Raw genomic sequence first — 55,807 nt, 5'->3', positions numbered from 1 at the left:
CTGGCCTCCGGCGCGGCGGTATCCGCCTGATCAAGGGCGGCACGGGCGCGCTCGATCTCGCCCGAGCTCGCCGGGCCGTGGCTGCGGGCGCCCGGCGCCGTCAGCAGCGAGCGCACCGCCACGGCCAGGGTCAGGATCGCCAGAACCGCCCCGGCCCGCAGGAAGCCCGAGGCCTGCTTGTCAGTCAGGAAGGTCCACCACAGTTCGTCGGTATAGGCGGTGTCGCGATAGGCGAAGAAGCCCAGCCACAGCATGGCGGCGACGGCGGCGGCCAGCATCAGCAGCCAGCCCGGCCGCAGCGGCTCGCCCAGCCGCGAACGGCGGTTGAAGGCCGCCCGGCACGGCAGCAGCAGGGCGGCCGCCAGGGTCAGTTCAGCCGCCTCTTCCCAATCCAGCCCCTTCATCAGCGAAAAGACGGCGCCCAGCATCAGGCCGAACAGGGCGGCGTAATAGGCGCCGCGACGCCGTCGCCACAGACCCGCCGACACCAGCAGCAGCAGGAAGCCGGTCACGCTGGCCGCGAAATGCGACAGGTCGATCAGCAGGGGGGCCGAGATACGGTCCAGCGCCTGCAGCCGTCCGCTGAAGGCCGGCGTCGCCGCCGACAGCAGCATGACCGCCCCCAGAATGAACGAGGCCACGGCGAAGACCTGCGGCGTCAGTTCATAGACCAGCCCCCCCAGTCGTTGAAGGATCCGCCCTGCTCCGCCTGGTCGTTTCGTCTTCGTCATTCATCCTCTTGGGCCAACGGCCCTTTATAGATCGGGAATCGGCCGTTTGCGGCGCTGAAAAGGTCATTTCTAGGCGACTGAAACAATCCGAAACGCAGCGAGTTCACCTTTTCGCGAGCGCCAGACTCGCTCAACCGGAGTGACCTCATGATCCGCAAGACCGCCCTTCTGACCGGCATCGCCGGCGCCTTCCTCATCGCCGCCCCTGTGTTCGCACAAGACGCCACGACGCCGCAGACGCCCGAACCGGCTACCGCTGAGGCGGCCCCGGCTCAACCCCAAAGCCTGTCGCTGACGCCCGGCGCTGTGGTCAAAAGCGCCGACGGCTCGGAACTCGGCAAACTGGTCGGCGCCCAGAACGGCGCCGCCGGTCAGGAACTGACCGTGCGCGGCGCCGACGGTTCGGTCCGTCCGGTGCCGGTGGCCGGCATCCGCCAGGACGGCGACGCCATCATCGTCAACGCCAGCCTGTCCGACTTCCAGGCTGCCGCCCCCATCGGCGGTCCCAACAGCAGTGACGCCGAACCGGCCGAAACGCCTGCGGCGGACGAACCCGCCGCCTGATCGCTGACGTCGGCGAGATGAAATGAAGAAGGGGCGGCCCGACGGCCGCCCCTTTGTCGTTCCGGGCCAGATCAGGCCCGCTTTTTCACCAGTCCCAGCAGGAACAGAAGGACCACGGCGCCGATTGTGGCGACGATGATGCCCACGATCCAGTTGCCGGCCGCGTCCACGCCCAGAAGGTTGTTGGCCAGGAAGCCGCCGATCAGAGCGCCGATGACGCCGACGATCAGGTTGGTCAGCAGTCCATGGCTGCGTTTCATGATCTTTTCCGCCAGCCACCCGGCGATAATGCCGATGATGATCCAGGCGATGAATCCAAATCCACTCATGCGTAGCCTCCCTCAATGTCAGGCTTGATGCCTTGACCGTAATGCGCTGACCGCCCGGCGGTTGCCTCCCCCCAAGCCAGGCCGTTCGCGTCCCAGGCGAACTCGGCACGGGGCTTGCGGCATATCGGTCCAGTCGTGCCGATCCGGTACAGCGCCGAGACTAGAGGGAGGGGCCGTCATGGCCGCCGATATCGATCTTCACCTGGGCCGTCGCCTGCGTCGCCGCCGTCGTCTGCTGGGTCTGACCCAGCAGCAGCTGGCCGTTCAGGTCGGTGTGCGCTTCCAGCAGGTCCAGAAATACGAATGCGGCGCCAACCGCATCTCGGCCGCCCGCCTGTGGGAGTTGGCCGAAGCCCTGTCGACCCCGGTCAGCTATTTCTACGACGGCCTGGGCGAAGCGGGCGAGCGCCCCGCCGCTGCGACCGGCATTGAACCCTTCGCCCGCGACGAAGCCGCCTGACGTCATCCGGACCGGCCCCCTCGCTCCCGGACGACGGGCGGTGTATCAGCCCGGCATGACCGAGTTGGAAGTCTTCGCCGTCGAACTGTCGCAAGAGGCCGCGCGCACCGCCCTGCCCTATTTCCGCGGCGACAACGCCGAGGAGAACAAGGCCGGACCCGGCGCCTTCGACCCCGTCACCGAGGCCGATCGCGCTGCTGAAGCGGCCATCCGCCGGCTGATCGCCGCCCGTTATCCCGAGCACGGCGTCATCGGCGAGGAATACGGCGAGGACCGCCCCGACGCCGAGCACGTCTGGGTGCTGGATCCCATCGACGGCACCCGCGCCTTCATCGCCGGCCTGCCCTTGTGGACCACATTGATCGCCCTGCGCCACGAGGGCGCGCCGGTGATCGGCGCCATCGGCCAGCCCTATCTGAACGAGATCTTCCTCGGCGGTCCCTCGGGCGCCCGTCTGCTGCGCGACGGAGCCGAGACGCCGCTGAAGACCCGCGCCTGTTCCGCCCTGTCCGACGCCCTGATCGCCACCACCGACCCCGACATCTTCGTCGGCGCCGACCGCGAGGCCTGGACGCGGTTGCGCGCCTCCGCTCGACTGGCGCGGCTGGGCTGTGACGCCTACGCCTACGCCATGGTGGCGGCGGGGCGCATCGACCTGGTGGCCGAGACCGAACTGAAGATCTGGGACTGGTCGGCCCTCAAGCCGGTCATCGAGGCGGCCGGCGGCAAGGTCACGAGCTGGACCGGCCAGGCGCCGGATGGCGACGGCCGCATCCTGGCGGTCGGCGACGTCGCCCTGACCGATCAGGCCCTGGCCGTCCTGAACGCCTAGTCGGCGACCCTGGCCGGGGCGACGGTCGCCGCCTGACCTTCGGCCGGGGCGACATAGCCGGCCAGGGCGTCGAACTCGTCGAGGAAGACGCCGCGCAGCGGGTCGGCCTCCATCATGACCTCGTGCAGCGAACCCGGCACCTCAACATAGCGGCCCCGGCCCAGACGGCGCGCCGCCCAACGGTTGGTCTGCTTCCAGACCTTGTCGTCGTCGGATGCCTGAACCACGCAGACCGGGATCTTGACCGACTTCAGCGCGCGCGGTTTCAGCGCCCGCTCGCCCGCGTCGAGCGCGAAGGCCAGCCAGCCCCAGGTCGGACCGCCGATGGCCAGGTGCGGGCAGGCGTAGAGCTGCTGACGCCACAGGTCGTAGCGGTTGCGATCCGAGGTCAACCCGTCCTTCTCGAAGGTGTGGTCGAAGGGATCGTCGGGATTATCCAGCACATAGTCGCCCGCCTTGCCATGGCGCAGATTCCACCTCACCGCCAGCTTGACCGTCCACATCGACCGCTTGCCGGTCTTGATGCGCAGCATGGGGCTGGACAGCAGGGCGCCCGCGAACCGGTCCTCGCCGGCTTCCAGCGACAGCAGGTTCAGCGCCCCGCCCATCGAGTGACCGACCATGATCCAGGGCTTGGGGGCCTTGGTCTCGTAGGCGTCCAGCAGGCGGGCGTAGTCGTCCAGGAACTCCTCGACCGCGCGGGCGTGACCGCGCAGCCGGTCAGGCAGCAACCGGGCCGACAGTCCCTGCCCCCGCCAGTCGTGGGCCAGGACGCAGAAGCCGCGCGCCAGGAAGTTGCCGATGACTTCGAAATACTTCTCGATCGGCTCGGTGCGCCCAGGGCTCAGCACCACCGTGCCGCGAGGCGTCTTGGCCACCATGGCCGACGGCGTCCACAGGGCGGCGCGCAGGCGCAGCCCGCCCGCGCCGCGAAACCAGTCTCCCTCTCCGCCCGGGGGCGAAGCGGCGCCGGGAACCCCCATCAGGGGCGCATGGGCGGCGAAGGCGGTGGCGCGGTTCACTCGGGCTTCCTGAACTTCAAGGTCATGCGATCGCTCTCGCCGATCGCGTCGTATTTGGTGCGGTCGAACTCGGGATTGGCCGGCTGGCCCATGGGCGCCGTCAGGCGGATGGGCGCCAGGGTGTCGGCCCCGAAGGGGTGGTCCTTGGTGTCGGCCGGATTGGCGTTGATCTCGGACGCCTCGACGAAGACGAAGCCGGCCTCGGCGGCCAGTTGCTTGACGAAGGCTTCCTGCACATAGCCGTTGGCCGCCGCCGGATCCTGATCCTCGTCCGGCTGCAGACGATGCTGTTCGACACCCAGCACGCCGCCGGGGCGCAGGGCGGCGAAGGCGTCGGCGAAGGCCTTCTCGGCGATCCCCGCCGCCATCCAGGCGTGGATGTAGCGCATGAACAGGACCAGGTCGGCCGTCCCGGCGGGCGCCACTGGCCCGGTCGTGGGACCGAAGGCAGTGAACTGGACGTCCCCGTAAAGCTTCTTGTCGGCCAGAAGGCGGGCCTTCAGGGCGTTGTTGATCGCGACCTGGGCCGGTTCCGCCGCCGGTCCTTCAGCGAAGCCCGCCAGATAGAGAGCCCCGCCGCCCTTGTTCAGATAGGGCGCCAGAATCTCGATGTACCAGCCGCTGCCCGGCCAGAAGTCGACCACCGTCATCTTGGGCTGCAGGCCGAAGAAGCGCAGTGTCTCGGCCGGGTGACGCCAGGCGTCACGCGCCTTGTCGGCCGCAGAGCGCCACGAGCCGGCCACGGCCCATTCCAGCGAGCCTTCGGGCGGCCCTGCGGGAACGGCGGGCGCCTGGGGCGCTGCCTTCTCTTCCTTCTTGCCGCAGGCGGCCAGGCCGGCGAAGGCGGCCATGCAGGTGCCCGCCAGAACCGCGCGTCGCGTCGAACGCTCAGCCATGCGCGCCTCCCTGAGTCAGGATCATCATGGGCCGGGGCTTAAGACGCTTCTCCGCCAGGGTCAAAACCGCAGACGGCATCAGTTCGCGGCCTCGGGCTTGCGGAAACGCAGGGTCATGCGGTCGCTCTCGCCGATGGCGTCGAAGGCGGCGCGTTCCTCAGCCGTCAGGACGCGGCCGTCCTTCTGCGAACTGCGCGTCGGCGGCAGGGTCCAGACGCCGAACGGGTGGTCGCGATCGTCCTTGGCGTTGGCGTTCAGCTCGCTGCGCGCCTCCAGCTCGAACCCGGCGCGACGAGCGGCGTGAATGACGTAGCTCTCGGGGACGTAGCCGGTCGGGGCGACGTCGGCCACGTTCAGGCCGTCGACGCTGCGGTGCTGCTCGACCGCCAGGACGCCGCCCGGCTTCAGCGCCTTGAAGAAGGCGGCCAGATAGGGGTCGGTGCGACCGTCGCCCGACCAGTTGTGGAAGGCGCGGGCCACCACGACCATATCGGCAGTTCCGTCCTCGACGCCCATGCTCTCGATCGGCTTGCTGACAGCAACGTAGCGGCCGCTGGTCGCCGCCGCATAGGGCTCCAGGATGTTGCGCCACCAGCTAGCGCGGCCGGGCTCGATCTCGACCACGGTCAGTCCGGGCTGCAGGCCCCAGAAGGTCAGCGTCTCGAACGGATGGCGCTGGCTGTCGCGGGCGCGGTCAGCCTCGGGCCGGGCGGTGGAGGCGACCGCGGCCTGCAGCGCGGCGTCTTCCTCGACCGTCGGCATCTCCATCGACAGGCCCTGACGGTGCTGCAGAGGCGGCGTCTCGGGCGGCGCGTTCTGGGCGATAGCGGGCGTGGCGAGGGCGGACGCCAGGATGGCGGCGAGGACGAGGGGTCGCATGGGGGCTCCGGTCGATCCTGAAAGAAACAATCTGTAACCCTTACGGCGCTTCGCGGCCTCGGCAAGGCGCGGATTGGGCCAAGCGACGATTTCGCGCGCCCCGGCCCGTTTCGACAGCCCCTTGCGGAGCGAAAAAGCGCGCCTACCTCTTTCTCCGAGAGCGCCGATCCCGGGCTCTCCAGACCTGACGGGGCCGATTTCGGACCGCCGGGACTGAAACCCTCCGCCGTCCGGGGCAAAATCGCCGGGCGGTTCAACCTTGCTGAATGTCAGAAGGATGACCCATGCGTACCTATGATTTCTCGCCGCTGTACCGTTCCGCCGTCGGTTTCGACCGTCTGGCCCGCCAGCTGGAAAGCGCAGCGCGCTCCAGCCAGGAAAACGGCTGGCCCCCCTACAATATCGAGACGACCGGCGAGAACGCCTATCGCATCGAGATCGCCGTCGCCGGCTTCTCGCCCGACGAGCTGAACATCGAGGCCAAGGAAAACTCGCTGACCGTCACCGGCAAGAAGGCCGCCAACGACGACACGGCCCCTCAGAAGACCTATCTGCACCGCGGCCTGGCCGAGCGCGACTTCGAGCGCCGCTTCCAGCTGGCCGACTATGTGGTGGTCAAGGGCGCCGATCTGTCGAACGGCCTGCTGACCATCGACCTGCAGCGCGAACTGCCAGAGGCCCTCAAGCCGCGCCGCATCGAGATCGCGACCGGCAAGCTAATCGAGGACAAGAGCAGCAAGGCGAAAAAGGCCGCCTAAACGCGGCTGACGTCTGAACAAGCGGGAAGGGGCGGCGTTCGCGTCGCCCCTTTTTCTTGTGCGCCCCTGAGCCTAGGCCGCCTTCAGATCCGCCGGGTCCAGCCCGCGCGCGCCGCCGGTCTGGGCGCCGGTGAAGTCGGCCTGCTTGATCTGGGCGCCGTGCATGACCGCCCGGCTGAGGTCCGCGCCCTTCAACACAGCACGGCGCAGGTCCGCGCCCGACAGGTCGGCGCCGCGCAGGATCGCGCCCGACAGATCGGCGGGCAACAGGCGTTCCGGGCCCAGCATCAGCGGTCCCAACTGGGCCTCGCGCAGGTCCGAACCGTTCAGCTTGGCCCGGCCCAGCCGCGCCCCGCGCAGATCGGCGCGGCGCAAATTGGCCGAGCGCAGGTCCGCGCCTTCCAGCTGCGCGCCCTGTAACTGCACGCCCTCCATGTCGAGGCCGTAGAAGACCGCCCCCTTGGCCGACAGGGCCGTCAGGTTCAGCCCGCGAATGGACTCCAGCGGGCGCAGATCGACCCCGTCGAACACTGAAGGCTGGCCCTCGGCCCCGCCCGTCTCGCACCACTGGGCGTGATCGCGCAGCATCTCGGCGGCGGGCATTCGGCTGACGGATTCGCCCGCCGGACGGTTGTCGGTCAGCGCCCCTTCCATATTGGCCCCGTCGGTGCGCCACATGGCGGCCTTGACCCCCACCAGGATGGCGTCGGTCAGGTCCGCGCCGGAAAGGTCAGCGCCCGAAAGGTCGGCCCCGGCCAGGTCGGCGCCGGTGAAATTGGCCTGCTTCAGGTTGGCCCGGACCAGCTTGCAGTCCTTCATGACGGCGTCGGTGAAGTCGGCGGCGATGGCTACCATCCCCGTCATCCGCGAGCGCTGCAGATTGGCCCCGACCAGGCTGGCGCCCTGGGCCTGGGTGTCGGAGCGCTTCTGGGCCTCGATGACGCGGAAGCCCAGCTTGCCGTCCGCCGCGGCGATGGTGCCTTCGCGCAGATCCGCCTCGAACAGGTCGGCGCCCGACAGGTCCGCCCCCCGCAGGCAGGCGCCGCGCAGATCGGCCCGGCGCAGGCTGGCGTCGGTCAGGTTGATGTCCTGCATGTCCGCGCCGAAAAAGTTGGCGTTGTCCAGCTTGGCCCCGGACAGGTCGCAGTTGTGCAGGCGGGCGGCGGCGAAGTCGGCGTCGGCCAGGTTGCGGCCCCGCAACACAAGCCCTGACAGGTCCATCCAGGCGAAGACGGCGCGCGCCCCGCCGGGTCGCGCCTGCCACAACCGATCGTGCTTGGCGCAGATCAAGTCGACCTCGGCCTGGGTCGGTTTCTTGCGGACAGGGTCGGCAGCATCGCTCATGCCGCCAACATGGCTTACGGCCATTAAGGAAGCTTTGCAGAAACAGGCGTTTCCTACCGAAGTTATTCGGTCAGCAAGCCCTGTTCGCGCAGGGCGTCGGCCAGTTCGCCCTCGTGGGTCCACAGCCGGGTGTAGCCTGCCTCGCCCAGACGGTTGAGCTCGGTCGTCAGGTCGGCCCGCGGCGCGGCGACGAAGCGGCCGTCGAAGCCCTTGCCGTCCTCGCTGACGCGGACCATCGGCCGTCCCGTCTCGACCCGGTGCAGGAAGCCCTCGCACAGGACGGCGGCGTCTTCGGCCAGCAGGCCGGTCTCGACCGTCAGACCCGACTGGCGCAGACGCTCCGTGCCCCGGCCCGAGGCGAAGGGCGACGGATCAAGCGCGGCGATCACCACCCGCTCCACCCCGGCCTCGGCCAGGAAGTGGGCGCAGGACTTGCGGCCCGACGAGCGCGCGCCGCAGGGCTCCAGCGTGACATAGGCGGTCGCGCCCTTCACGGCCTCGCCCGCGGCGGGCACGGCCTGCTCCTCGGCGTGGGGGCGTCCGCCCGGCGCGGTGGCGGCTTCGGCCAGCACGACTCCGTCCTTGACCAAGACACAGCCGACCGCCGGATTGGGCCAGGTCTCGCCCATGCTGGCCAGCGCCAGATCAATGGCGCGGCGCATGTGGACGGCGTCGTCTCCCGCCCCGCTCTTGCCCGACGTACTCACCCAATCACCGGCAAGGCTTGCGCCCGGCTCTCGTCCAGATAGCGCGCCGCGACCGGCTTCAGGTCGCCGTCCAGATCGATCTCCAGCGGGTTGCCCGTCGGGATCTCGACCCCGACGATCTGATCGTCCGGCACCGAGAACAGCAACTTGACGATAGCGCGCAGCGAGTTGCCGTGGGCGGCGATCAGCACATCCTCGCCCGCCTTCAGGCGCGGCGCGATCTCGGCGTCCCAATAGGGCTGGACCCGGTCCAGCGTGGTCTTCAGGCTCTCGGTGTCCGGGATCGGCTTGCCAACGTAGCGGGGGTCGGCGTCGAAATCGAACTCGCCGCCCGGGGCCAGGGGCGGCGGCGGCACATCGTAGCTGCGGCGCCAGATCTTGACCTGATCCTCGCCGTGCTTGGCCGCCGTCTCGGCCTTGTCCAGGCCGGTCAGGCCGCCGTAGTGGCGCTCGTTCAGGCGCCAGTCCTCGACCACCGGCACGTCCTTCAGACCCGCCGCGTCCAGCGCCAGGGCGCCGGTGCGCTTGGCCCGCGTCAGGACCGAGGTGAACATGACGGCGGGCTTGAACCCGGCCTCGGCGATCAGCTCGCCGCCGCGACGCGCCTGGGCCTCGCCCTCGGCAGTCAGGTCGACGTCCACCCAGCCGGTGAAGCGGTTTTCCAGGTTCCACTGGCTCTGGCCGTGGCGCAGCAGGATCAGGCGGGGCATGGGCGTCTCCGTATGGCAGCCCCTCGCGTAGGCCGTGGACGCGGGGGCGGTCAAGGTTTCACGATGCGGGAAAGGAATGCAGCCAGCTTGGCCCTCGTGCGTTGTTGGCCTCTCCGGGGTGGCCCGCTATACCGCAACGATTGAGGGCGGATAGCTGAACTTCGTTCGCCCAATAGCCTATGCTTCAGGAAGACCCATGTCGAAACCGCGCCAGGACATCCGCCCCAATACGGCGGAGTACGAAATCCTTCCCCTGGTGAAGCCGACCGGCTTCCGCGAATACGACGCCCGCTGGGTCCTCGAAAAAGAGATCAACCTGCTGGGCATTCAGGCGCTCGGCCTTGGCCTGGCCACCTATGTCCATGAGGTCGGCGTCCGTCCGCGCATCGCCGTCGGCCACGACTTCCGCTCCTATTCCCTGTCGGTGAAGCAGGCCCTGATCCTCGGCCTGCTGGAAGGCGGCATGGAGGTGGTCGACATCGGCCTGGCCCTGTCGCCCATGGCCTATTATGCCCAGTTCGCCCTGGACTGCCCCTGCGTGGCCATGGTCACGGCCAGCCACAACGAGAACGGCTGGACCGGGGTCAAGATGGGCGCCCAGGCGCCCCTGACCTTTGGTCCGGATGAGATGACCCGCCTCAAGGACATCGTCCTGAACGGCGAGGGCGTCGCCCGCCCCGGCGGCCGCGTCGAGCGCGTCGAGGGCTTCCGCGAGCAATACATCAAGGACGTGGCTTCCAAGCTGAAGCTGACGCGTCCGCTCAAGGTCGTGGCCGCCTGCGGCAACGGCACCGCCGGCGCCTTCGCCCCCGAGGCCCTGCGCCTGATGGGCGCCGAAGTGATCGAGATGGACACCGACCTCGACTGGACCTTCCCCAAGTATAATCCGAACCCGGAAGATCACGCCATGCTGGTGCAGATGGCGCAAAAGGTGAAGGAAACCGGAGCTGACCTGGCCCTGGGCTTCGACGGCGACGGCGACCGCTGCGGCGTGGTGGACGACACCGGTGAGGAGATCTTCGCCGACAAGATTGGCCTGCTGCTGGCCCGCGACCTGTCGGCCCTGCACCCGAACGCCACCTTCGTCGTCGACGTGAAATCGACCGGCCTCTACAAGACCGACGAAGTGCTGAAAGCCAATGGCGCGACCACCGTCTACTGGAAGACCGGCCACTCCTACATCAAGCGCAAGACCGCCGAACTGGGGGCCCTGGCCGGGTTCGAGAAGTCGGGCCACTTCTTCCTGTCGGGCGACCTGGGCCACGGCTATGACGACGGCCTGGTGGCGGCCGGCGCCGTCCTTGCCATGCTGGACCGCAACCCGGGCAAGTCCCTGTCAGAACTAAAGTCCGCCCTGCCTGACGCCTGGACCAGCCTGACCATGTCGCCGCACTGCGACGACGAGCTGAAGTATGACGTCCTGGCCAGGATCGTGAAGGAATACGAGGACCTGGCGGCGTCAGGCGGCTCGATCCTCGGCCGCAAGATCGTCGAGGCCATTACCGTCAACGGCGTGCGCGTCCACCTCGAGGACGGCTCCTGGGTCCTGGTCCGCGCCTCTTCCAACAAGCCGGAACTGGTGGTGGTGGTCGAGAGCATGCGCTCCGCCGACGACATGCGCGACCTGTTCCGCAAGGAGGTCAAACCGCGTCTAGCCGCCCATCCTGAGATCGGCGCCTTCAATCAGGAAATCTGAGCTGGATTTGACGAAGGCTGCGGGCGCGGACGAGGTGGAACGATGAGCGACGCCTCCTCCCTGCCCGTCATCATCGTCGGCGGCGGCTTTTCGGGCGCCATGCTGGCCGCCCGACTGGCCGAGCGCGGACAGGCCTCCGTCCTGATCGAACGCGGCGACGCCTTCGGTACGGGCGTCGCCTATTCCACGCCGAACGACGCTCACCGCCTGAACGTCCGCGCCGGGCGCATGGGCGCTCTGGCCGACCGCCCCGACGGCTTCATCAACTGGCTGAGGGCGCATCATCCCGATCAGGCGGATCCCAACGGCTTCGCCCCCCGCCGCCTTTACGGCCTCTACATCCGCGATCGATTGGCCACGACCGAGGCGGCCTATCCCGCCCTGATCCGCCGCGTGAACGGCGTCGCGATCGCCGTTGAAAAACAGGCCGCCATCCTGTCCACCGGCGAGCGCATCGAGGGTCGCGCCGTGGTTCTGGCCACCGGCAACCCGGCCCCTCGCACGACCCCGGCCGGCGAAGGTGGACGCCTCATCGCCAACCCCTGGACGCCCGACGCCCTGACGCCCATCCGACCCGACGACGACGTCCTGATCCTCGGCGCTGGCCTGACCATGGTCGATGTTCTGCTGAGCCTCTCAAGCCAAGGCTGGCGCGGCCGGGCCACCGCGGTGTCGCGTCGCGGCCTGCTGCCTCGCGCTCACGGCTCCGGGCATGACGCCCCCGTCGACCTGCCGCCCCAAGCCCTGATCGGCCCCCTCTCCGCCCGACTGTTCGCAGCCCGGCGGCTGGCGGAAGCACACGGCTGGCGTCGGGTGATGGAGGGCTATCGCCCCATCACGCTAGACCTGTGGCGCGCCGCGACCGAGGCCGAGCGCGCCCGCTTCCTGCGCCATCTGCGCCCGAGGTGGGACGTCCACCGCCACCGCATCGCGCCCGAGATCGCCGCCGAACTGGACCGGATGCTCGCCGACGGTCGCCTGACCGTCCGCGCCGGGCGCGTCCGCAGGGTCGAGGCGTCCGCCGAGGCCGCCACACTGCGTCTGACCGCCCGCGACGGCGCCGCGCAGACGCTGTCCGCACCCTGGCTGATCGACTGCACCGGTCCCGGTCACGACGCGGCGACCGCCCCCCTGACCGCCGCACTGATCGCCGAGGGCCGCGCCCGTCTGGCCGTCTCGGGTCTGGGCCTCGACCTCGATGAAGACGGGCGCGTCCGACATGCCGACGGCGCCGCCGATCCGGCTCTGTTCGTCATCGGCCCGCCCGCCCGCGCCGCCTTCTGGGAAACCATCGCCGTGCCGGACATCCGCCAGCGCATCGAGGCCCTGGCTGCCCGCCTGACGGCCTGAGCCGGCCAGCCGCCCTGCGGTCGAAACTTCCACCAATCGGCGCCTTTCCTCAGCAACCGGACGGCTAGCGGGCGCTTCCAAGGTCGGCTACCACCGGTTCAGGAGAGGAAAAACAAAAATGAACCGTCACCGCACCCGCGTTCTTGGGGACCGCACCCTCGCGCCTGAAACCCTGATGATGGGCTATGGCTATGACCCGACCCTGTCGGAGGGGGCGATCAAGGCGCCCCTGTTCCAGTCGTCGACCTTCGTCTTCAAGTCGGCCGAGGACGGCAAGCGCTTCTTCGAGGTCGCGTATGGCCTTCGCCAGCGCGACCCGGACGAGGCTCTGGGCCTGATCTATTCGCGCATCAACAACCCCAACCTCGAAATCCTTGAGGACCGCCTCGCCGTCTGGGACAAGGCCGACAAGGCCCTGGTCTTCTCGACCGGCATGGCCGCCATCTCGACCGCCATGCTGGCTCTAGTCCGCCCCGGCGACGTCATCCTCTATACGGCCCCGGCCTATGGCGGCACCGAATACCTGTTCGACCGCATCCTGCCCCGCTACGGCGTCAAGGCGATCAGCGTCCCCGCCGCCGAGGGCGCCGACGCCCTGGACGCCGCCATGACTGCGGCCGCCGCCGAGGCGAAAACCACCGACGGGCGTCTGGCCGCCGTCTATCTGGAGACCCCGGCCAACCCGACCAATCAGTTGGTCGACATCGCCCGCGCCGTGGCCGGAGCGAAAGCCGTGGATCAGGCCGAGCGCCCGGTCGTCGCGGTCGACAACACCTTCCTCGGCCCCCTGTGGCAGAGCCCGCTGGAGCTGGGGGCGGACCTCGTCCTCTACTCCCTGACCAAGTATGTCGGTGGCCACTCCGACCTGATCGCCGGCGGCTGCATGGGCGCAGCCGACCTGATGGCGCGTGTCGGCGAGATGCGCACCATCTGCGGCACCAACACCGATCCGCACACGGCCTGGCTGCTGCTGCGCAGTCTGGAGACCCTGCATATCCGCATGGAACGAGCGCAGGAGAACGCCCTGATCCTGGCCGAGCGCCTGCGCGCCGATCCGCGCATCAGCGCCGTCCTGACCGCCGGAGGGCCGGACGCCTCGCCCGAACAGCAGGCCATCTTCACGGCCCAGTGCAAGGGCTCGGGTTCGACCTTCTCGCTGGAGTTGCCCGGCGGCGAGGCCGAGGCCTTCCGCATGCTGAACGCCCTGCGGCTGTTCAAGCTGGCCGTCAGCCTGGGCGGCGCCGAGAGCCTGGCCTCGCACCCGTCCAGCATGACCCACTCCGACTATACGCCCGAGGCCAAGGCGCGCAGCGGCATCGGCGACAACCTGGTGCGGCTGTCGGTCGGCATCGAAAACGTCGAGGACCTGTGGGCCGATCTGGATCAGGCCCTGGCTTCGATCTGAGGCGAAAGGCGGGCGCCGCTCGCGGCGCTCGCCCGTCAGCCCGCCGCCTTCACCGCCGCCGAGACGTCGGCGACCACGCGCTTGACCAGGGCCTCGTCGTCGCCTTCGGCCATGACGCGGATCAGTTTCTCGGTGCCCGACGGACGCACCAGCAGGCGGCCGGAGCCGTTCAGGGCGGCCTCCGCCTCGGCCATGGCGGCCTTGACCTTCTCGTCTTCCAGCGGCTTGCCGGCGGTGTAGCGCACGTTTTGCAGCAGCTGCGGCACCGGCTCGAACTGACGCGCCAACTCGCTCATCGGCACGCCCTTTTCGACCAGAACCGCCAGCACCTGCAGGGCCGCCATCAGGCCGTCGCCGGTCGTGGCGTGGTCCTTCAGGATGATGTGGCCCGACTGCTCGCCGCCGATGTTGAAGCCGCCGGCGCGCATCCGCTCCATGACGTAGCGGTCGCCCACCTTGGTCCGCTCCAGCGTCAGGCCCTCGGCCTGCAAGCGGCGCTCCAGCCCCAGGTTGGACATGACGGTGGCCACCACGCCCTTGCCGTTCAACCGCCCGCGCTTGGCCCAGTCCAGACCGATCAGGGCCATGATCTGGTCGCCGTCGACCACATGGCCCTTCTCGTCGCAGATGATGACCCGGTCGGCGTCGCCGTCGAGCGCAATGCCGATGTCGCAGCGATAGCGCTTCACCGCCTCGGACACGGCCTCGGGATGGGTCGAGCCGCATTCGGCGTTGATGTTCAGGCCGTTCGGCTCGACGCCGACGGGGAAGACCTCGGCCCCCAGTTCATAGAGGGTGGTCGGCGCCACGCGATAGCCGGCGCCATTGGCGCAGTCGATGGCGATGCGCAGGCCCTTGAGGCTGAGCCGCTTGGGGAAGGCCGACTTGGCGATTTCGATGTAGCGCGGCGGGGCGTCGTCGATGCGCTTGACCCGACCCAGCTTGTTGGCGGGCGCCAGATCCTGATCCAGACCCTCGTCCATCATGGCCTCGATCTTCAGCTCGATCTCGTCCGACAGCTTGTAGCCGTCCGGCCCGAACAGCTTGATGCCGTTGTCCGCATAGTCGTTGTGCGAGGCCGAGATCATGATGCCCAGATCGGCGCGCATCGAGCGCGTCATCATGGCCACGCCGGGCGTCGGCAGGGGACCGAAGGTGCGCACGTCCATGCCCACCGAGGCCAGACCCGCGACGAGCGCCGGCTCGATCATGTAACCGGACAGACGCGTGTCCTTGCCGATCACCACCAGATGGCGACGGTCGTCGTCGGTGCGGAACAGCTTGCCCGCCGCCAGCCCGACCCGCAGCGCGACCTCGGCCGTCATCGGATGGGTGTTGGCGCGACCACGGATGCCGTCGGTGCCGAAGTATTTTCTCTCGCCCAAGGGCGTCGTCCTTCGCTGGCGGCGCCGGAGGGTTTGCAAAGAAACCTTCCGAAACCCATTTTTTGATGTCGCCGGCCTTTGCTTCCCCTAGACGCAAGATCACAGGGCGAGACGGGCGGAACCCTCTCGCTTACCCCTTACGGCGGCGTCGCGCAAAGCGAGACCGCTTCGCCCCTTGATCGGAGCAGACCTCATGTGCGGCATCATCGGCATCACGGGCGCCGGCCCTGTCGTTCCCCGTCTGGTCGACAGCCTGAAGCGGCTGGAATACCGCGGCTATGATTCCGCCGGCATCGCCGCCGTCGTCGACGGCCGTATCGAACGCCGCCGCGCCAAGGGCAAGATCCGCGAACTGGAGGCCGTTCTGGCCGTCGATCCCCTGTCCGGGACCATCGGCATCGGCCACACTCGCTGGGCCACCCACGGCGCCCCGACCACGAGCAACGCCCACCCGCACAAGGCCGGCCGCGTCTGCCTGGTCCACAACGGCATCATCGAGAACTTCGCCGAGCTGAAGGCCGAGCTGGAGGCCGAGGGCCGCGCCTTCGAGAGCCAGACCGACACCGAGGTCGTCGCCCACCTGCTGGACCACAAGCTGGCGGCGGGCCTGGCTCCGCTGGACGCCTTCAAGGCGACCCTGGATCGGCTGACCGGCGCCTATGCCCTGGCCGTCCTGATCGAGGGCGAGGACGAGCTGATTTTGGGCGCCCGCCGCGGCAGTCCTCTGGTCGTCGGCTGGGGCGAGGGCGAGATGTATCTGGGCTCGGACGCCCTGGCGGTCGGCCCCTTCACCCAGAAAATCTCCTATTTGGAAGAAGGCGATTACGTCGCCATGACCCGTTCGGGCGCGCGCATGTTCGACGCCTCGGGCCGTCCCGCCGACCGCGCGATCGTGCAGGTCTCGGCCTCCTCGGCCATGGTCGAGAAGGGCTCCTATCGCCACTTCATGGAGAAGGAAGTCCACGAACAACCCGACAGCGTCCAGCACACCCTGTCGGAATACCTTGACCTGGTGACGGGCACGGCCAAGACGCAGGCCATCGACTTCGCCGCCGTCGACCGCATCCAGATCATCGCCTGCGGCACCGCCTTCTATGCGGGCCAGATCGGCAAATACGCCTTCGAGAAATATGCGGGCCTGCCCTGCGACGTCGAGATCGCTTCGGAGTTCCGCTATCGCTCGCCGGCCCTGACGCCGGGCACGGTGGCCGTGGCCGTCAGCCAATCGGGCGAAACCGCCGACACCCTGGCCAGCCTGACCTGGTGCAAGGGGCAGGGCCTGAAGACCGCCGCCGTCGTCAACGTCCACACCTCGTCGATGGCGCGCGAGGCCGAGGTCCTGTGGCCGACCCACGCAGGACCGGAAATCGGCGTCGCCTCGACCAAGGCCTTCACCGCCCAGGTCTCGGCCTTGCTGGCGCTCGCCATTGCCGCAGGCGTGGCGCGCGGCCGCATCGGCGCCGATGAAGAGGCGGCGCTGGTCAAGGCCCTGTTCGAGGCTCCGCGCCTGATCGCCGAGGCCCTGCAGATGGACAGCCAGATCCGCGCCATCGCCCTCGACCTGGCCAAGGCCACCGACGTCCTCTTCCTGGGCCGGGGCGCCATGTTCCCCCTGGCCATGGAAGGCGCGCTGAAGTTGAAGGAGATCAGCTATATCCACGCCGAGGGTTACGCCGCCGGCGAGCTGAAGCACGGCCCCATCGCCCTGGTGGACGAGAAGACCCCGATCATCGCCCTGGCCCCGCTGGACGAGGTCTATGAGAAGACCGCCTCCAACCTGCAGGAAGTGGCCGCCCGCGGCGGTCCCGTCGTCATGATCGCCCCGGCCACCGCCCCCGCTCCGCACGGCGCCGGCATCCGCCGCGTCGACGCCCCCGACTGCCACCCGCTGATCGCGCCTCTGGTCTACGCCGTGCCGGTCCAGTTGCTGGCCTATTATACCGCCGTCCAGAAGGGCACCGACGTCGACCAGCCGCGCAACCTGGCCAAGTCCGTGACTGTGGAGTGAACGCGCCCCGCGCATGGGCGTCCGTTTGGAACCGTCACGATTTCCGCCTATGAAAGCCGGCTAACGGCTTTCAGGACGACTGATGACGACTTCCCCCGCGCGCCTTCGCAAGGCGGTTCTCCCCGTGGCTGGCCTGGGCACCCGCGTCCTGCCCGGCACCAAGACCACGCCGAAGGAACTGCTGAATGTCGTCGATCGGCCGATCCTGTCCTACATCGTCGAAGAGGCGCGCGAAGCGGGGATCGAGCACATCGTCTTCGTCACCGGTCGCGCCAAACAGGCGATCGAGGACTATTTCGACCACCAGATCGAGCTGGAGGCCCAACTGGCGGCCAAGGGCAAGACCGAGATCCTGGCGGCCATGAACGCCGAACTGGCCACCGCCGGCGAGATGAGCTTCACCCGCCAGATGCAGCCCAAGGGCTTGGGCCACGCCGTCTGGTGCGCCCGCGACATCATCGGCCACGAGCCCTTCGCCGTCATCCTGCCCGACGTCATCGTCGACAGCCGCCCCGGCGCCCTCAAGCAGCTGGCGGACCTCTATGCCGAGGTCGGCGGCAACGTCATCGGCGTGGAGGCCGTGCCCGAGTCGGAGACCCACAAATACGGCATCGTCGATCCCTCCAGCCGCGACGGCCGCCGCCTGGCCATGAAGGGCATGGTCGAAAAGCCGAAACAGGGCACGGCCCCGTCCAATATGTCGATCTCGGGCCGCTACATCCTGCAGCCGGAAATCTTCGACCTGCTGGAGACCCAGGAAAGCGGCGCCGGCGGCGAAATCCAGCTGACCGACGCCATGGACCGCTTGATGAAGACACAAGCCTTCACCGCCTATGAGTATGAAGGCGTCACCCATGACTGCGGCGACAAGATCGGCCTGCTGCGCGCCAACGTCGCCCTGGCCCTGAAACGCCCAGATCTGGGCGAGGCGACGCGGGCGGCGATCACCGCCCTGCTCTGAGCCCCGGACAGCGCGTCGTTCAGCCTTCCAGGACGGCGCGCTGGGCGAAATCGATATGGAAGGCTAGCCAGACGCAACCACCAAGGTTTGAGTGGTATGCAGCAAGACGTCCAGGGCCAAGCATCCTCCACAGAAAGGGGCCAGACTGGCGCCCCAGGACGCACCACGTGGCGACGCCTCTCATGGAGCAGGATGCAAGAACACAAACGCTCGAAGGCCTTTCGCCCATCAGCGCAAACATCTGCAGAAATATCGAAAATAGCCGCCGCAACGCTTCAAGGAAACAGCTCGACTAAGCGTCAAGCCTTTGAAAGCAAAGTGGCGCACCCGAAGAGATTCGAACTCCTGACCCCCAGATTCGTAGTCTGGTGCTCTATCCAGCTGAGCTACGGGTGCGCACCGCCTTGCGGGCAGGGCGGCTATCTAGCGGGTGGGCCGGGGGCTTGCAAGCGGCTTTTCTGAAAATGCCGATAGAAAATGCAGGCTTGGCCTCAGAGGCCTGGGACACTAGGCATGAACCTCTCCCTGAACCCCGCAGGAGCTGTTTCGTGCGCGCCTATTCCATCCCCTCGTCGAACCGTCGGCGCAAGATTTCGCTCATTCTGGCCAGTGCGGCTGTCGGCGCTTTTATGCTGACGGGATGCGCCACGGCGCCGGCCGCCGAGGCGACGGCGGCGGGATCAACCACGGCGACGGCTGAGACGCCCGCGCGCGGCCCCTTCGTGTCGGCGGCCAATCCCCTGGCGGTCGAGGCGGGGATGAAGGTTCTGGCGCGCGGCGGGTCGGCGGTGGACGCCGCTGTCGCCGTGCAGGCGGTGTTGGGCCTGGTCGAGCCGCAGTCGTCGGGGCTGGGCGGCGGCGCCTTCATGATGTTCTACGACGCCGACAATGGGGCCCTCACCGTCTACGACGGGCGTGAGACCGCCCCGGCTTCGGCCACGCCCGAACTGTTTTACGAGAATGGTCGCCCCCTGCCCTTCGTCGACGCCGTGCTGAGCGGACGCTCCACCGGGGCGCCGGGCGTGGTGCCCATGCTGGCCCTGGCGCAGAGACAGCATGGCGCCCTGGCCTGGTCCGACCTGTTCGGCGACGCCGAGAAGCTGGCGCAAGACGGTTTCGTCGTCAGTCCGCGTCTGGCCGGGATGATCAACGGCGACGCGCCCCAGGCGAAGACGCGCTGGGCGACCGAATATTTCACCAAGGCCGACGGCACCCGCTATGTCGCCGGCGACGTGCTGAAGAACCCGGCCTATGCCGAGACGGTGCGGACCCTGGCGCGCGAGGGCGCGGCGGGTCTGCAAACAGGGCCGCTGGCCGAAGCCATCGCCGCCGCAGTGGCCGAGGACCCGCGCCCAGGGGCGCTGACCACCGCCGACATCGCCGCCTATCGCCCGCTGGTGCGCGAGGCCGTGTGCGGCCCCTACAAGGTCTATGTCGTCTGCGTGCCGCCGCCGCCGTCCAGCGGGGCGTCCATCCTGCAACTGCTGGCCATGGGCGAGCAGACGCCCGATCTCGACAAGGGCGCGCAGAGCGCCGAGGCCTGGGCCGCCTTCGGCCAGCTGCAGCGGCTGATGTACGCCGACCGCGATCGCTATTTCGGCGATCCGGCCTTTGTCTCGGTGCCGGTCGCCGGTCTGCTGGACCCGACCTATGTGGCCGAACGCGCGGCCCTGGCCCCGGCCCTGCGGGGGGCTGCTCCCTTCGGCACGCCGACCGGGGCGCCGCGCGTCGGCGCCGACGCGACGCAGGAACCGGCGGGCACCTCGCACCTCGTCGTCGTGGACGCCCAGGGCAATGCGGTCAGCATGACCACCACGGTCGAGAGCCTGTTCGGCTCGGGCCGGATGGCCGGCGGCTTCTTCCTCAACAACCAGCTGACCGACTTCTCGCTGGTCCCGACCGCCTCGGACGGCACGCCGGCGGCCAATGCTGTCGCGGCGGGCAAGCGCCCACGCTCGTCCATGTCGCCGGTCATTATTCTGGACCGCGAAGGACGCCTCGTCGGCGCCCTGGGCTCGCCCGGCGGCTCATCCATCCTGGCCTACAACGCTAAGGCCCTGATCGGGGCGCTGGCCTGGGATCTGCCGTTGCAGGCGGCCTTCGACCTACCGAACCTGGTGGCCAAGGGCGACGGCTTCGGCGCGGACACCGAGGGCTTCCCCGCCGGGGTGAGAGACGGCATGGCGGCGCGCGGCGTGATGCTGCGGCCAAACACGACCGAAACCTCGGGCCTGCACGGCGGCTTGTGGCGCAACGGGCGTTGGGACGGGGCGGCCGACAGCCGCCGCGAGGGCGTGGCGCGGACCCAGTAGGGTCTACTCGCGGGGACGGATCGTCAGTTGGAAGGCCACCAGGCCTTCCGACACATCGGTGTTGATGCCGTTGTAGGCGCGAATGCCGTTGGCCTCGATCTCACGGTAGACGATGCCGAACGATCCCTGCATCGCGCCCCGGCGATAGGCGACGCCGACGGAAGCGTCGCCCAGGAAGGCGCCCTCGTCGTGGCTCATGCCCGAACGGGCGAAGTCGCCGTCGCGGGTGCGGGCGAAGTTGTAGCCGACGGCGCGCTTGGATCCGGCGGCGTAGACGTACCAGCGCGCCCGATCGCCGAAGGCCTCGTCGCCATCGGGGGCCAGGCGATCCAGGCCCTCGCCGATCTTCAGCGTGGCCCCAGCCTCGGCCGTCGTGCCGTCGCTGCCGAAGCCGACCCCGGCGTGGGGCGTCAGCGACACCTCCAGACCCGAGGCCGTGCGGCCCTGGGCCGCGACCCAGCCGCGCGTATAGGTGACGTCATAGCTCTCGCCGTCATAGGCGCGGGCGTCCAGGGCGCGCGGCGGCACTGGCGCCCCGTCGGCGCGGCGCGGTTCGCCACGGGCTGTGACGCGCAGCCGATCGGTGAAGCCGTCGCCGGTGAACCAGGCCTCGTTCTGGGTGGCGATGAAGGCGTCACGCCCTGCAGGCGAGTCCGACAGGGCCATGGGGGCGCCGAAGGGCGCGTCCGCAGCGGCGAAGGCGATCTCATTGTCCAGACGAGCGGCGGCGTCCTCAAACTGAACAGCGTCACCGCCCCGAGCAGCGATAGGCGCGATGTTGGGACCTGCGTTCGTGACGCTCGTCTGCGCGCTCGCTGTCATGGGTAGGCCCACGACAATCAGAACACCAACGAGGCAAGCCTCTAAGCGCACAACGGTCCCTCCCAAACCCGTTAACAGTCACACTCTGCACTAACGCGGGGGAACTGCAACGGACTCTTTCAAGCCACAATCCTGTCACGCCAAAACGAAACCGCCCGGAGGACGGTTCCCCCGGGCGGCTGGCTGAGTGCGGTCACATCAGCGGATTGTGATGAGAGGGATCCGGCCTACTGACAGGCCAGGCACTCATCGTAGTCGGTGCGGGCGGCGGAGAAGAGGTCCGGCTGGTTCGGATCGATCTCGGCCTCGGCCTTGTCCTCGGCGCCGGCGAAGGCGGCGCGCTGCACCGACTTGGAGCGCAAATAATACAGCGACTTCACGCCGCGTTCCCAGGCGGACCAGTGCAGCATGTGCAGGTCCCACTTGTTCACGTCGCCGGGGATGAAGAGGTTGAGCGACTGGGCCTGGCAGATTTCCGGCGCGCGGTCGGCGGCCAGTTCAACCACCCAGCGCTGGTCCAGTTCAAAGGCGGTCTTGAACACGCCCTTCTCATCGTCCGACAGGGCCTCCAGATGCTGGACCGAGCCTTCGTGTTCAAGGATCGAGTTCCATACGGCCTCGGTGTCGATGCCCTTCTCGCCCAGAATCTTCTGCAGGTAAGGATTCTTGACCGCGAACGAGCCCGACAGGGTCTTGTGCGTATAGATGTTGGCCGGGATCGGCTCGATGCCCGCCGAGGCGCCGCCGCAGATGATCGAGATCGAAGCGGTCGGGGCGATGGCCAGCTTGTGCGAGAAGCGTTCCATCACGCCGCGTTCAGCGGCGTCCAGGCAGGGGCCCTTTTCTTCGGCCAGCACGCGGCTGGCCTTGTCGGCCTCGCGACGCAGGTGCTTGAACAGGCGCATGTTCCACGACTTGGCCATGGCGCTTTCAAAGGCCACGCCCTGCCCTTGCAGGAAGGAGTGGAAGCCCATCAGGCCCAGACCCACCGACCGCTCGCGCCTGGCCGAGTAGACCGCCGCCGCCATGGCGGGCGGGGCACGGTGGATGAAGTCCTCCAGGACGTTGTCCAGGAAGCGCATGATGTCTTCGATGAACTTCGGCTCTTCGCGCCATTCCAGGAAGGTCTCGGCGTTGACCGACGACAGGCAGCAGACGGCGGTGCGCTCAGCGCCCAGGTGGTCCTTGCCAGTGTGCAGCATGATTTCGGCGCACAGGTTCGACTGCTTGACCTTCAGGCCCAGCTCGCGCTGATGCGGCGCCAGCTGGCGGTTCACCGTGTCCGAGAAGATCAGATAGGGCTCGCCCGTCTGCATGCGGATATCGAGGATCTTGGTCCACAGCGCGCGGGCGTCGACGGTCTTCATGACCGCGCCGTCCTTGGGCGATTTCAGGTCGAAGGTGGAGCCGGTCTTCACCGCCTCCATGAACTCGTCCGTGATATTGAGGCCGTGGTGCAGGTTCAGGGACTTGCGGTTGAAGTCGCCCGAGGGTTTGCGGATCTCGAGGAACTCCTCGATTTCGGGGTGGTGGATGTCCAGGTAGACGGCCGCCGAGCCGCGGCGCAGCGAGCCTTGGCTGATCGCCAGCGTCATGGAGTCCATCACGCGGATGAAGGGGATGATGCCGCTGGTCTGGCCCGCGCCCTTGACCTTCTCGCCGATGGAGCGGACGCCGCCCCAGTAGGTGCCGATGCCCCCGCCGTTCGAGGCCAGGGCGACATTTTCGTTCCAGACATTCTGGATGCCGTCCAGGCTGTCGCCGACAGCGTTCAGGAAGCAGCTGATCGGCAGGCCGCGGTCGGCGCCGCCGTTCGACAGAACGGGTGTGGCCGGCATGAACCACAGCTTGGACATGTAGTCATAGATGCGCTGGGCGTGGTCGGCATCGTCGGCGTAGGCCGTCGAGACGCGGGCGAACATATCCTGATAGCTTTCGCCCGCCAGCAGGTAACGGTCTTCCAGTGTCTTCTTGCCGAAGTCGGTGAGCAGGGCGTCGCGCGTGCGGTCCAGCTGCAGTCCGGTGACCACTTTCAACAGCGGCTTGCCCTCGGGCGGCGACGCAGAAACCGTCGTGAATTCCGTCGTCTGCAGAGCTTCGCCGCCAGCCATGTTGATCCTTGCCCCGATCAAAATCGTATGAAGACCGTGCCGGTATGAAACACTAGATGTGGTGTTTCTGTTCCCGCGCTCGGCTAGATGTATGGGTGCACATCTTTAATTTTTTATAAAGTCTTGATCTTGGCCGGGGGATGTGGCGGCGCGAGATTCCGCGCCGACGCCCCTGTGGAAAAGTCGGAAAAGACAACCGTCAAGCCAGGTCCTCGTCGTCGCCCACAATGAGTTCACAAACGCGTGATCAACAAGACAAGGGAACGGCTCGTCCAGCTTGACCGTTAGCGGCTCATGGCTCCGCATCCGACCGCCTTCCTGACCCGCGCCCTGCGCGTGGCCCGTACCGAAATCGCCGCCGTCGCCGCCCTGATGGTGATAGCCCTGGGCACCCTGACCTTCATCGAGGTGGCCGATGACATGCGCGAGCCGGACGGCCAGGCCTTCGACCAGGCGGTGCTGCACGCAGTGCGGCCCTTCGCCGACGATCCAGGGCGTCCCTGGGGGCCGTGGTGGCTGCAGGAGGCGGCGGCGGACATCACGTCCCTGGGCGGCATTTCAGTCCTCACCCTGTTCGCCCTGATCGTGCTGGGCTTCATGCTGATCCAGGGCAAGCGGCTGTCGGCCCTGCTGCTGGTCCTGGGCTTGACCGGCGGCGTGGCTCTCAGCGAAGGGCTAAAGGCCCTGTTCGAGCGCGAGCGTCCGCCGGCCGTCTATCAAGCAGTCGAGACGCTGAACGCCAGCTTCCCCTCGGGTCACGCCCTGTTGTCGACGGTCTTCTATCTGACGCTGGGGGTGATGCTGACCCGCGCCTTCCCGCGCAAAAGGATGAAGGCCTATGTCCTGGGCTGCGCCATCCTGATCGCCCTGCTGATCGGACTGACGCGCATCTATCTGGGCGCGCATTGGGCCTCGGACGTCTTCGCCGGATGGAGCGTGGGGGCGGCCTGGGCCATGGCGCTGTGGCTGGTCGCCTACGCGATCGAGCGCCGCCAGCGGCTGCATGACGCCCGCCTGCAGGACGCGCCTTCGACCAATGTCTAGCGGTCGGAATGCGTCGGGCGCCGGATAACGGATCGAAGAGAGCCGAACGGCCGTTCGAGGAAGCGCCATGACCGATCACGCTACGCAATACGCCCAGCGTCTGATGACGCCCGCCGACGCGGCCGCCCTGATTCCGTCGGGCGCCAAGGTGGCCATGGCGCTGGGCGTCGCCCAGCCGCCCGCCCTGTTGAAGGCCCTGGCCGACCGGGCCGAGGCGAACGCGGTCGGCGACATCAATATCTACTACCTGCTGTCCACCGCCATCGCCGGCGAGACAGTGCTGCGCTACGAACTGACTGACCGTCTGCGCCCCCACAGCCTGTTCCATGGCGCCATCGAGCGGAAGCTGGAGGCGCGCGGGATCGAGGAAGGCCGTCAAGGCGTCTGGTTCGTCCCCACCGGCTTCCAGCAGACGCCGAACGTTCTGACACGCGCGATCGGCGTCGACACCCTGCTGGCCACCGTCTCGCCGATGGACGCCGACGGCTATTTCAGCTTCGGCACCAACACCGACTACGCCCTGGCCGCGTCGAAGACGGCCGAGCGGGTGGTGCTGGAAGTCAATCCGCACATGCCGCGCGTCTTCGGCGACTGCCGGGTGCATGTGTCCCAGGTCACGGCCCTGGTCGAACACGCCGCGCCCCTGCTGGAATCGGGCAAGGCTGCTCAACAGCCGCAAGATGTCGTCATCGGCGGCATCATCGCCGGCTTGATCGAGAACGGCTCGACCCTGCAGATGGGCATAGGCGCCTTGCCGGACGCGGTCTGCGCCGCCCTGCACGATCATGCCGATCTGGGCATCCACACCGAGTTGCTGACGCCGGGTCTGGTCGCGCTGATGCGGGCCGGAGTCGTCACCAACGCCAGGAAGAGCCTGCATCCCGGCAAGACCGTCTTCACCTTCGCCATGGGTGATCGCTCGACCTATGAATTCCTGCACGAGAATCCGGCGCTGGAGGCCCGCCCGGTCGACTATGTGAACGACCCCGCCGTCATCGCGCGCAACGACAGGATGGTGTCGGTCAACGCCACCTTGCAGATCGACCTCTTCGGCGCCTGCTGCTCTGAGTATCTGAACGGACGCCAGTATACGGCCTCGGGCGGGCAACTGGACTTCGTACGCGGCGCCTCAGCGTCCGTGGATGGAAAGTCGATCATCGCCTGCCACTCGACGGCGGCCAGGGGCGCCGCCTCGCGCATCGTCGCCAAACTGGACGGGCCCGTGACCACGCCGCGCAATGACACCCAGATCGTCGTGACCGAGCACGGCTGGGTCAATCTGCGCGGCTTGACCGTCGATCAGCGCGCCCGCGCCCTGATCGGCCTGGCCGCCCCTCAGTTCCGAAAAGGGCTGGAAGCCGAGGCTCGCGCCATGGGTCTGATCTGACTGAAACCTGCCGAGCCCGTACGTAAAAACCGCGTTCGCCCGGCAGTAAGATTTCTTTACAATTTCGCGCGCACCCTGAAACGCAGCGCACCAGAATGGGGACAGGGGGGCAATGAGCGGACGCTGGCGAGTCTTTCGTCACGAGGCCGGCCAGGAGGCGGGCCCGCACGCCGCTGTTTATGTGTCGCTCTATGCGCTCTGTCTGCTGTTGGGCCACTGGAGCGCATCCACCTTCGAGGCGGTGATCGCCTGGCCCGCCAACGGGGTGATGCTGGCGGCCTTGCTGCAACTGCCCCGGCGGCGCGCCGCCATGGTTCTGGCCCTGTGCTTCGGTCTGAATCTGGCGAGCACCGCCGTGCGGGGAGACGCTCCGCCCTTCGTCTGGCTGAATCCCCTGCTGAACCTGGTTCAGGTGCTGGTCGCCGGCATTCTGACGCGGCGGCTGTGCGGCGCGGCGCTGGACATGCGGCGGCCTCGGCGCGTGGTCCTGTTCACCCTCGGCGCGGCCTTGCCGGCCGTGGCCCTGACAGCCACCATCGGGGTGACCGTGGCCTGGTTCGTGCGCGACTACTCATGGGTGCGGGCCGCCTTCGCCTGGCGGCATCTGTTCGCCATGGAGTTGCTCGGGCTTGTGATCGTCACGCCCAGCCTGCTGCTGCTAGCCCGCGCGCACCGGTTTAATCAGGTCAGGCAGTCGCCGTTGGAGGTCGTCGCCATCTTGGGTCTGGTGATGATCACGGCCCTGTGGATCTTCAACCAGTCCTCGCCCTTCCTCTTCCTGATGTTCCCGCCGCTGATGCTGGCGGCCTTCCGGCTGTCGCCGCCCTGGATGGCCATCGCCCTGGTGCTGACGATGCTCATCAGCGGCTTGATGACCCTGACCGGGCACGGCCCCGTCAGCGCCTCGCCGGTCCCCTATGTGCCGGAACTCCACCATCTGTCGGATCGCATGCGGCAGATGCCGCTCTACTACGGCTTCCTGCTGGTGGCGGCGATGACGGCCCTGCCCATCAGCGCCATGATCGCCGAGCGGCGCTCCTTCATCGCCCGTCTGGCCCGACGCACGACGACCGCCCTGGAGCAGCGTCGACGCGCGGAGGCGGCCGATGCGGTCAAGTCACGCTTCCTCGCGCTAATGAGCCACGAGATGCGCACGCCGCTGAACGGGGTCAGCGGCTATGCCGACCTGCTGTCGCGCCGCGACGACCTGCCGCCCGAGGCCCAGACCCAGGTTTCCGCCATCCGTGCCTCCGGCGCCGCCATGTTGACCCTGGTCGAGGATGTTCTGGACGTGTCGCGCGGCGACGAGCCCCTTTGCCTGGAGCCGTTCGACCTGGAGGCCTTGATCTGTGACGCCGTGGCGCTGGAAGCCGCCGCGGCGCGCGCCAAGGGGCTGGAGTTCGTCATTGATCTGGCGCTGCAGCCGGGCGGCCGCGTGCTCGGCGACGCCCGACGACTGCGGGGCGCCGTGCGGCACCTGACCTCCAACGCCGTCAAGTTCACCGACCGGGGCGAGGTTCGCATAGAAGCGTCTCACGTCGGCGACCGACTGCGGATCGCGGTGTCCGATACCGGCGGCGGCATGGATGCGGCCTTCATACCCCACCTGTTCGAACCCTTCGCCCAGAGCGACGATTCCCTGCGCCGTCGCCATGGCGGGGCCGGGGTGGGCCTGCCGGCGGCGAAGCGCCATGCGGCCTGCATGGGCGGCGACGTGGTTCTGGGCTCGACCTCACCCGCAGGCTCTGTCTTCGTGCTGACGGCGCAGCTTGAGGCCCTGGCGTCTCTCCCTTCCGAGGTCCCTGGCGAGGCCGCGCCCTTGCGCGCCCTGATTGTCGACGACCACCCCGTGAACCGGCAGATGCTGCGGCTAATGATCGAGGCGGCGGGCTGCAAGGCGGTCGAGGCGGTCGACGGTCTCGAGGCTGTCGAAAAGGTCGAGGGCGACGCCTTCGACCTGATCCTCATGGACGTGCGTATGCCGCGCCTGGACGGGCTGGAGGCGACGCGGCGCATCCGGGCCCTGCCGTCGACAGCCAGCGAAACGCCTATTCTGGCGGTGACCGCCGACGCCATGCCGGAGGACGCCGCCCGCTGTCTGGCGGCAGGCATGGACGCTCACCTGGCCAAGCCGGTCACCTATGAACGACTCTACGCCGCCATCGACCAGACCTTCCGCGCCGCCGCGGATCGCGAGCAGGTCCACGCCGCCTAGGCGTCGTCGCCCAACGGAAAACGCTTGGTCCAGAAGGCCTGCAGTTCCGGCAGGTCGTCCACCCGGCGCATCACCTCGGCCATGCGCGGCGCCTCGGCATAGAAGCGTTGGCGGCGCGGCGTCCAGCGGCTGGCGACGGCGACATAGAGGTCGAGCACGCTCAGCTCGTCGCCCAGCAGGAAGCGCCCCGGCGTGATCTGGCTGTCCATGACGCGCCAGCATTCGGCGATGCGCTCAGCGGTTCGCCGCTTCAGTTCTTCCTGCGCCGCCGCATCCTCGCCCACCAGCCGCGAGGGCACGTCGCGCACCCAGAACATCGAATAGATGGCCGCCGGGATGAAGGTCATCCAGCGCAGGAACTGGGCCCGGCGCGGATCGTCCAGTCTCGGTCCCAGCCGCGCTTGCGGATAGGCGTCGGCCAGCCAGATCAGGATGGCGGCGCTCTCGGTGATCGTCTCGCCAGCGGGCGTGATCAGGGCCGGGATCTGGCGCATGGGGTTGGCGACGGCGACCTTGTCGCGCTCGGCCTCGCCCTCCCAGGTCACGGCCTCGATGACGCGATAGTCCAGGCCGATCAGGGTCATGGCCGCCTCGACCGGAACCGATCCCGAGCCAGCGGCGCCGTAAATGGTGAAACTCATCCCCAGGCTTCTCCCCATCTGATTGTCCGCAGACCACCATATCTAGCGTCATAGATAAATTTGATCGCAAGATAGGCCGGTTTCGACTTGGCGCCGGACGTCGCTGGACGCATGGTGAAACTTACTTCTTTCCGGATTCGCTTCAGGTCATTTTGATGAACGCCCACTCCTCGATCATCCGCCCCGGAACGGCCGGACTGCTGACGCCTTCGGCCGCCTACAAGCCCTTCCGCTATCCGTGGGCTTTCGACATGTGGAAGAAGCAGCAGCAGGTCCACTGGATGCCCGAAGAGGTGCCGCTGGGCGAGGACGTCAAGGACTGGGCCGCCAACCTGACCGACAGCGAGCGCAACCTGCTGACGCAGATTTTCCGCTTCTTCACCCAGGCCGACATCGAGGTCCAGGACAACTACATGGAGCGCTACGGCCGGGTGTTCAAACCGACCGAAGTGAAGATGATGCTGGCGTCCTTCGCCAATATGGAGACCATCCATATTGCGGCCTACGCCCTGCTGCTCGAAACCATCGGCATGCCCGAGAGCGAGTTCGGCGCCTTCATGGAATACGAGGCCATGCGCGACAAGCATGACTTCATGGGCCAGTTCGGGGTCGAGACCGACGCCGACATCTGCCGGACGCTGGCCATGTTCGGGGGCTTCTCCGAAGGCCTGCAACTGTTCGCCAGCTTCGCCATGCTGATGAACTTCCCGCGCCAGTCGAAGATGAAGGGCATGGGCCAGATCGTGTCCTGGTCGGTGCGCGACGAGAGCCTGCACTGCGAAGGCATCATCAAGCTCTACCACGCCTTCAACAAGGAGACGGGCGCCGTCACCAAGGCTGTGGCCGACGACATCGTCGACTGCTGCAAGACCGTGGTGGCGATGGAGGACAAGTTCATCGACCTGGCCTTCGAAATGGGTCCGGTCAACGGCATGACGCCGGACGACATCAAGCAGTACATCCGCTTCATCGCCGACTGGCGTCTGCGCCAGTTGCAACTGCCGGAAGTGTACGGCGTGACGGAAAACCCGCTGCCCTGGCTGCAGTCGCTGCTGTCGGGCGTCGAGCACGCCAACTTCTTCGAGGCCCGCGCCACTGAATACTCCAAGGCGGCGACCCAAGGCTCCTGGCATGGCGCCGACGGCGTCTGGGACAGTTTCGACGCCATGATGAAGCGCCGCGAGACCGCCGAGGGCTGAGCCGCTGCTGCGGTCCTGATCGACAGCATCCGTCAGGACCGCGCCTCCCCTAGCCTGCCTTTTTCTTCGGCGCCGGCTTCTTTCCGGCCGGCCCCGCCGATCCCTTCAGACTGGCCTTCAGAGCCGCCATCAGGTCGATGACGTTCGTATCGTCCGGCTCCGGCGCGGTGACGACGCCCTTCCCGCCCTTCTGCTTGGTCGCAATCATCTCGCGCAGCGCCTCGTCGTAGCGATCGTGGAAGCGGGTCGGATCGAAGTCCGCCTCCTTCTGGCCGATGATGCGGGCGGCGATCTCGACCATGTCGGCGTCGGCGGCCACCTCGGGAATATCGTCAAAGAAGTCGTCGGCGGCCTTCACCTCGTCGTGGGCGCGCAGGGTGTAGGCGACCAGCCCCTTGCCGTGGACCTCCAGCGCCAGTTGGCGCTCCTTGCCGCGCAGCACCAGCTGGCCGAGGGCGATCTTGCCCGCCGACTTCATGGCTTCGCGGATCACGGCGAAGGCTTCGACGCCCACGCCCTTTTCCGGCACCACATAGAAGGGATCGTCCCAGTAGAGGCGGTCGATGTCGCCCTCGTCGACGAACTGGTCGATGGCGATGGTGCGGGTGCTTTCAAGCCTCACCTTGTCGAAGTCGGCCTCGTCGAACAGGACGTATTCGTCCTTGGCCACCTCATAGCCCTTGACCAGATCCGATCGCTCGACCGGCCCGGTGTCCGGGTCCGTCGTCACCATGCGGATGCGGTTGTTGGTGGCCGGATTGATGAGGTGAAAGCGCACGTCGCTGGCGCTGCTCGTCGCCGTGTAAAGAGCCACCGGACAGGTCACGAGCGACAGCTTCAGATGTCCCTGCCAGGTCGGTCGCGCGGCCATATGTCCGATCCTCCAGCCTGAACAAACGGGCCTCAGGCCGATTTGTTCAGCCGACTGGCGGCGCTCGCGGAACAGCGTCATCATCGCATGCATGAACCGGATCGCCCGCCTGTTTCGTCTGCACGTCGCCCTGTGGCTGGGACTGGCGGTTCTGGTGGCGGTCGTCACCCTGGCGCCGACAGGCCTGGACGGGCCGACGCGGATCGCGGCGGGATGGGGCGCCGGCGCCGTCGCCTTCCTGTTGCTGACGCTGGAGCGGGTGATGCGCGCCCGCTCGATCGAGGACATCCGACGCCGCGCCGCCGAACTGGATCAGGCCGGGGGCGCGGTCCTGCCGCTCAGCCTGTTGGCGGCCGCAGCTAGTATCTTCATCATCGTCATGGAGGCCGCCGGCGAGAGCCGCCCTTCCATGGCCTCGGCCATGTTCTCCATCAGCGTCATCGCCCTGTCCTGGCTGTTTGTGCACGTCATCTTCACCCTGCACTACGCCCACGAATTCTACGCCCCGGCGGAGGCGGGCCAAGGCGACCGCAAAGGGCTGATCTTCCCGGGTGAAGGCGAGGCCGACTACTGGGACTTCCTGCACTTCGCCCTGATCATCGGCGTGGCCAGCCAGACCGCCGACATCCAGATCAGCAGCCGGAAACTGCGCCGCATCGCCACGCTGCACAGCCTGATCGCCTTCGTCTTCAACACGGTGATCCTGGCCCTGGCGGTCAACATGGCCGTCAGCCTGCTGGGCTAGCCCGCCGCCTTGCGGTCATCAAAGGCCAGCCGCGCCGCCTCTATGCGCTCCAGGTTCTTTTCCGCCCAGATCCAGACACCGCAAAAGGCCTCGGCCAGGGACACGCCCAGATCGGTCAGCCGGTATTCCACGCGCGGCGGAATGACCGGATGCACCGTCCGCACCACCAGGCCGTCGCGCTCCATCTGACGCAGGGTCTGCGTCAACATCTTCTGACTGATGGCGCCGACCCGTTCGCCAAGGCGGGTGAAACGCTGCTCGCCGTGCTGCTCCAGCACCTCGAGGATCAGCATGGTCCACTTGTCCGCCACCCGGCCGATGACCTCGCTGACCAGGGCCTCGACACGCGGATCGGCCGGTGCGTCGCTATGAGGCGGTGAAATTCTTGCGGGTGGAAAGTCTGTCACGTCCAAATCTTCCCGACAGGTAAGTATGGCTGTTTCCGGTGCCTACTTTCGATTGGAGAGTATAAACCATAGCTGGGCCTCGGCGTGAATTCGCACGCCGAAGGAGCCCGACATGAAGATCACCGGCAACACTATCCTGATCACCGGCGGCGGCAGCGGCATCGGCCGCGCCCTGGCAGAAAGCCTGCACGCGCGCGGAAACCGCATCATCATCACCGGTCGTCGTGAGGCGCCGCTGACGGCCGTCGCCGCCGCCAACCCCGGCATGGCCTGGGCGACGCTGGACATGGAAGACGCCGCCGCGATCAGTGTCTTCGCCGGGCAGATCGTGCGGGACCATCCCGACCTGAACGTGGTCATCAACAATGCCGGCGTCATGCAAACCGAGGACCTCACCGCCGAGCCCTTCTCGCTGGAGACAGCCGAGACCACCATCGCCACCAACCTGCTGGGCCCGATCCGACTGACCATGGCCCTGTTGCCGCATTTGCGGACTCGACCCGCGGCGACCCTGATCACGGTTTCCTCGGGGCTGGCCTTCATCCCGCTGGCGGCCACGCCGACCTACAACGCCACCAAGGCGGCCATCCATTCCTGGACCCAGTCGCTGCGCACCCAGTTGGCCGACACCCCGGTCGAGGTGCTGGAGCTGGCGCCGCCGGCGGTGGCGACCGACCTCATGCCCGGCCATGCGGAGAACCCCGCCTCCATGCCCCTGGCTGACTACACGGCCGAGGTGATCGGCCTGATCGAGCGCGGCGAAACCTCACGCGGCGAGATCCTGGTCGAACGGGTCAAGCCCCTGCGCCGCGCCGAAATCGACGGTCAATATGAGCCTATCTATGCTGCCCTGAACGGCCTGACCTGATCATCGCCCTGCAAGGCGGCGGCCTCGCCGCCTTGACTTGGCCGTTATTGAGGCCCATCTGCGCTGCGTCGCACCATGCGATGGCTGGCTTCCTGCAACGCGTGTGGGTCTTCCTCCTCGAAGATCTGATTGCAGACGCAGCCGGCAAGACCTCAGAGTCATTACGTCGTCCGGACACGCGGGGCGGCGCCCCGATCCACCCCGACGGCTTCATTCCGAAGCTCTATCGGGACTGGTGGTGCGCTCTCCTGTCGTCGTGCGGTCAGAAGGTTTCGCCTTCGCGACCCGGCGCACGCGGGAGCACGCATTGCCGCAAGCGAAAGACGCTACGTGAGCAATACTACGTTTGAATCCATGGGCCTGAACAAGGCCCTCCTCCAGGCCCTGGCCTCGACCGGCTATGAAAAGCCGACGCCGATCCAGGCCAAGGCCATCCCCGACGTCATGGCCGGCAAGGACCTGCTGGGCATCGCCCAGACCGGCACCGGCAAGACCGCCGCCTTCGCCCTGCCGATCCTCCATCGCCTGGCCGAGAACCGCGTCGCGCCCCAGCCGCGCACCACGCGCGCCCTGATCCTGTCGCCGACCCGCGAACTGGCCACCCAGATCGCCGACAGCTTCAAGCAGTACGGCGCCCACCTGGGCTTCCGCGTCGCCGTCATCTTCGGCGGTGTGAAATACGGCCCGCAGGAACGCGCCCTGCAACAGGGCCTCGACGTCCTGGTCGCCGCCCCCGGCCGCCTGCTGGACCACCTGCAGCAGAAGACCCTGGACCTGTCGTCGACGGAAATCTTCGTCCTCGACGAGGCCGACCAGATGCTGGACCTGGGCTTCATCAAGCCCATCCGTCAGATCGTCAGCCGCATCCCGGCCAAGCGTCAGAATCTCTTCTTCTCGGCCACCATGCCGTCGGAGATCGGCAAGCTGGCCGGCGAACTGCTGAAGGATCCGGTCAAGGTCCAGGTCACGCCGCAGTCGACCACGGTCGAGCGTATCAAGCAGTCGGTCATCCACATCGAACAGGGCCGCAAGCGCGCCCTCCTGACCGAGCTGTTCTCTGATCCCGCCTATACGCGCTGCCTGGTCTTCACCAAGACCAAGCACGGCGCCGACAAGGTCGCGGCCTATCTGGAAGCCGGCGGCGTCGAAGCCGGCGCCATCCACGGCAACAAGAGCCAGTCGCAACGCGAACGCGCCCTGGAAGCCTTCAAGCAGGGCAAGCTGCGCGTCCTGGTCGCTACTGACATCGCCGCCCGCGGCATCGACGTGGACAAGGTCACCCACGTGGTGAACTTCGAGCTGCCCTATGTGCCGGAAGCCTATGTCCACCGCATCGGCCGGACGGCCCGCGCCGGCGCCGACGGCACGGCCATCAGCTTCGTCGCCGGCGACGAGATGAAGCTGCTCAAGGACATCGAGAAGGTCACGCGCCAGAAGATCCCGGCCGTGGACCGCCGCAACGACAAGGCCCTGGCCCAACTGGACGCCTCGATCATGGCGGCCGGCGTCAAGCAGAAGGCCACCCTGCCCGAGCGCGAGGGCCGCGGCGGACGTGGCGGACGTGGCGGCGAGGGCGGCGAAGGCCGCGCCCGCAACCCGCGTCGCGAGGGCGTCCGTCCCGAGGGCGGCGGCCAGCCGCACCGTCAGCGTAAGGGCGGTCGTGACCGTACTCACCACGCCGAGCGTCCGGCCGCCGTCTACGATCCGATGGCGGGCGAACGTCCCAAGTCGTCGCCGCGGGCCCAGCCTTCGGCCGAACCCAAGCCGGTCGGCGAGATGAAACGCCGCCCCCGCCGTCGTCCGTCGAACGGCGGCAAGGGCTACAGCGCCTAGGATCGTCTGATCTCAGGTCAAAGAAAAAGGGCGGCTCCTGCGAGGGAGCCGCCCTTTCCGTTTCAGCCTATGGCCGGGATCAGAAGGCCCAGCGCGCGCCCAGCGAGGCGACCAGGGCCGAGCCCTCGGCGGTACCGCGCAGATGCGAGGTCGTGGCCGCGGTCGTGCCCGCATAGAAGGTGCGGTCGTCGAAGATGTCCGAGTCGCTGAAGGCGATGTAGGTCAAACCGGCGTCAAAGGTGACGCCCTTGGTCACCTCGGTCGAGCCGCCGACCGAGACCAGCAGGCGGTCGGCGTCCGGGATCCGGGCCGTGCGCAGGCTGTCGCGGGTCGGGGTCGGGTCATAGCCGACGCCGGCGCGCAGGGTGGTCTTGTCGCTGAGGGCGTAGTCCAGGCCGATCGCGCCTGTGGTCACGTCCTTGTAGTTCTGGTGGATCGAGTCGCCGCCGCCGGGATAGGCGACATTGATGGCTTCGAACTCGGACCAGCCGATGCGATTGACCTGGGCGTTCAGGGTCAGCTTGTCGTTGACGGCGTAACGCACCGAGGCCGAGGCGAACCACGGGGTGTTGAAGCTGGCCGTGCCGGCGCTCGAGACGCTGTTGGGCGCCAGCGGACCGGTCAGGACGATGTTCACCTCGCCGTCCAGCTCGTGCTCGATCTTGGAGCGGTAGGACAGGCCGAAGTCCCACGGCCCCTTGTGCACCTGGGCGCCGACGTTCCATCCGAAGGCCCAGCCGTCGCCTTCCAGCGACGACGAGCCGTCGGGCAGCAGGGGCGAAACCGTCGGCATGGCCGAGGTCAGCTTGGCCTTGACGAACTGAGCGTTCAGGCCAGCCCCGAGGTCCAGCCAGTCATTGACCTGATAGGCCACGGTCAGGCTGGCGTCGCCCGAGCGCAGTTCCGAGGTCAGGGCGTCGTAGCGGGCGAAGGAGCCCGGCTCGTACTTGGTCGTGAAGTTGTAGGGCGCGGCCACCGAGACGCCGACGGCGAAGCGCTCTCCGATCGGCGTGGCGAAGGCGAAGTTGGGCACCAGGCCGCTCTCGATCGGGTCGACCTCGGTGTTGCGGGGGTTGACCACCGGCACATTGGTTCCGCCCGGATAGGTGACGTAGGAGCCGTTGTTCTTCACTTCCGAGTCGATGCGGATGGCGTGCATGCCGAACGACAGCTCGCGGCCGCTACGGGCGATGGCGGCGGGGTTCCACCACATCGAGCCCGTGCCGCGATCCGCGGCCTCGCCCGAGAAGGCGCGTCCGGCGCCGCGCACCGACTGTTCCTGCAGATAGAAGGAGCCGGCGAAAGCCGGCGCGGCCACGGAGGCCATGAGGACCGCGAGACCGCCGATGCGGCCCATGTTCCTGGGGGTCATACTGTTTCACCTATGTAAGTCCGCCCGTCCTTACTGATGAACGGGTCGTTGTTCGGGGAGAAGCGCCACGCTAACAGCCACAGCGTTCGTGTCATGAAAGCGTTGCGCCCTAGACTCCTCTCGGACCGTAAATCGGCGAAACCGTGGCGACTTTGTCGCACAATTCTACACCTGAGATGATGACGTTACGGCAAGATTAATTCCCAAGTAACGCAGTTCGCGAGAAAGATCGTGTTCCGCTGCGTCAACTTCCGCCGCGCCACGCCCCCGGATCACCAGCTGGGTCCCGATCGGTCCATCGCCGCCGAACCCGAAAGGATAGCTGCCGAACGACAGGTCCGGCCGAGCCTCGGCGGCGGCCCTCAGAACATCGGCGATAGCGCTCTCGCCGACGCCTTCAACCCGGATCGTGCGAGCGTGCACCACCGCCCCCGCGCGCAGGCGCGGCGCCACATCCTGCAGCATGGCCTCCATGATCCTGGGCACGCCCGCCATGACGAAGACATTGCCGATCTGGAAACCCGGCGCATCGGTCACAGGATTGGCGATCAGACTGCCGCCTTGGGGGATGCGCGCCATGCGCCGACGCGCGGCGTTGAACTCGCCGGGCCCGTAGCGCCGCTCGAGAACGGCCAAAGCCTCGGGATGCTCAGCCACCGGCACGCCGAAAGCGGCGCCGACGGCGTCGGCGGTGATGTCGTCATGCGTCGGACCGATGCCGCCTGTGGTGAAGACGTAATCGTGGGTCCTGCGAAGAGCGTTCAGCGCGTCGACGATCTGTCCTTGCCGATCACCGACTGTCCTCGCCTCCAGCAGATCAATCCCCAAGGCCCCCAGAAAGCGGGCGATGGCGTTCAGGTTCACATCCTGGGTCCGGCCGGACAGAATCTCATCACCGATGATCAGAACGGCGGCGGTGGGGGCGACGGTTTCGGTCATGCCGCACAGATAGGCGCCACCTCTGCCCGCGTCATCGGCGCCGCCTGACGGGGTTGAGGTTTTGTGCTAGAATGATCATCTGACCCCAGAGAAAGCCCCCAGCCGCCTCCCCCTGTTCGGCGGCGCGCCCGAAAGCAGATCATGTACGAGACTCCCGACCTGGATAACGACGCCTTCGTCCGCAGCCATGAAATCCGCATCCACGACGCGGACGCCTTCGAAGGCATGCGCAAGGCCGGTCGTCTGGTCGCCGAGGCGCTGGACATGATCGGCGAGCACGTGAAGCCCGGCGTCACCACCGGCGAACTGGACGATCTGGTGCGCGAGTTCACCCTGGCGCGCGGCGGTATTCCCGCCTGCCTCGGCTACAAGGGCTACACCAGGACGATCTGCACCTCGATCAACCACGTCGTCTGCCACGGCATTCCCGGCGACAAGGTTCTGAAGGAAGGCGACATCGTCAACATCGACCACACCGTCATCGTCGACGGCTGGCATGGCGACTCGAGCCGCATGTTTCCGGTCGGCGAGATCAACGCCCGCGCCAAGAAGCTGATCGACGTCACCTATGACTCGCTGGAACTGGGTCTGGCCCAGGTCAAGCCGGGCAACACCTTCGGCGACATCGGCTACGCCATCCAGAAATTCGTCGAGGCCCAGCGCATGAGCGTGGTTCGCGATTTCTGCGGCCATGGCATCGGCCGCGTCTTCCACGACAGCCCCAACGTCCTGCACTATGGCCGCCGCGGCGAGGGCGCCGTGCTGAAGCCCGGCATGTTCTTCACCGTCGAGCCGATGGTGAACCTGGGCAAGCCGGCGGTGAAGGTGCTCTCGGACGGCTGGACTGCGGTGACCCGCGACAAGTCCCTGTCGGCCCAGTGCGAACACACCATCGGGGTGACCGAAGACGGCCTGGAAATATTCTCGGCCTCGCCGAAGGGCCTGTTCCGCCCGAAATTCTGAGCTAGTCTCCCCTCTGGGGGAGGCTGATGCTCGATCAACCGCCGGAAAAACCGAAGGCCAAGCCGCACCACGCCGGTCATCGCGAGCGCTTGCGCGAGCGTGCACGCGGCGCCGGTATCCATCACCTGCCCGACTATGAGCTGCTGGAGCTCTTCCTGTTCCGCAGCCAGCCCCAGGGCGACGTCAAACCCATCGCCAAGGCCCTGCTGGCCCGTTTCGGCTCGCTGGCCGCCGTCCTCGCGGCTTCGGTCGAGGACCTGATGACCGTCCGCGCCGAGGACTCGCGCGGTCGTTCCAGGGGCGTCGGCGCTGAAACCGCCCTGGACCTGGCCGCCCTGCACGAAGTGTCGCGCCGCGTGGCCAAGGAAGAGGCCAACAAACGCACCGTCATCTCGTCGTGGACGGCGCTGCTGGCCTATGTCCGCCTCAGCCTCCAGCATGAGCCGCGTGAGCAGTTCCGCGTCCTCTACCTCGACAAGAAGAACCAGCTGATCCTCGACGAAATCCAGAACCGGGGCACGGTCGATCACGCCCCCGTCTATCCGCGCGAGGTGGTGCGCCGGGCGCTGGAGCTGTCGGCCAGCGCCATGATCATCGTCCACAACCACCCCTCGGGCGACCCCACCCCCAGCCGAGCCGACATCGACATGACCAAACAGGTGATCGAGGCCGCGCGCTCGCTCAGCCTTCAGGTCCACGACCACCTCATCGTCGGCCGCGAAGGCGTGGCCAGCTTCAAGCAACTGGGACTGATGTGACCATCCTGACCACCGCCCGCCTGACCCTGAGCCCCGTCGCCGTCAGCGACATGGACGACCTGATCGGCCTGTGGGCCGACGATAACTTCACCCGCCACATCATGGGACGCGGCCTGTCCGAGGAAGAGGTCTGGTTCCGCTGCCTGCGCGACCTCGGCCACTGGCAGGCCAAGGGCTATGGCAACTGGTCGATCCGCGAGACGGACACGGGCGCCTATGTCGGCAGCGTCGGGGTGCTGGACTATCGCCGCGAGATGACGCCTCCCTTCGACGCGCCGGAACTGGGCTGGGGCGTGGCCCCCGCCTTTCAGGGCCAGGGCCTGGCGCACGAAGCGCTTCAGGCCGCCCTGGCCTGGACCGACGCCTATCGGCTGGAACCACGCACCGTCTGCATGATCTCCCCCGATAACGCCCCCTCGGTGAAGCTCGCCGAGCGGGTCGGCTACCGCCCCTATGCCGAGGCCGACTACAAGGACTCGCGCGTCACCCTGTTTGAACGCCCCCGCGCGGTTGCGGGCTGACAGACGGCGCATACCTCTTTAGGTTTTACAGTTCAGATCCGATCTTCCGGTTTCGAGAGTAGCTTCATGCCCATGTCCGCCGACGTCCTTCGCGCCCATCTGGTCGAGGCCTTCCCTGATGCGGACATCGCCATCGAGGACCTGGCCGGCGACGGTGACCACTATCGCGCCAAGATCGTCTCGTCGGCCTTCAAGGGGCTGCCCCGCGTGCGCCAGCACCAGTTGGTCTATGGTGCGCTGAAGGGGCAGATGGGCGGTGAACTGCATGCCCTGGCGCTGGAGACCTCGGCCCCCGTCGAGGCCGGCTGAGCATGCGCTATCGTCCGTTCGGCGGCACCGGCGCGGCGGTCTCCAACCTGACGCTCAATCTCGGGCACGAGGCTCTGGGGCGCGGACGCGCAGCCCTCAGCGAGCTGATCTTCACCGCGCTCGAGGCGGGCGTGAACAGCTACCACCTCGAGAACGCCGACCCGGTTCTGGCCGAGGTCGTCGGCGAGGCCCTGGGCCACGTCGAGCGGCGGCTGGTCTGCGTCGGCATGACTCTGGGCGTCGGCGACGGCCGCAAGAAGGGCTTCCGCGACTTCTCGGCCGAAGGTCTGAGCGGCGCCATCGACCAGGCCCTGCACGCCTCGGGTCTGGGCTGGTTCGACGTCGTCGTGCTGGACGAACCCGCCGACGATGAATTGCCCCAGGCTTCGCTGATCGTGCTGAAGGCCCAGCGCAAGGCCGGCCACGTGCGCCTGCTGGGGGTGTCGGGCGACTCCCCGGTGATGGACGTCTATGTCTCGACCGGCGCCTTCGACGTCCTCTACACCCCCTTCCACGCCAATGTGGAATGGCGCATCCGGTCGCGGATGCGAGCCGCGCGCGAACGCGACATGGCCATTTTCACCTACGACTACTTCCCCGAAAGCCTGTCGACCGAGCGCAAGGCCGCCGGCGCCGGCGTAGCCCCGAAGAAGAAGGGTCTGTTCGGCTTCGGGGCCAAGCCTGTCGAGCAGGGCCTGGTCAACGCCGGCTCCTTCGCCTTCCTGCACCAGACGCCGAACTGGAAAGCCGAGGAAATCTGCCTGGCCTTCACCCTGACCGACCCGGCGATCGCCAGCGTCATGGTTCAGGCGATCAACCCGGAACGGATGGAGGCCCTGGCCGGCGTGCCCGAGCGCGACCTGCCGCCGGGTCTCTCGGCACAGATCGAGATGGCCCGGGTCGGTTCAGCCGTCGCCTAGGCCGTTCAGCCGCCCATCGCCACGAAGGGTCCGTTGAGGAAGCCTGGCTTGCGATAGGCCAGCCGCTGACCGTCCGCGCCCAGCACACGGCCGCCGGCGGCTTCCAGCACCGCTTGCCCCGCCGCCGTGTCCCACTCGCTGGTGGGGCCGGTGCGCGGATAGGCGTCGAAACGCCCCTCGGCGATCAGGCAGAATTTCAGGGACGAATCCGTGCCCTGCCACTGGGTGCAGCCGTGCCGGGCGGCCAGACGCGCGGCCTCCTCATCGGTCATGCTGTGGCTCAGCAGGGCGATGCCCTCGGCCGGACGGTCCCGCACCTTGATCGGCCGCCAGGCCTCGCCGAAAGCGCGGCGCACGGCGCCCTTGCCCGGCGCGGCGGATGCCCAGCTCACGCTGGTCGCAGGCGCTGTCACGACGCCGGCAACGGGGGCGTCGCCGCGCATCAGGGCGATGTTGACGGTGAAGCTCTCGCGACCCTGAACAAAGCCCTTGGTGCCGTCCAGCGGGTCGATCAGCCAGAACCACTCGCCGACAGAGGTCGGGACGCCATCGGCGGCGGAGGCTTCCTCGGCCACGGCCTCGACCGCGGGCCAATGCTCGGCCAGCCGCTTCAGGATCAGGGCCTCGGCGGCGCGATCGGCTTCGGTCACAGGACTGGCGTCGGATTTGGTCTCGACCGCCGTGCCGGCCCGCCAGTAGGGCAGGATCAGACGCGCGGCCTCCTCGGCGATGTCGGCGATGGTCTCGGCGAGGGCGCCGGAAGCGAGGTCGGTCTCTAGGGCGTGCGTCATGTCCCCGCCTCGATAGCCCATGCGCCCGGTTTCAAGAACCGGCAAATCAGGTCAGCCTTAACCATTCCAGATTGCAGACCGCGCGCACGATGACCCTGACCGACCTCTCCGCCCGTTCCCCTTCGACCGACCTCGCCGCCGGCGACCTGCCCGTGGACGGCGCCGAGCTGGCGGCCTTCATCGCTGGCAAGCTGTGCCACGACTTCATCAGCCCGGCGGGCGCCATCATGTCGGGCCTCGACCTGCTGGAAGACCCGACGGCCCAGGACATGCGCGACGACGCCATGGGCCTGATCCGCCAGAGCGCCAAGAAGATGGTCGCCCACGTTCATTTCGCCCGCGTCGCCTTCGGCGCCGCCACCACCAGCGAACAGTTCGTCTCCGCCGAGTTGCGCGACCTGGTCGCCAACATGTCCGAGGGCGGCCGCGCGACCCTGGACTGGCGCATCAACGACGGCGAAACCTTCACCAAGCCTCAGGCTCGCATCCTCATCAACCTGGCCTGGATGACCCTGGGCGCCCTGCCGACCGGCGGCGTCGCCACCATCACCGCCCGGCGCGAGGACGACCGCCTGCTGCTGGTCGGCTCCGCCGAAGGCGCGCGCGCCCGGCTCAAACCCGAGGCCATGACCGGGCTGAAGGGCGAGCGTCTGACCGAAGGCTTGGCCGGCCAGTGGATCCAGCCCTACTGGCTGTGGTTGGCGGTCGATGAAACCGGCGGACGTCTGGATCTGGCTACCGACGAGGGCCGCGTCGGCCTGATCGCGCGAACCCCCGCCTGACGACCCCGCCCTCCGCCATCGTCTGTTAATGCCGGTGAACGATTATGGCGCGAAGATCGAACCGGTTTCGCGCCGCACGAGATAAAGCCCTTGGACCCCCAGACCTGTTTGATCGTCGATGACAGCCGGATCATCCGCAAGGTCGCGCGCCGAATCGTCGAAGACTTGGGGTTTGAGGTCGACGAAGCCGCCGACGGCGTCGAGGCCCTGACCTACTGCATGGGCGCCATGCCCCATGTAGTGCTGCTGGACTGGCAGATGCCGGTGATGGACGGGCTGACCTTCCTGCGTCGTCTGCGCGACCTGCCCGACGGCCGCGCGCCCAAGGTCCTGTTCTGCTCGGTCGAGACCCGCGCCGAGCGCATCGCCGAAGCCCTGTCCGCAGGAGCCGACGACTATGTTATGAAACCCTTCGACGGCGAGATCCTGCACTCCAAATTCGCCGAAGTGGGAGCTATTCAGTCGCCGTCATGACGCCCGAGGACTTCGATCGCCTTCAGACCCTGCTGGCCACGCGCGCCGGCTTCCGGCTGACCCGCGACCGGATGCATCTGGCCGAGCATCGCCTGGGGCCGGTGGCGCGCCGCGAGGGCTACCACAACGTCGAGGCCATGCTGGCGACGCTATGGAACAAGCCGGTCGCCTCGCTCGGCTGGGCGGTGATCGAGGCCCTGCTGAACGGTGAGACCTGGTTCCGCCGCGACCGCGCGGTGTTCGAGGTCTTTTCTCGCGAACTGATGCCCGCCCTGACCGCCGCCCGTCCCGGCGGCAAGGTGCGGCTCTGGTCCGCGGGCGCCTCGACCGGCCAGGAAGCCTATTCCCTGGCCATAGCCGCGCTGGAGAATAGCGCCGACGTGGAGATCGTCGCCTCCGACCTGTCGCGTCACGCGATCGAAAAAGCCCACTCCGGCCTCTACACCTCCTTCGAGATCCAGCGCGGCCTGTCGGCCCGGACCATGCTGCGCTGGTTCGAGCAGGTCGAAGATCACTGGCGCGTCCGCCCCGAGCTGCGCAGCGCGGTCAGGTTCGAACGCGCCAATCTGCTGGACGAACCGGCCGACGACGGCCAGTTCGACGTCATCTTCTGCCGCCATGTCCTCAGCGATCTGGAACCGGCGCACCGCGCCCGCGTGCTGGACCGGCTGGAGCGCCAGCTGGTGGATGACGGCTGCCTCTTCCTCGGCGTCGATGAACGCCCCGAAGGCGACAGCGTCGCCTTCCGCCCGGTCGCCGGCCGCAAGGGGCTTTACGTCAAGGTGCCTTCGGCCCTGCGCCGCGCCGCCTAGGCCTGCAGCAGCCCCGAAACCGCCACCGCCTTGACCCCGACCTCGGGCACCGGGCTGAAGACCAGATCGTTCACGCCGAAATACTCGGCCTGGTTCATCGCGCACCAATCGGTCGTCACCAGACGCACCGTCGCCCGCCCCGTCACATCGCCCGCCGCTCCATAGACGAAGTCGCCGTTGCGCTCGGCCAGCGGCATGGCCCGATCCTGATTGGCCCGCGCCATCAGGCCCGCCAGGCGGTCGACCGCAATCTCGGCGACCATCAACTTGCCGTCGAACCGCACCACGGCGTCGAAATCATAACGCGTCACCGGGCCCGCCGGCAGGCCGGTCCCCAGCGTCGTGTGGCCGATGAAGCCCGCCTCGACGCCCGCCGCCCGCGCCATGGCGGCGGCGACGGCGCGGCCCGTCTCGCCCAGCGTCAGGGCGCGCGGACTGACGCCCAGCACCGCCTTCTCTTCGGCGGTCAAGTGCGCCGCCAGGGTGGTCGCAATCAGGTCAGCCAGACGCGGCGACGGGGCGGCGTCGCGGTCCACCGCCGTCGAGACGATATCGATCCGCCCGTCCTCGAACAGGGTCGCCGTCGTATAGGCGTTGCTCCACGATCCGGTGTGGGCGTAGGCGCTGCGCCCCTGTTCGTGCTGGAACAGCAGATGGTTATGGCCGCCGATCATCAGTGCGCCGTCAGGCAGCAGGGGCAGGATGTCGCGATCCCCCGCCACCCCGGCATGGCTCATCACCAGCATCAGGTCAGCGCCGTCCAGCAGGCGCGTCAGGTGCGCCTGCGCCCAGTCGCCTGGCCTCGGGATGCTCAGCCAGTCGCGGCTGGCCTTGGGATAGGTGTTCAGGGAATCCGTGCCCGCCCCAACGATGCGCAGCGACCGTTGGCCCAGCGGCACGGTGACGGCGGCGTCGGCGTAGGGCCGCCCGGTGCGCGCATCCAGGATGTTGCTGACGACGTGGATGCCCAGGCCCCGCATCCGCGCCACCACCTCGTGCAGGTCCGGCGTCAGGTCATTGTCGTGGTTGCCCAGATTGACCACCGTCGGCGCCAGCTTCGGCAGTTCGCCCAGGAAGGCCCAGTCGATAGCCCCGCCCGAGCGCACCGACACCACGTTGCCATGCTCGAAGATATCGCCGTCGATGGCGATCAGGTGCGGCGTGTCCGATCCGGCGATCCCGGCCTCCAGCGCCGCCAGAAGCTGGCCCGTCCGCTCATAGGCCGAATGCAGGTCCGACATGGCCAGGACGCGACCGATCGCCCGCGCCTCAGAGGACGGCGCCAGCGCGCCCAGACCCGGCGCCACGGCGGCGGCGGCCATCAGTTGAAACAGACGGCGGCGAGGAAGGGGGGCGATCATCATAGGCAGGTCCCTGTCAGGCCGCGCGCAGCGCGTCGAGAGACTCCTCACCGAACCAGCGGCGCAGCCCTGTCGTTTCGCACGACATATTGCGACGCACAATGCCAAGCTGGTCGCCACTCGATCAGAAGCGTCGAGTTTTTTCACAGCGTGTCCGTGTCGCGAAAGCTTCATCGAACAGCCCTCCTCGACGCTGGAAAAAGCACAGCTGCGGACCTAGGCCCTCGCCACCAGTCTCAACGAGGATCCTCCCCCCATGTCCCGTCGTCTCGTCGCCCTCGCCGCCTCCGCCAGCGGCCTCGCCCTGCTCATCGCCGCCCCGGCCATGGCCCAGACCGCCCCCCAGGCTGAAGTCGCCGCCGAACAGGCCGTCAGCGTCGACGAGATCGTTGTCACCGCCCAGCGCCGCAGCGAGAACATCCGCGACGTGCCCTTCGCCGTCACGGCGATGAACACCGAGACCCTGACCGCCATTTCCGCGGGCGGCGCCGACATCCTGAGCCTGTCCGGCCGCGTGCCCAGCCTGCAGGTCGAAAGCTCTAACGGCCGTTACGCTCCGCGCTTCTACATCCGCGGCCTCGGCAATGTGGACTTCGACTTCACCGCCTCGCAGCCCGTCTCGATGGTGATGGACGACCTCGTGCTGGAGAGCGTCTACCTGAAGGGCTTCCCCCTGTTCGACGTGAAGCAGCTGGAAGTGCTTCGCGGCCCGCAAGGCACCCTGTTCGGCCGCAACACCCCCGCCGGCGTCATCAAGATCGACACCACCAAGCCGGGCGACGACTTCACCGGCTACGGCTCGCTGACATACGGCAACTACGGCTCGACCCGGGCTGAAGCCGCCGTGACCCTGCCGGCCTCCGACACCCTGTCGGTGCGCGTCGCCGCCCTGTGGAACCACCGCGACGACTACATCAACAACGCCTGGGACGCCCCCTTCGCGAAGAAGGACGGCAAGGACCTCGGCAATTTCGACGACATCGCGGGCCGAGTCCATGTCGCCTGGGCCCCGACCGACCGCCTGTCGACCCTGCTGACCCTGCAGGCCCGCGATTACGAGGGCACGGGCACGATGAACCGCGCCAACGTCCTGACCAAGGGCTCGAACAAGCTGAACGACAACTTCGACCGCGAGACGGTCTGGTACGACGGCGGCCGCAACAACTTCCAGAAGCAGAAGACCACCTCGCAGTCGCTGCAGGTCGCCTATGACTTCGGCCCCGCGACCCTGACCGGGGTGGTCGGCTCCTTCCAGGGCTGGAGCCAGGGCGACGGCGACATCGACGGCGGCGTGGCCTCGGCGCCCGTCGGCTCGGGCTACAAGACCCCGTTCAACGTCGAGTCCGGCACCGTCTCCAGCGACCTGCTTCAGAACACCTATGAACTGCGCCTGGCCTCGAACGGCGACGGCCGTCTGGGCTGGCAGGTCGGCGCCTTCTATTGGGACGAGCGCATCAACCTGGTGTCCGGCACCTTCAACGGCACGGGCGGTCTGATGCCGACCAAGGTCACCGACATCGTGCAGAAGTCGGACTCCTGGTCGATCTTCGGTCAGGCCAACTATCGGGTCACGGACGCCCTGAAGCTGACCGGCGGCCTGCGCTACACTGACGACAGCCGCGACTATCACGGCAAGATCGTGGTCGGCACGCCCGCCAACGCCGAGGGCCAGGTCTCGGTCGGCGACGAGAAGGTCAGCTGGGACGTCAGCGCCCTCTATGAGGTCAACGACAGCCTTAACCTGTTCGCCCGCGTGGCCAGCGGCTATCGCGGTCCGTCGATCCAGGGCCGCAACCTGCCGGTCCTGACCACGGCCGACTCCGAGACCGTCATGTCCTACGAGGCCGGCCTCAAGTCGCGCCTGTGGAACGGTCGCGCGCGCCTGAACGCCACGGCCTATCTCTATAACGTCGAGGACATGCAGTTCACGGCCATCGGCGGCATCGACAACTCCAACCGCCTGATCAACGCCGACAAGGGTCAGGGCTACGGCGTCGAGATCGACGGCGACGTCTATCTGGGCGCGGGCTTCACCCTGGCCGGCGGCGTGGCCTGGAACCACACCGAGATCAAGGACAAGGACCTGCTGGTCGCCATCTGCGGCAACCACCTGTGCACCATCACCGATCCGATCGTGAAGGTCGGCGCCAGCGACCGCGCCGCCATCGACGGCAACCCCTTCCCTCAGGCCCCGGAGTATTCGGCCAATCTGACCCTCTCCTACGTCCGCCCCATCGGCGACGCCCAGGAGCTGTTCGCCTCGACCGACTGGGTGATGCAGAAGGACTTCAACCTCTTCCTCTATGAAGCGGTCGAGTTCCGCCAGGACACCAACTTTGAAGGCGGCCTGCGCGCGGGCTGGCGAGACCTGAACCGCGGCCTGGAAGCCGCCGCCTATGTCCGCAACATCACGGACGAGGCCAACGTCATCGGCGCCATCGACTTCAACAACCTGACGGCCTTCGTCAACGAGCCGCGCATGTACGGCGTGGAGTTGACCAAGCGCTTCTAAGCCTTCACGGCTGAGGTGATCAGAGGGCGGCGATGGGGAGACCTGTCGCCGCCCTCTTGCCATCCGTCTCCAGCTTGGCCCTACTGCCTCCCGGATCGGGGAGGATCTTTCACATGCGGCTGGCCCTGCTGTTCGGAACCCTGGCGCTCGCCTTCCTGTTGGCGGTCTGGACCACCCAGGTTCCCAAGCCCCGCCCCCTCGACGCCTCCGCCGCCGCCTTCTCGGCCGCGCGCGCCATGACCGACGTCGAGGCGATCGCCCGCGCCCCGCATCCGGTCGGTTCGCCCGAGCACGCCCGCGTCCGCGCCTACCTCACCAACCGCATGACCCAGCTGGGCCTGTCGCCGCAGGAACAGGCCGGTCCCCTGTCGCCCGGCTCGATCCAGCGCCTGAAAAAGGCAGGCGGAGATCCCGACGCGGCGAACAATCAGGCCATCAATCTGATCGGCGTCCTGCCGGGCAAGGATCGCAGCCAGCCCGCCGTCATGCTGATGGCCCACTATGACACCGTGGTCGGCTCGCCCGGCGCGGCTGACGATTCCACCGGCGTCGGCGCCGTGCTGGAGGCCGTGCGCGCCATCAAGGCGCGCGGGCCGATCGAACGCGATCTGGTCGTCCTGCTGACCGACGCCGAAGAACTGAACCTGGACGGCGCCCGCATCTTCTTCGGCGGGCATCCGCTTCGTGATCACATCGGCGCCGTGGTCAACCTCGAGGCTAGAGGCGGCGGCGGCCGCGCCGCCATGTTCGAGACCGGGCGCGAAGCCGGCCCGACCGTCGACCTGTTCAGCCGCGCCGCCATGCGCGCCGACGGTGGGACCACCGCCACCTCCCTGGCCGTCTTCATGTACGAGCAGATGCCCAACGGCACCGACTTCACCATCCCCAAGGATCGCGGCGTCGGCGGCTTGAACTTCGCCTTCATCGGTCGCCCGGCCCAGTATCACTCCGCCGACTCCACCCCCGAAAATCTCGACCAAGGCGGGCTGCAACACCTCGGCTCTCAGGCGCTGGAAGCCGCCGACGCCCTGCTGCGCGCCCCCGCCCTGCCCGCCAAGGGGCCGAACACCGTCTATGCCGACGTCTTCGGCCGCCTGATACTCAGCCATTCGGCGGCCATGGGTTGGGGCCTGCTGGGTATGACCGCCCTACTCGGCGGCTTCGCCGCCTGGCGCGCCCGCCGCGCGATCGGTCTGACCCCCGCACAGGTCGGTCGCGGCCTGCTGGACGGCCTCTGGTTCCTGTCCGCCGGACTGGTGCTGGCCCAGGCCGTCCGCCTGCTGGCCGGGCCCATGTCGAGCCGCGCCGCCTCGTCCGAGACCTACTACGTCCTGCTGCGTCGCCTGCCTTGGATGGAGGCGGGCGCCGTCCTGACCATCCTGGCGCTGGCCCTGCTGTTCCTGACCGGCGCACGCCGCCAGCGACCGCGCATGGTAGCAGGAACCGTCGCCGTCCTGACCCTGCTGGTCCTGCTGATCGGCGGCTTCAGCCCCGTCATGCTCGGCGCGGGCGTCATCGCCGCGGGCCTGTCGCTGTGGCCGGTCAAGGCGCCGACCACGACCTCGACCTGGGGCGGTTGGCTGGGCCTGATCGCCCTCGTCTTCCTGCTCGGCTGCCTGGTTCAGGGCGCCGCCCCCGAGGCCGCCCTGCTGTTCGTCTGGCCGACCCTGCTGGCGGCGACGGCCGCCGCGCTCGCCGCCCTGATCAGCCCCGACCTGACCCGCCCCGCCGGCCTGATCCCCCCCGCCGTGGCCGGGGTTCTGGGCGGCGCCTGGCTGATGGGGATCGGCCATTTCGTCTTCCTCGGCATCGGCATGGACCTGCCCGGCGCCCTGGCCCTGATCGGTCTGCTGGCCCTGCTCTTCCTGCGCCCGCTCAGCCCGCCTGGCGGCGCCATCCGACCGGTGCTGATCGGCGCCGCCGCCTGCCTGATCCTGGCCTGCGGCCTCAGCCTCGCCGCCCGCTTCGCCGAGCCGACCCCCGCCGTGGCAGAGGACCTGCCGTAAACGCCGCCCGCTGGCGAAACCGCGTCCAACCGTCTATCGCAGCCTGATGTCCACTGATCCCGTTCTCGTCACCGGCTCCGCCGGCTTCATCGGCTTCCACACCGCCCGGCGGCTGCTGGAGCGCGGTGAGACGGTCATCGGCCTGGACAACCTCAACGCCTACTACGACCCGGCGCTCAAGCACGCCCGTCTTACCCAGCTTCAGGCCTACCCGGCCTATCGCCACTACACGCTCGACCTGGCCGACCGCGCCGGCGTCGCCGCCCTGTTCGCCGAGCATCAGCCGCGCCGGGTCGTCCACCTCGCCGCCCAGGCCGGGGTCCGCTACAGCCTCGAAGCGCCCGAGACCTATGTGGACTCCAACGTCGTCGGCTTCCTCAGCATCCTCGAGGGCTGCCGCGCGGTGAAGGCCGCCAACCTCGTCTTCGCCTCGACCAGCTCGGTCTTCGGCGCCAACGCCGCCCTGCCGTTTTCGGTGCGCGACCCGGCCGACCATCCGCTGACCGTCTACGCTGCGACCAAGCTGGCCAATGAGGCCATGGCCCATTCCTACGCCCACCTGTTCGGCTTCCCGGCCACAGGTCTGCGCTTCTTCACCGTCTATGGACCGTGGGGCCGCCCGGACATGGCCCTGTTCAAATTCACCCGCGCCATCCTCAGGGACGAGCCCATCGACGTGTACGGCGAGGGGAAGATGAGCCGCGACTTCACCTACGTCGACGACATCGTCACCGGCGTGGTCGCCGCCCTGGACCGCCCCGCCGCCATCGACCCGACCTGGGACGCCACCGCCCCCAACCCGGCCACCAGCGGCGTCGCCCCCTGGCGCATCCTCAATCTGGGCGCCGGCCGCCCGGTCGCCCTGATGCGTTACATCGAGTTGCTGGAGGAAAAGCTGGGCCGCAAGGCCAAGCTCAACCTTATGCCCATGCAGGACGGCGACGTGGCCAATACCGAGGCCGATGTGACTGACACCCTCAAAGCCCTCGACTACGCCCCCTCGACCCCCGTCGAAGACGGCGTCGGCCATTTCGTCGACTGGTACTGCAACTTCTACCGCGAGAACTAAGCGCGCGGGGCGGCGCGTCGCACCACATCCGTTTTCAATCGAAGCGCCGATGATAGGGTGAGCGCATGCGCGACCTACAGACCCTGGCGACGCGAAGCCTCAAGGCCCTGGCCGTCCTCACCACCTGCATCACCCTGTCGGGTTGTTATTCCTGCTCGCTCAACGGCGGCTGGGAGGGACAGATGAACCCGTTCTGCGTCGAGAAGGACTCGCTGATCGGCCCCCTCGCATTGCCGAACAGCGTCGCGACGCCGTCCCCCGGTGGGCCTGCCCTGGTGGAGCCGAGGGGAATCGAACCCCTGACCTCGTCATTGCGAACGACGCGCTCTACCAACTGAGCTACGGCCCCGACCGACAGGCAGGGATCGAGATAAGCGGCGCGTCGAGGGGGTGTCAACGGGTCGCGGAGGAAACCTTGGCGTTCGGCGGCCGCACCGCTAGAAGCGAACAGGTTTCACAGGAATTCGCTCATGGGCATCGGCGCCGGCGTCATCGGCTTCATCTTCTTTCTGATCGGTGCGCTGCTGCAGTTGCTGCTGTTCGCCATCATCGCCAATGCGATCCTGAGCTGGCTGTTCGCCTTCGACGTCATCAACTACCGCAACCGTTTCGTGGCCCAGGTCGCCGACTTCCTGGACCGGTTCACCGGGCCGGTGCTGGCGCCGCTGCGGCGCTTCATCCCGCCGCTGGGCGGCATGGACCTGACGCCGATCGTGGCCCTGCTGATCATCCAGGGCGTGCAGGGCTATCTGCTGCCGCCGCTGCACGTGGCGGCGCTGGGACTGGTCGGCGCCTACTGAGGTCTTCGGGCGTTCGCCGGGAGCGTTGAGGCGCGGACACGGCCGTCAGGAATCTTAATCGCGCCTCATTCCGCCCCTTGCGCGCGGCGGGCGGGCTCCTAAGGTGCCCGCGATTGGTCCCTGCGGGACCGCAGATTGCGCGTATTTATGACCACGATCAGGACAGTCGCCATTATCGGCGCCGGGCAAATGGGTTCGGGCATCGCTCAGACGGTGGCCGCCGGCGGCTATGAGGTGCGGCTCTACGACCTGTCGGCCGAGCGCATTCCCCTGGCCCAGGGCGAGATCGCGGCCAGCCTGGCGCGTCGGGCCGCACGCGGCCTGATGACCCCCGCCGAGGCCGACGCCGCCCTGGCGCGCATCCAGCCCGTCGCCTCCCTGGCCGAGGCGGCCCAGGCCGATCTGGTCATCGAAGCGGCGTCCGAGGACGAAGCGGTCAAGAAATCGGTCTTTGTCGACCTGCTGCCTCACCTGCGCCCAGACACCCTGCTGGCGTCCAACACCTCATCCATTTCGATCACGCGCCTGGCCTCGGTCAGCGACCGGCCTGACCGCTTCATCGGCCTGCACTTCATGAAGCCGGCGCCGGTGATGAAGCTGGTCGAGATCGTGCGCGGCATCGCCACCTCGGCCGCCACATACGAGGCCGCCGTCGCCTTCGCCGAGAGCCTGGGCAAGATCACCACCGAGTCCGAGGACTTCCCCGCCTTCATCGTCAACCGCATCCTGGTGCCGATGATGAACGAGGCCATCTATGTCCTGTATGAGGGCGTCGGCAACGTCACCTCGATCGACAAGGCGCTGAAGCTGGGCGCCAACCACCCGATGGGACCGCTGGAGCTGGCCGACTTCATGGGTCTGGACGTCGTCCTGGCCATCATGAACGTGCTGTACGACGGTCTGGCCGACAGCAAGTACCGCCCCTGCCCTCTGCTGGTGAAATATGTCGAGGCCGGATGGCTGGGCAAGAAGAGCGGTCGTGGCTTCTACGACTATTCCGGCGCCACGCCGGTCCCGACTCGCTGATGCTGCGTCTCGACCGGATCGAGGACCTGCCGGGCCTCAAGCGCGTCGCCCCGCGGCAGTCGACGCAAAGGTTCGTGCTGGCGGCCCTGGCCGCCGCCGCCTGGCCGCCGCTGATCCTGACGCTGATCGTCTGGCCGCCGGAAAACTGGGCCTCGGGCGTGGATACCGACTGGCGGCTGGTCCTGCTGGTTTTGGGCCTGATCGCCGCGCCGGTCGGTCTGTGGCTGCTGCGCCAGACCCATGCCCGGATGGGCCGTCCCTCGACGCGCCTGGGCGTGGTCTGCCGCTTCATGGTCTTCGGCGGGCTTCTGGCCGCCGCGGTCCAGATCCTGATCGCCTTGGTCATGTCCCTGCTGTCGGTCATCGCCTCTCAGAGCCTGGTTCAGGGCCTCGGCGCGCTGGAGACCACCCTGCTGATCTTCGGCGTCGCCGGCCTGCCGCTGGCGGTGCTTGTGGGCGTCAGCTACGCCCTGTGGGCTGGTCTGTGCGTGGCCTTCATCGCCTTTGCGCCTGCCCCCGTGGTCAAGAATCGCATGGGTTTGATGCCCAACGGCCAGCACTGACATTACCGCAATTTAAGGTGTCCCCGCCGCCTGCAGCCCGCAAGAGCGCTCTGCTCACTTGGGGAGGGCCGACGCCATGACCGACCAGACCATCCTCGCGGAGGTGCCTCGGCCCGTAGCCGCCGGCGCCCGCATCCAGACCCTGGACGTGCTGCGCGGGGTCGCCGTGCTTGGCATCCTCGCCGTCAACGCCGCCGCCTTCGCCCTGCCCATGAATGCGGCGATGGCGCCGGAGCAGTCGCCCTTCCCCCTGGTCGGCGCCTCAGCCGTCGCCCACTGGGTGGTCGAGGTCTTCTTCCACCAGAAGTTCGTCACCCTGTTTTCCATGCTGTTCGGCGTGTCGATCTTTCTGGTCGGCGGCGAACGCGGGGACGAGGCGCGCGGGCGGGTGCTGCGTCGCCGCCTGATGTGGCTGGCGCTGTTCGGCCTGATCCACGGCCTGGCCTTCTGGTACGGCGACATCCTGCTGCTCTACGCCTGGTCCGGCCTGTTCGTGATGCTGATGCGTTCCATGCAGGCCCGTTCGCTGATCCTGTTCGGGCTCGGCGCCACCCTGGCCCTGGCCACCATGCAGGCCGCCACCATGTGGCTGACGGTCAACGGTCCCGCCGCCCTGGTCGAGACGATGAGCGACGAGTCCATGAACCTGGCCGAAGGCGCCGTGTCGGCCAGCATCGCCGCCTATCGCAGCGGCTGGCCTGCCGGTCTGATCGAGAACCTCAAGGCTTGGGGCATCCTGCAGAGCGCCAGCCTGTTCGGCTACGTCTTCGCCACCATCCCGCTGATGATGCTGGGCATGGGCCTGTTCAAGGCCGGCTTTTTCCACGGCCGCATGTCCACCCGTCTTTATCTGGTCCTGATCGCGGTCGGCGGCGGCGTCCTGGCCCTGCTGGGCGTGCTGGAGTGGCGCGAGATCATGGCTGGCCCCGGCGTCGAGGCCACGGACGGCTGGGCCGAGGTCGTCGCCTCCTATCCCGTCTTCGTCACCCTGGCCTACGCCAGCGGCCTGATCCTGCTGACCTCGCGTGGCGTCGGCTGGGTACGCCGGATCTTCGCCCCTGTCGGGCAAATGGCCTTCACCAACTACCTGACCCAGACCCTGATCATGACTACGCTCTTCTACATGCCGTGGGGGCCGCGCCTGATGGGACAGGTCGACTATCCCGACCAATGGACCATCGTCGTCGCCGTCTGGGTCCTGCAACTGATCTGGTCGCCGCTGTGGCTGAGCCGCTTCCGCATGGGGCCGCTGGAGTGGCTATGGCGCCGCCTCAGCTATGGCCGCGACCTGCCGTTGCGCCGTCAGGCCTGACCGTTCCGCCCGACGGCAAGTTGCAGCCGGTCCGCCGATGGCTTAATCGCCCGGCATGACCGACGAAGCCCCCATCCGCCCCGAAGCCCGCGCCCCCCGGGGCTTTGCCGACCGTCGCGGCCGCGACCTCACCGCCGAGCGCCGCATCGTGGCGCGCGTGTCCGAGGTCTATGAGCGCTGGGGCTTCGAGCCGCTGGAGACCCCGGCGTTTGAATACGCCGACGCCCTGGGCAAGTTCCTGCCCGACGCCGACCGTCCCAACGAGGGCGTCTTCGCCATGCAGGACGACGCCGGTTCGGACGAGCCGGGCGAATGGATGGCCCTGCGCTATGACCACACCGCCCCTCTGGCCCGCTTCGCCGCCCAGAATTGGGAGACCCTGCCCAAGCCTTTCCGTCGCTATGCCTATGGTCCGGTCTGGCGCAATGAGAAGCCCGGCCCCGGCCGCTTCCGCGAGTTCTGGCAGTGCGACGCCGACACCGTCGGCTCGGACCGACCCGAGGCCGACGCCGAGATCATCGCCATGGGCTGCGAGGGCCTGCGTGCCGCCGGTCTCGGCGACGGCCAGTCGGTCATCCGCGTCTCCAACCGCAAGCTGTTCGACGGCCTGTTCGACGCCGGCGGCGTGACCGACGCGGTCCAGCGCCTGACCGCGCTGCGCGCCGTCGACAAATACGACCGCCTGGGTCTGGAGGGCGTGCGCGCCCTGCTGGGCGAGGGGCGTCTCGATGAGTCCGGCGACTACACCAAGGGCGCCCGTCTGCCCGCCGCCGTCATCGGCGCGGTCGAAGCCTTCCTCGTCTCGGCCGAGACCCCGGGCCTCAGCCGCGCGGGCGTGCTGGATGCGGTGGCCAAGACTGGCGCCTCACTAGGCGCCGCGGGCGAAGCCGCCCTGGCTGAGCTGTCGGCCATCGACCGCGCCCTGACCGCCATGCGCGTCGGCGAGGCCGAGGTGAAGTTCGACCCGACCATCGTGCGTGGTCTGGAATACTACACTGGCGCCGTGTTCGAGGCGGAGCTGCTGCTGGACACCAAGGATGACAAGGGCCGGGCCGTGCGCTTCGGCTCCATCGGCGGCGGCGGCCGCTATGACGATCTGGTGGCGCGCTTCACCGGCCAGTCGGTTCCGGCCACCGGCTTCTCCTTCGGCGTCTCGCGTCTGGCCTCGGCCCTGCGCGCCGCCGGTCGCGGCGCCGACGACGCTACGCGCGGCCCGGTCGTGGTCATCGTCTTCTCCGAAGATGACATGCAGCACTACCTCGACGCCGTCTCCGAACTGCGCGCCGCGGGGATCGCCGCCGAGCTCTACCTCGGTCGCGCCGGCATGAAGGCCCAGATGAAGTACGCCGACCGTCGCGGCTCCCCCGCCGTGGTCATCCTTGGCGGCGACGAACTGGCCGCTGGCGAAGTCACCATCAAGGACCTGGACGCCGGACGCGCCCGCGCCGCCGCCATCGCCGACAACGAGGCCTGGAAGGCCGAGCGCCCGGGACAGCAGAAGGTCGCCCGCAGCGAACTGGTCGCAACCGTCCGCGCCATTATCGAATAGGCTTCGAGTAAATCCACGCCCTCGACATGGGTTATCGATGTTTAGTCATAAATGGCTGCTTTTTGACGTTTGCATTGATTGACTTGGCCCCCGGCTTCGCGTCATTTGGTCTCACTCAAGAGGCGCAGCGATCAAACGCAGCGACAACTTGAAGGCGTTTCGGGGAGGAAACGTCCGCTCCTTAGAGAGCGATAAAGCCCGCTGCGATGTATCCCCCGCAGCGGGCTTTTTCATGCCTGAAATCCGAAAGCTCCGCCCTCGGACGACCTTCAGCAAGAAGGTTATCGAAGAAGCTTCGACAAATACCTGTCGTCCATGAAAAAGGGCCGGAGCGTCGCCGCCCCGGCCCTCTTCATTTGTCAGGCGTCGCGCTTACCAGATGCGGACGCGGTCTTCCGGAGCGAGGTAGTACTTCGAGCCCGGCTTGACGCCGAAGGCCTCGTACCAGGCGTCGACGTTGCGCACCGGGCCGATCA

Annotated in this window: 51 protein-coding genes, 2 tRNA genes and 1 pseudogene (2 of these 54 cut by a window edge); 33 read left to right on the top strand and 21 right to left on the bottom strand. The window is 67.8% G+C overall.

The window, feature by feature from the left end:
* Positions 1-731: the 5' portion of a phosphatidylglycerol lysyltransferase domain-containing protein gene (locus tag ACIQTU_RS01840; RefSeq protein ID WP_400541463.1), read on the bottom strand. The gene continues 934 nt to the left of window position 1, outside the view; 731 of the gene's 1,665 nt are visible here — the first part of the coding sequence; it begins with the start codon at positions 729-731; its stop codon lies off the left edge, out of view.
* A 147-nt stretch (positions 732-878) separates the two neighbouring features.
* On the opposite strand from ACIQTU_RS01840, the gene ACIQTU_RS01835 reads away from it, so the two are divergent.
* Positions 879-1,295 carry a superoxide dismutase gene (locus ACIQTU_RS01835; protein ID WP_400541461.1) on the top strand — a complete coding sequence of 139 codons (417 nt, stop codon included), beginning with the start codon at positions 879-881 and terminating at the stop codon, positions 1,293-1,295.
* Between the two features lie 71 nt (positions 1,296-1,366).
* Here ACIQTU_RS01835 and ACIQTU_RS01830 read toward each other — a convergent pair whose 3' ends face one another.
* Entirely contained in the window at positions 1,367-1,624 is a 258-nt protein-coding gene (locus ACIQTU_RS01830; RefSeq protein ID WP_400541458.1) for a GlsB/YeaQ/YmgE family stress response membrane protein, read from the bottom strand.
* A gap of 178 nt (positions 1,625-1,802) precedes the next feature.
* Between ACIQTU_RS01830 and ACIQTU_RS01825 the strand changes: the two are divergent.
* Positions 1,803-2,075, top strand: a pseudogene (locus ACIQTU_RS01825) (helix-turn-helix domain-containing protein); the annotation flags it as partial.
* Between the two features lie 64 nt (positions 2,076-2,139).
* Positions 2,140-2,916, top strand: a complete 777-nt coding sequence (gene hisN, locus ACIQTU_RS01820) for a histidinol-phosphatase (protein WP_400541455.1) — start codon at positions 2,140-2,142, stop codon at positions 2,914-2,916.
* Here hisN and ACIQTU_RS01815 read toward each other — a convergent pair.
* From ACIQTU_RS01815 to ACIQTU_RS01805, 3 genes are all read right to left on the bottom strand, one after another.
* Positions 2,913-3,938 carry an alpha/beta fold hydrolase gene (locus tag ACIQTU_RS01815; RefSeq protein WP_400541452.1) on the bottom strand — a complete coding sequence of 342 codons (1,026 nt, stop codon included), beginning with the start codon at positions 3,936-3,938 and terminating at the stop codon, positions 2,913-2,915. The genes hisN and ACIQTU_RS01815 overlap by 4 nt on opposite strands.
* On the bottom strand, positions 3,935-4,834 hold the full coding sequence (locus ACIQTU_RS01810) for a class I SAM-dependent methyltransferase (protein ID WP_400541449.1): 900 nt from the start codon (positions 4,832-4,834) through the stop codon (positions 3,935-3,937). The genes ACIQTU_RS01815 and ACIQTU_RS01810 overlap by 4 nt, the downstream gene beginning before the upstream one ends.
* A gap of 78 nt (positions 4,835-4,912) precedes the next feature.
* Complete coding sequence (locus tag ACIQTU_RS01805) at positions 4,913-5,713, bottom strand: class I SAM-dependent methyltransferase (protein WP_400541446.1); 801 nt, start codon at positions 5,711-5,713, stop codon at positions 4,913-4,915.
* Positions 5,714-5,997: 284 nt separating this feature from the next.
* Between ACIQTU_RS01805 and ACIQTU_RS01800 the strand changes: the two genes are divergently transcribed.
* A complete protein-coding gene (locus ACIQTU_RS01800) occupies positions 5,998-6,471 on the top strand; it encodes an Hsp20 family protein (RefSeq protein ID WP_400541443.1) in 474 nt (157 codons plus the stop codon).
* A gap of 72 nt (positions 6,472-6,543) precedes the next feature.
* On the opposite strand, the gene ACIQTU_RS01795 is transcribed toward ACIQTU_RS01800, so the two are convergent.
* From ACIQTU_RS01795 to gpmA, 3 genes are all read right to left on the bottom strand, one after another.
* Entirely contained in the window at positions 6,544-7,815 is a 1,272-nt protein-coding gene (locus ACIQTU_RS01795) for a pentapeptide repeat-containing protein (protein WP_400541440.1), read from the bottom strand.
* A gap of 62 nt (positions 7,816-7,877) precedes the next feature.
* Entirely contained in the window at positions 7,878-8,477 is a 600-nt protein-coding gene (locus ACIQTU_RS01790; protein ID WP_400543727.1) for a bifunctional diaminohydroxyphosphoribosylaminopyrimidine deaminase/5-amino-6-(5-phosphoribosylamino)uracil reductase RibD, read from the bottom strand.
* A gap of 41 nt (positions 8,478-8,518) precedes the next feature.
* Positions 8,519-9,232 carry a 2,3-diphosphoglycerate-dependent phosphoglycerate mutase gene (gpmA, locus tag ACIQTU_RS01785; protein ID WP_400541437.1) on the bottom strand — a complete coding sequence of 238 codons (714 nt, stop codon included), beginning with the start codon at positions 9,230-9,232 and terminating at the stop codon, positions 8,519-8,521.
* A 196-nt stretch (positions 9,233-9,428) separates the two neighbouring features.
* Between gpmA and ACIQTU_RS01780 the strand changes: the two genes are divergently transcribed.
* From ACIQTU_RS01780 to ACIQTU_RS01770, 3 genes are all read left to right on the top strand, one after another.
* Positions 9,429-10,928 (top strand): phosphomannomutase/phosphoglucomutase, encoded by a 1,500-nt coding sequence (locus ACIQTU_RS01780; protein ID WP_400541434.1) that lies wholly within the window; start codon positions 9,429-9,431, stop codon positions 10,926-10,928.
* A 42-nt stretch (positions 10,929-10,970) separates the two neighbouring features.
* On the top strand, positions 10,971-12,278 hold the full coding sequence (locus tag ACIQTU_RS01775) for an FAD/NAD(P)-binding protein (protein ID WP_400541431.1): 1,308 nt from the start codon (positions 10,971-10,973) through the stop codon (positions 12,276-12,278).
* Between the two features lie 118 nt (positions 12,279-12,396).
* A complete protein-coding gene (locus tag ACIQTU_RS01770) occupies positions 12,397-13,683 on the top strand; it encodes a cystathionine gamma-synthase family protein (RefSeq protein WP_400541428.1) in 1,287 nt (428 codons plus the stop codon).
* 35 nt (positions 13,684-13,718) lie between these two features.
* On the opposite strand, the gene glmM is transcribed toward ACIQTU_RS01770, so the two are convergent.
* The gene (glmM, locus tag ACIQTU_RS01765; RefSeq protein ID WP_400541425.1) at positions 13,719-15,068 is read right to left on the bottom strand and encodes a phosphoglucosamine mutase; all 1,350 of its coding nucleotides are present in this window, start codon (positions 15,066-15,068) and stop codon (positions 13,719-13,721) included.
* Positions 15,069-15,261: 193 nt separating this feature from the next.
* On the opposite strand from glmM, the gene glmS reads away from it, so the two are divergent.
* Together glmS and galU are read left to right on the top strand one after the other, a co-directional pair.
* A complete protein-coding gene (gene glmS, locus ACIQTU_RS01760; protein ID WP_400541422.1) occupies positions 15,262-17,076 on the top strand; it encodes a glutamine--fructose-6-phosphate transaminase (isomerizing) in 1,815 nt (604 codons plus the stop codon).
* Between the two features lie 82 nt (positions 17,077-17,158).
* Positions 17,159-18,037, top strand: a complete 879-nt coding sequence (galU, locus tag ACIQTU_RS01755; protein WP_400541419.1) for a UTP--glucose-1-phosphate uridylyltransferase GalU — start codon at positions 17,159-17,161, stop codon at positions 18,035-18,037.
* Positions 18,038-18,356: 319 nt separating this feature from the next.
* Here galU and ACIQTU_RS01750 read toward each other — a convergent pair.
* A tRNA-Arg gene (locus ACIQTU_RS01750) sits at positions 18,357-18,433 on the bottom strand.
* Between the two features lie 152 nt (positions 18,434-18,585).
* Here ACIQTU_RS01750 and ACIQTU_RS01745 point away from each other — a divergent pair.
* Positions 18,586-20,349: a gamma-glutamyltransferase family protein gene (locus ACIQTU_RS01745; protein ID WP_400541416.1), complete on the top strand. Its 1,764-nt coding sequence runs from the start codon at positions 18,586-18,588 to the stop codon at positions 20,347-20,349.
* Positions 20,350-20,352: 3 nt separating this feature from the next.
* On the opposite strand, the gene ACIQTU_RS01740 is transcribed toward ACIQTU_RS01745, so the two are convergent.
* Positions 20,353-21,171, bottom strand: a complete 819-nt coding sequence (locus ACIQTU_RS01740; RefSeq protein ID WP_400541413.1) for a lipid A-modifier LpxR family protein — start codon at positions 21,169-21,171, stop codon at positions 20,353-20,355.
* A gap of 227 nt (positions 21,172-21,398) precedes the next feature.
* Positions 21,399-23,282: a ribonucleoside-diphosphate reductase subunit alpha gene (locus ACIQTU_RS01735; RefSeq protein ID WP_400541410.1), complete on the bottom strand. Its 1,884-nt coding sequence runs from the start codon at positions 23,280-23,282 to the stop codon at positions 21,399-21,401.
* 294 nt (positions 23,283-23,576) lie between these two features.
* Between ACIQTU_RS01735 and ACIQTU_RS01730 the strand changes: the two genes are divergently transcribed.
* The 3 genes from ACIQTU_RS01730 to ACIQTU_RS01720 all read left to right on the top strand — a co-directional run bounded on the left by ACIQTU_RS01730 (position 23,577) and on the right by ACIQTU_RS01720 (position 27,928).
* Positions 23,577-24,326 carry a phosphatase PAP2 family protein gene (locus tag ACIQTU_RS01730; RefSeq protein ID WP_400541407.1) on the top strand — a complete coding sequence of 250 codons (750 nt, stop codon included), beginning with the start codon at positions 23,577-23,579 and terminating at the stop codon, positions 24,324-24,326.
* A gap of 67 nt (positions 24,327-24,393) precedes the next feature.
* Complete coding sequence (locus tag ACIQTU_RS01725) at positions 24,394-25,713, top strand: acetyl-CoA hydrolase/transferase family protein (protein ID WP_400541404.1); 1,320 nt, start codon at positions 24,394-24,396, stop codon at positions 25,711-25,713.
* Positions 25,714-25,825: 112 nt separating this feature from the next.
* The gene (locus tag ACIQTU_RS01720) at positions 25,826-27,928 is read left to right on the top strand and encodes a response regulator (protein WP_400541401.1); all 2,103 of its coding nucleotides are present in this window, start codon (positions 25,826-25,828) and stop codon (positions 27,926-27,928) included.
* On the opposite strand, the gene ACIQTU_RS01715 is transcribed toward ACIQTU_RS01720, so the two are convergent.
* Positions 27,925-28,569, bottom strand: a complete 645-nt coding sequence (locus ACIQTU_RS01715) for a glutathione S-transferase family protein (RefSeq protein WP_400541398.1) — start codon at positions 28,567-28,569, stop codon at positions 27,925-27,927. The genes ACIQTU_RS01720 and ACIQTU_RS01715 overlap by 4 nt on opposite strands.
* Positions 28,570-28,724: 155 nt before the next feature.
* Between ACIQTU_RS01715 and ACIQTU_RS01710 the strand changes: the two genes are divergently transcribed.
* Positions 28,725-29,768, top strand: a complete 1,044-nt coding sequence (locus ACIQTU_RS01710) for a ribonucleotide-diphosphate reductase subunit beta (RefSeq protein WP_400541395.1) — start codon at positions 28,725-28,727, stop codon at positions 29,766-29,768.
* Between the two features lie 49 nt (positions 29,769-29,817).
* On the opposite strand, the gene ACIQTU_RS01705 is transcribed toward ACIQTU_RS01710, so the two are convergent.
* A complete protein-coding gene (locus ACIQTU_RS01705; protein WP_400541392.1) occupies positions 29,818-30,639 on the bottom strand; it encodes a Ku protein in 822 nt (273 codons plus the stop codon).
* A gap of 91 nt (positions 30,640-30,730) precedes the next feature.
* Here ACIQTU_RS01705 and ACIQTU_RS01700 point away from each other — a divergent pair, with 91 nt between their 5' ends.
* Positions 30,731-31,384: a DUF1345 domain-containing protein gene (locus tag ACIQTU_RS01700; protein WP_400541389.1), complete on the top strand. Its 654-nt coding sequence runs from the start codon at positions 30,731-30,733 to the stop codon at positions 31,382-31,384.
* Here ACIQTU_RS01700 and ACIQTU_RS01695 read toward each other — a convergent pair.
* Positions 31,381-31,791 (bottom strand): winged helix-turn-helix transcriptional regulator, encoded by a 411-nt coding sequence (locus tag ACIQTU_RS01695; protein WP_400541386.1) that lies wholly within the window; start codon positions 31,789-31,791, stop codon positions 31,381-31,383. The two genes, ACIQTU_RS01700 and ACIQTU_RS01695, sit on opposite strands and share 4 nt — an antisense overlap.
* A gap of 112 nt (positions 31,792-31,903) precedes the next feature.
* On the opposite strand from ACIQTU_RS01695, the gene ACIQTU_RS01690 reads away from it, so the two are divergent.
* A complete protein-coding gene (locus ACIQTU_RS01690; RefSeq protein WP_400541383.1) occupies positions 31,904-32,659 on the top strand; it encodes an SDR family oxidoreductase in 756 nt (251 codons plus the stop codon).
* A 354-nt stretch (positions 32,660-33,013) separates the two neighbouring features.
* Positions 33,014-34,492, top strand: coding sequence for a DEAD/DEAH box helicase (locus tag ACIQTU_RS01685; RefSeq protein WP_400543724.1), 1,479 nt, complete (start codon positions 33,014-33,016; stop codon positions 34,490-34,492).
* Between the two features lie 79 nt (positions 34,493-34,571).
* Here the strand turns inward: ACIQTU_RS01685 and ACIQTU_RS01680 are convergent, their stop codons facing one another.
* Positions 34,572-35,864, bottom strand: coding sequence for an OmpP1/FadL family transporter (locus ACIQTU_RS01680; RefSeq protein ID WP_400541380.1), 1,293 nt, complete (start codon positions 35,862-35,864; stop codon positions 34,572-34,574).
* Between the two features lie 165 nt (positions 35,865-36,029).
* The gene (locus ACIQTU_RS01675) at positions 36,030-36,803 is read right to left on the bottom strand and encodes a competence/damage-inducible protein A (protein WP_400541377.1); all 774 of its coding nucleotides are present in this window, start codon (positions 36,801-36,803) and stop codon (positions 36,030-36,032) included.
* A gap of 141 nt (positions 36,804-36,944) precedes the next feature.
* Between ACIQTU_RS01675 and map the strand changes: the two genes are divergently transcribed.
* The 5 genes from map to ACIQTU_RS01650 all read left to right on the top strand — a co-directional run bounded on the left by map (position 36,945) and on the right by ACIQTU_RS01650 (position 40,274).
* Positions 36,945-37,766 (top strand): type I methionyl aminopeptidase, encoded by an 822-nt coding sequence (map, locus tag ACIQTU_RS01670; protein ID WP_400541374.1) that lies wholly within the window; start codon positions 36,945-36,947, stop codon positions 37,764-37,766.
* A gap of 26 nt (positions 37,767-37,792) precedes the next feature.
* Positions 37,793-38,524 (top strand): DNA repair protein RadC, encoded by a 732-nt coding sequence (gene radC / locus ACIQTU_RS01665; protein ID WP_400541371.1) that lies wholly within the window; start codon positions 37,793-37,795, stop codon positions 38,522-38,524.
* On the top strand, positions 38,521-39,045 hold the full coding sequence (locus tag ACIQTU_RS01660) for a GNAT family N-acetyltransferase (RefSeq protein WP_400541368.1): 525 nt from the start codon (positions 38,521-38,523) through the stop codon (positions 39,043-39,045). The genes radC and ACIQTU_RS01660 overlap by 4 nt, the downstream gene beginning before the upstream one ends.
* Positions 39,046-39,111: 66 nt before the next feature.
* Positions 39,112-39,354 carry a BolA/IbaG family iron-sulfur metabolism protein gene (locus tag ACIQTU_RS01655; protein WP_400541365.1) on the top strand — a complete coding sequence of 81 codons (243 nt, stop codon included), beginning with the start codon at positions 39,112-39,114 and terminating at the stop codon, positions 39,352-39,354.
* 2 nt (positions 39,355-39,356) lie between these two features.
* The gene (locus ACIQTU_RS01650; RefSeq protein ID WP_400541362.1) at positions 39,357-40,274 is read left to right on the top strand and encodes an oxidoreductase; all 918 of its coding nucleotides are present in this window, start codon (positions 39,357-39,359) and stop codon (positions 40,272-40,274) included.
* 5 nt (positions 40,275-40,279) lie between these two features.
* Here ACIQTU_RS01650 and cysQ read toward each other — a convergent pair whose 3' ends face one another.
* A complete protein-coding gene (gene cysQ, locus ACIQTU_RS01645; protein ID WP_400541359.1) occupies positions 40,280-41,065 on the bottom strand; it encodes a 3'(2'),5'-bisphosphate nucleotidase CysQ in 786 nt (261 codons plus the stop codon).
* 89 nt (positions 41,066-41,154) lie between these two features.
* Between cysQ and chpT the strand changes: the two genes are divergently transcribed.
* The 3 genes from chpT (at position 41,155) to ACIQTU_RS01630 (ending at position 43,133) form a co-directional block, all read left to right on the top strand.
* Entirely contained in the window at positions 41,155-41,847 is a 693-nt protein-coding gene (gene chpT / locus ACIQTU_RS01640; RefSeq protein ID WP_400541356.1) for a histidine phosphotransferase ChpT, read from the top strand.
* Between the two features lie 90 nt (positions 41,848-41,937).
* Positions 41,938-42,321 (top strand): response regulator, encoded by a 384-nt coding sequence (locus ACIQTU_RS01635; protein ID WP_400541353.1) that lies wholly within the window; start codon positions 41,938-41,940, stop codon positions 42,319-42,321.
* Positions 42,318-43,133, top strand: a complete 816-nt coding sequence (locus ACIQTU_RS01630) for a CheR family methyltransferase (RefSeq protein WP_400541350.1) — start codon at positions 42,318-42,320, stop codon at positions 43,131-43,133. The genes ACIQTU_RS01635 and ACIQTU_RS01630 overlap by 4 nt, the downstream gene beginning before the upstream one ends.
* Here the strand turns inward: ACIQTU_RS01630 and ACIQTU_RS01625 are convergent.
* The gene (locus ACIQTU_RS01625; RefSeq protein WP_400541347.1) at positions 43,130-44,497 is read right to left on the bottom strand and encodes a metallophosphoesterase; all 1,368 of its coding nucleotides are present in this window, start codon (positions 44,495-44,497) and stop codon (positions 43,130-43,132) included. The genes ACIQTU_RS01630 and ACIQTU_RS01625 overlap by 4 nt on opposite strands.
* A gap of 253 nt (positions 44,498-44,750) precedes the next feature.
* Here ACIQTU_RS01625 and ACIQTU_RS01620 point away from each other — a divergent pair, with 253 nt between their 5' ends.
* The 3 genes from ACIQTU_RS01620 to ACIQTU_RS01610 all read left to right on the top strand — a co-directional run bounded on the left by ACIQTU_RS01620 (position 44,751) and on the right by ACIQTU_RS01610 (position 50,081).
* Positions 44,751-47,006, top strand: coding sequence for a TonB-dependent receptor (locus ACIQTU_RS01620; RefSeq protein WP_400541344.1), 2,256 nt, complete (start codon positions 44,751-44,753; stop codon positions 47,004-47,006).
* A gap of 113 nt (positions 47,007-47,119) precedes the next feature.
* Positions 47,120-49,012: a M20/M25/M40 family metallo-hydrolase gene (locus ACIQTU_RS01615; RefSeq protein WP_400541341.1), complete on the top strand. Its 1,893-nt coding sequence runs from the start codon at positions 47,120-47,122 to the stop codon at positions 49,010-49,012.
* A gap of 46 nt (positions 49,013-49,058) precedes the next feature.
* Entirely contained in the window at positions 49,059-50,081 is a 1,023-nt protein-coding gene (locus tag ACIQTU_RS01610) for an NAD-dependent epimerase (RefSeq protein WP_400541338.1), read from the top strand.
* Between the two features lie 273 nt (positions 50,082-50,354).
* Here ACIQTU_RS01610 and ACIQTU_RS01605 read toward each other — a convergent pair.
* Positions 50,355-50,430: transfer RNA gene (locus tag ACIQTU_RS01605), tRNA-Ala, on the bottom strand.
* 121 nt (positions 50,431-50,551) lie between these two features.
* Here ACIQTU_RS01605 and ACIQTU_RS01600 point away from each other — a divergent pair.
* The 5 genes from ACIQTU_RS01600 (at position 50,552) to hisS (ending at position 55,331) form a co-directional block, all read left to right on the top strand.
* Complete coding sequence (locus ACIQTU_RS01600) at positions 50,552-50,881, top strand: YggT family protein (RefSeq protein WP_400541335.1); 330 nt, start codon at positions 50,552-50,554, stop codon at positions 50,879-50,881.
* 147 nt (positions 50,882-51,028) lie between these two features.
* Positions 51,029-51,907, top strand: coding sequence for a 3-hydroxybutyryl-CoA dehydrogenase (locus ACIQTU_RS01595; protein ID WP_400541332.1), 879 nt, complete (start codon positions 51,029-51,031; stop codon positions 51,905-51,907).
* Positions 51,907-52,470, top strand: a complete 564-nt coding sequence (locus tag ACIQTU_RS01590; RefSeq protein WP_400541329.1) for a hypothetical protein — start codon at positions 51,907-51,909, stop codon at positions 52,468-52,470. Before ACIQTU_RS01595 ends, ACIQTU_RS01590 begins: the two co-directional genes overlap by 1 nt.
* A gap of 76 nt (positions 52,471-52,546) precedes the next feature.
* On the top strand, positions 52,547-53,782 hold the full coding sequence (locus ACIQTU_RS01585) for a DUF418 domain-containing protein (RefSeq protein WP_400541326.1): 1,236 nt from the start codon (positions 52,547-52,549) through the stop codon (positions 53,780-53,782).
* 55 nt (positions 53,783-53,837) lie between these two features.
* Entirely contained in the window at positions 53,838-55,331 is a 1,494-nt protein-coding gene (gene hisS, locus ACIQTU_RS01580; protein ID WP_400541323.1) for a histidine--tRNA ligase, read from the top strand.
* A 372-nt stretch (positions 55,332-55,703) separates the two neighbouring features.
* Here hisS and ACIQTU_RS01575 read toward each other — a convergent pair whose 3' ends face one another.
* Positions 55,704-55,807: the 3' end of a M13 family metallopeptidase gene (locus tag ACIQTU_RS01575; protein ID WP_400541320.1), read on the bottom strand. It continues 2,035 nt past the right edge of the window; only the last 104 of its 2,139 coding nucleotides appear in the window; its start codon lies beyond the right edge, outside the window; its stop codon occupies positions 55,704-55,706.

The sequence above is a fragment of the Brevundimonas sp. NPDC090276 genome (genome assembly GCF_044772165.1).
GTDB lineage: Bacteria > Pseudomonadota > Alphaproteobacteria > Caulobacterales > Caulobacteraceae > Brevundimonas.
This window is presented reverse-complemented; position numbering and strand designations above follow the sequence as displayed.

Coding starts and splice junctions, on each gene's coding strand:
- ACIQTU_RS01835 (WP_400541461.1), top strand. CDS start 879: ATGATCCGCAAGACCGCCCTTCTGACCGGCATCGCCGGCGCCTTCCTC.
- ACIQTU_RS01830 (WP_400541458.1), bottom strand. CDS start 1,624: ATGAGTGGATTTGGATTCATCGCCTGGATCATCATCGGCATTATCGCC.
- hisN (WP_400541455.1), top strand. CDS start 2,140: ATGACCGAGTTGGAAGTCTTCGCCGTCGAACTGTCGCAAGAGGCCGCG.
- ACIQTU_RS01810 (WP_400541449.1), bottom strand. CDS start 4,834: ATGGCTGAGCGTTCGACGCGACGCGCGGTTCTGGCGGGCACCTGCATG.
- ACIQTU_RS01805 (WP_400541446.1), bottom strand. CDS start 5,713: ATGCGACCCCTCGTCCTCGCCGCCATCCTGGCGTCCGCCCTCGCCACG.
- ACIQTU_RS01800 (WP_400541443.1), top strand. CDS start 5,998: ATGCGTACCTATGATTTCTCGCCGCTGTACCGTTCCGCCGTCGGTTTC.
- ACIQTU_RS01795 (WP_400541440.1), bottom strand. CDS start 7,815: ATGAGCGATGCTGCCGACCCTGTCCGCAAGAAACCGACCCAGGCCGAG.
- ACIQTU_RS01790 (WP_400543727.1), bottom strand. CDS start 8,477: ATGCGCCGCGCCATTGATCTGGCGCTGGCCAGCATGGGCGAGACCTGG.
- gpmA (WP_400541437.1), bottom strand. CDS start 9,232: ATGCCCCGCCTGATCCTGCTGCGCCACGGCCAGAGCCAGTGGAACCTG.
- ACIQTU_RS01780 (WP_400541434.1), top strand. CDS start 9,429: ATGTCGAAACCGCGCCAGGACATCCGCCCCAATACGGCGGAGTACGAA.
- ACIQTU_RS01775 (WP_400541431.1), top strand. CDS start 10,971: ATGAGCGACGCCTCCTCCCTGCCCGTCATCATCGTCGGCGGCGGCTTT.
- ACIQTU_RS01770 (WP_400541428.1), top strand. CDS start 12,397: ATGAACCGTCACCGCACCCGCGTTCTTGGGGACCGCACCCTCGCGCCT.
- glmS (WP_400541422.1), top strand. CDS start 15,262: ATGTGCGGCATCATCGGCATCACGGGCGCCGGCCCTGTCGTTCCCCGT.
- galU (WP_400541419.1), top strand. CDS start 17,159: ATGACGACTTCCCCCGCGCGCCTTCGCAAGGCGGTTCTCCCCGTGGCT.
- ACIQTU_RS01740 (WP_400541413.1), bottom strand. CDS start 21,171: ATGACAGCGAGCGCGCAGACGAGCGTCACGAACGCAGGTCCCAACATC.
- ACIQTU_RS01735 (WP_400541410.1), bottom strand. CDS start 23,282: ATGGCTGGCGGCGAAGCTCTGCAGACGACGGAATTCACGACGGTTTCT.
- ACIQTU_RS01730 (WP_400541407.1), top strand. CDS start 23,577: ATGGCTCCGCATCCGACCGCCTTCCTGACCCGCGCCCTGCGCGTGGCC.
- ACIQTU_RS01725 (WP_400541404.1), top strand. CDS start 24,394: ATGACCGATCACGCTACGCAATACGCCCAGCGTCTGATGACGCCCGCC.
- ACIQTU_RS01720 (WP_400541401.1), top strand. CDS start 25,826: ATGAGCGGACGCTGGCGAGTCTTTCGTCACGAGGCCGGCCAGGAGGCG.
- ACIQTU_RS01715 (WP_400541398.1), bottom strand. CDS start 28,569: ATGAGTTTCACCATTTACGGCGCCGCTGGCTCGGGATCGGTTCCGGTC.
- ACIQTU_RS01710 (WP_400541395.1), top strand. CDS start 28,725: ATGAACGCCCACTCCTCGATCATCCGCCCCGGAACGGCCGGACTGCTG.
- ACIQTU_RS01705 (WP_400541392.1), bottom strand. CDS start 30,639: ATGGCCGCGCGACCGACCTGGCAGGGACATCTGAAGCTGTCGCTCGTG.
- ACIQTU_RS01700 (WP_400541389.1), top strand. CDS start 30,731: ATGAACCGGATCGCCCGCCTGTTTCGTCTGCACGTCGCCCTGTGGCTG.
- ACIQTU_RS01690 (WP_400541383.1), top strand. CDS start 31,904: ATGAAGATCACCGGCAACACTATCCTGATCACCGGCGGCGGCAGCGGC.
- ACIQTU_RS01685 (WP_400543724.1), top strand. CDS start 33,014: ATGGGCCTGAACAAGGCCCTCCTCCAGGCCCTGGCCTCGACCGGCTAT.
- ACIQTU_RS01680 (WP_400541380.1), bottom strand. CDS start 35,864: ATGACCCCCAGGAACATGGGCCGCATCGGCGGTCTCGCGGTCCTCATG.
- ACIQTU_RS01675 (WP_400541377.1), bottom strand. CDS start 36,803: ATGACCGAAACCGTCGCCCCCACCGCCGCCGTTCTGATCATCGGTGAT.
- map (WP_400541374.1), top strand. CDS start 36,945: ATGTACGAGACTCCCGACCTGGATAACGACGCCTTCGTCCGCAGCCAT.
- radC (WP_400541371.1), top strand. CDS start 37,793: ATGCTCGATCAACCGCCGGAAAAACCGAAGGCCAAGCCGCACCACGCC.
- ACIQTU_RS01655 (WP_400541365.1), top strand. CDS start 39,112: ATGCCCATGTCCGCCGACGTCCTTCGCGCCCATCTGGTCGAGGCCTTC.
- ACIQTU_RS01650 (WP_400541362.1), top strand. CDS start 39,357: ATGCGCTATCGTCCGTTCGGCGGCACCGGCGCGGCGGTCTCCAACCTG.
- cysQ (WP_400541359.1), bottom strand. CDS start 41,065: ATGACGCACGCCCTAGAGACCGACCTCGCTTCCGGCGCCCTCGCCGAG.
- chpT (WP_400541356.1), top strand. CDS start 41,155: ATGACCCTGACCGACCTCTCCGCCCGTTCCCCTTCGACCGACCTCGCC.
- ACIQTU_RS01630 (WP_400541350.1), top strand. CDS start 42,318: ATGACGCCCGAGGACTTCGATCGCCTTCAGACCCTGCTGGCCACGCGC.
- ACIQTU_RS01625 (WP_400541347.1), bottom strand. CDS start 44,497: ATGATGATCGCCCCCCTTCCTCGCCGCCGTCTGTTTCAACTGATGGCC.
- ACIQTU_RS01620 (WP_400541344.1), top strand. CDS start 44,751: ATGTCCCGTCGTCTCGTCGCCCTCGCCGCCTCCGCCAGCGGCCTCGCC.
- ACIQTU_RS01615 (WP_400541341.1), top strand. CDS start 47,120: ATGCGGCTGGCCCTGCTGTTCGGAACCCTGGCGCTCGCCTTCCTGTTG.
- ACIQTU_RS01610 (WP_400541338.1), top strand. CDS start 49,059: ATGTCCACTGATCCCGTTCTCGTCACCGGCTCCGCCGGCTTCATCGGC.
- ACIQTU_RS01600 (WP_400541335.1), top strand. CDS start 50,552: ATGGGCATCGGCGCCGGCGTCATCGGCTTCATCTTCTTTCTGATCGGT.
- ACIQTU_RS01595 (WP_400541332.1), top strand. CDS start 51,029: ATGACCACGATCAGGACAGTCGCCATTATCGGCGCCGGGCAAATGGGT.
- ACIQTU_RS01590 (WP_400541329.1), top strand. CDS start 51,907: ATGCTGCGTCTCGACCGGATCGAGGACCTGCCGGGCCTCAAGCGCGTC.
- ACIQTU_RS01585 (WP_400541326.1), top strand. CDS start 52,547: ATGACCGACCAGACCATCCTCGCGGAGGTGCCTCGGCCCGTAGCCGCC.
- hisS (WP_400541323.1), top strand. CDS start 53,838: ATGACCGACGAAGCCCCCATCCGCCCCGAAGCCCGCGCCCCCCGGGGC.